This window comes from Desulfovibrio sp. SGI.169 (assembly GCF_050313595.1).
In the GTDB taxonomy this organism is placed as follows: Bacteria; Desulfobacterota; Desulfovibrionia; order Desulfovibrionales; family Desulfovibrionaceae; genus Desulfovibrio.
On sequence record NZ_JBNPLS010000011.1, the window covers coordinates 1 to 56,607 of the forward strand.

55 protein-coding genes, 1 other RNA gene and 2 pseudogenes (1 of these 58 only partly in view) are annotated in these 56,607 nt (G+C 56.1%); 37 read left to right on the forward strand and 21 right to left on the reverse strand.

The genetic code is table 11. From position 1 onward, the window contains the following. Window positions 1–130 precede the first annotated feature (130 nt). From ssrA to rdgC, 7 genes are all read right to left on the reverse strand, one after another. Window positions 131–508, reverse strand: a transfer-messenger RNA (tmRNA) gene (gene ssrA, locus ACQRA4_RS07270). Window positions 509–558: 50 nt separating this feature from the next. Next, window positions 559–1,098, reverse strand: a complete 540-nt coding sequence (locus ACQRA4_RS07275; protein WP_427822432.1) for a hypothetical protein — start codon at window positions 1,096–1,098, stop codon at window positions 559–561. Between the two features lie 361 nt (window positions 1,099–1,459). Then, window positions 1,460–3,055, reverse strand: a complete 1,596-nt coding sequence (locus tag ACQRA4_RS07280; RefSeq protein ID WP_427822433.1) for a DNA repair protein RecN — start codon at window positions 3,053–3,055, stop codon at window positions 1,460–1,462. A 108-nt stretch (window positions 3,056–3,163) separates the two neighbouring features. Continuing rightward, a complete protein-coding gene (locus ACQRA4_RS07285; RefSeq protein ID WP_427822434.1) occupies window positions 3,164–4,012 on the reverse strand; it encodes an ABC transporter permease in 849 nt (282 codons plus the stop codon). Next, window positions 4,012–5,040 (reverse strand): ABC transporter permease, encoded by a 1,029-nt coding sequence (locus ACQRA4_RS07290; protein ID WP_427822435.1) that lies wholly within the window; start codon window positions 5,038–5,040, stop codon window positions 4,012–4,014. Before ACQRA4_RS07290 ends, ACQRA4_RS07285 begins: the two co-directional genes overlap by 1 nt. Before the next feature lie 22 nt (window positions 5,041–5,062). Beyond that, the gene (locus tag ACQRA4_RS07295) at window positions 5,063–5,590 is read right to left on the reverse strand and encodes a hypothetical protein (protein ID WP_427822436.1); all 528 of its coding nucleotides are present in this window, start codon (window positions 5,588–5,590) and stop codon (window positions 5,063–5,065) included. Window positions 5,591–5,606: 16 nt separating this feature from the next. Then, window positions 5,607–6,230, reverse strand: a complete 624-nt coding sequence (gene rdgC, locus ACQRA4_RS07300) for a recombination-associated protein RdgC (RefSeq protein WP_427822437.1) — start codon at window positions 6,228–6,230, stop codon at window positions 5,607–5,609. Between the two features lie 410 nt (window positions 6,231–6,640). Between rdgC and ACQRA4_RS07305 the strand changes: the two genes are divergently transcribed. Continuing rightward, window positions 6,641–7,384, forward strand: coding sequence for a pseudouridine synthase (locus ACQRA4_RS07305; RefSeq protein ID WP_427822492.1), 744 nt, complete (start codon window positions 6,641–6,643; stop codon window positions 7,382–7,384). A 146-nt stretch (window positions 7,385–7,530) separates the two neighbouring features. Here the strand turns inward: ACQRA4_RS07305 and ACQRA4_RS07310 are convergent, their stop codons facing one another. From ACQRA4_RS07310 to ACQRA4_RS07335, 6 genes and pseudogenes are all read right to left on the reverse strand, one after another. Continuing rightward, entirely contained in the window at window positions 7,531–7,884 is a 354-nt protein-coding gene (locus tag ACQRA4_RS07310) for a hypothetical protein (RefSeq protein ID WP_427822438.1), read from the reverse strand. Further along, a complete protein-coding gene (locus tag ACQRA4_RS07315) occupies window positions 7,884–9,533 on the reverse strand; it encodes a phosphoglucomutase (protein ID WP_427822439.1) in 1,650 nt (549 codons plus the stop codon). Before ACQRA4_RS07315 ends, ACQRA4_RS07310 begins: the two co-directional genes overlap by 1 nt. 70 nt (window positions 9,534–9,603) lie before the next feature. Continuing rightward, window positions 9,604–10,617 (reverse strand): glycosyltransferase family protein, encoded by a 1,014-nt coding sequence (locus ACQRA4_RS07320; RefSeq protein ID WP_427822440.1) that lies wholly within the window; start codon window positions 10,615–10,617, stop codon window positions 9,604–9,606. Window positions 10,618–10,677: 60 nt separating this feature from the next. Continuing rightward, window positions 10,678–12,111, reverse strand: a complete 1,434-nt coding sequence (locus tag ACQRA4_RS07325) for a DegQ family serine endoprotease (protein WP_427822441.1) — start codon at window positions 12,109–12,111, stop codon at window positions 10,678–10,680. A 14-nt stretch (window positions 12,112–12,125) separates the two neighbouring features. Continuing rightward, the gene (locus ACQRA4_RS07330) at window positions 12,126–13,592 is read right to left on the reverse strand and encodes a 30S ribosomal protein S1 (protein WP_427822442.1); all 1,467 of its coding nucleotides are present in this window, start codon (window positions 13,590–13,592) and stop codon (window positions 12,126–12,128) included. A gap of 357 nt (window positions 13,593–13,949) precedes the next feature. Then, window positions 13,950–14,204, reverse strand: a pseudogene (locus tag ACQRA4_RS07335) (HlyD family type I secretion periplasmic adaptor subunit); the annotation flags it as partial. Window positions 14,205–14,208: 4 nt separating this feature from the next. On the opposite strand from ACQRA4_RS07335, the gene ACQRA4_RS07340 reads away from it, so the two are divergent. The 28 genes and pseudogenes from ACQRA4_RS07340 to ACQRA4_RS07475 all read left to right on the forward strand — a co-directional run bounded on the left by ACQRA4_RS07340 (window position 14,209) and on the right by ACQRA4_RS07475 (window position 42,554). Beyond that, window positions 14,209–14,457, forward strand: coding sequence for a DotI/IcmL family type IV secretion protein (locus ACQRA4_RS07340; RefSeq protein WP_427822443.1), 249 nt, complete (start codon window positions 14,209–14,211; stop codon window positions 14,455–14,457). Next, the gene (locus ACQRA4_RS07345) at window positions 14,457–17,435 is read left to right on the forward strand and encodes a hypothetical protein (protein ID WP_427822444.1); all 2,979 of its coding nucleotides are present in this window, start codon (window positions 14,457–14,459) and stop codon (window positions 17,433–17,435) included. Before ACQRA4_RS07340 ends, ACQRA4_RS07345 begins: the two co-directional genes overlap by 1 nt. Continuing rightward, entirely contained in the window at window positions 17,432–18,529 is a 1,098-nt protein-coding gene (locus ACQRA4_RS07350; protein ID WP_303238220.1) for a hypothetical protein, read from the forward strand. The genes ACQRA4_RS07345 and ACQRA4_RS07350 overlap by 4 nt, the downstream gene beginning before the upstream one ends. Window positions 18,530–18,541: 12 nt before the next feature. Beyond that, the gene (locus tag ACQRA4_RS07355; protein WP_427822445.1) at window positions 18,542–20,644 is read left to right on the forward strand and encodes a DotA/TraY family protein; all 2,103 of its coding nucleotides are present in this window, start codon (window positions 18,542–18,544) and stop codon (window positions 20,642–20,644) included. Between the two features lies 1 nt (window position 20,645). Then, window positions 20,646–21,287 carry a hypothetical protein gene (locus ACQRA4_RS07360; protein ID WP_279075775.1) on the forward strand — a complete coding sequence of 214 codons (642 nt, stop codon included), beginning with the start codon at window positions 20,646–20,648 and terminating at the stop codon, window positions 21,285–21,287. After that, window positions 21,284–21,712, forward strand: a complete 429-nt coding sequence (locus ACQRA4_RS07365; protein WP_427822446.1) for a hypothetical protein — start codon at window positions 21,284–21,286, stop codon at window positions 21,710–21,712. Before ACQRA4_RS07360 ends, ACQRA4_RS07365 begins: the two co-directional genes overlap by 4 nt. 47 nt (window positions 21,713–21,759) lie before the next feature. Then, window positions 21,760–22,230, forward strand: coding sequence for a DotD/TraH family lipoprotein (locus tag ACQRA4_RS07370; protein WP_418720090.1), 471 nt, complete (start codon window positions 21,760–21,762; stop codon window positions 22,228–22,230). After that, the gene (locus tag ACQRA4_RS07375; RefSeq protein WP_427822447.1) at window positions 22,227–23,489 is read left to right on the forward strand and encodes a type IV secretory system conjugative DNA transfer family protein; all 1,263 of its coding nucleotides are present in this window, start codon (window positions 22,227–22,229) and stop codon (window positions 23,487–23,489) included. The genes ACQRA4_RS07370 and ACQRA4_RS07375 overlap by 4 nt, the downstream gene beginning before the upstream one ends. A gap of 93 nt (window positions 23,490–23,582) precedes the next feature. Next, complete coding sequence (locus ACQRA4_RS07380) at window positions 23,583–24,644, forward strand: type IV pilus twitching motility protein PilT (RefSeq protein ID WP_427822448.1); 1,062 nt, start codon at window positions 23,583–23,585, stop codon at window positions 24,642–24,644. Next, complete coding sequence (locus ACQRA4_RS07385) at window positions 24,628–24,924, forward strand: hypothetical protein (RefSeq protein ID WP_418720093.1); 297 nt, start codon at window positions 24,628–24,630, stop codon at window positions 24,922–24,924. Before ACQRA4_RS07380 ends, ACQRA4_RS07385 begins: the two co-directional genes overlap by 17 nt. Then, entirely contained in the window at window positions 24,924–25,697 is a 774-nt protein-coding gene (locus ACQRA4_RS07390) for a phosphoadenosine phosphosulfate reductase family protein (protein ID WP_427822449.1), read from the forward strand. The genes ACQRA4_RS07385 and ACQRA4_RS07390 overlap by 1 nt, the downstream gene beginning before the upstream one ends. After that, window positions 25,690–25,959 carry an IcmT/TraK family protein gene (gene icmT, locus ACQRA4_RS07395; protein ID WP_418720095.1) on the forward strand — a complete coding sequence of 90 codons (270 nt, stop codon included), beginning with the start codon at window positions 25,690–25,692 and terminating at the stop codon, window positions 25,957–25,959. The genes ACQRA4_RS07390 and icmT overlap by 8 nt, the downstream gene beginning before the upstream one ends. Window positions 25,960–25,981: 22 nt before the next feature. Further along, the gene (locus ACQRA4_RS07400) at window positions 25,982–26,398 is read left to right on the forward strand and encodes a hypothetical protein (protein WP_418720096.1); all 417 of its coding nucleotides are present in this window, start codon (window positions 25,982–25,984) and stop codon (window positions 26,396–26,398) included. Beyond that, window positions 26,395–26,610, forward strand: a complete 216-nt coding sequence (locus ACQRA4_RS07405) for a hypothetical protein (RefSeq protein WP_418720097.1) — start codon at window positions 26,395–26,397, stop codon at window positions 26,608–26,610. The genes ACQRA4_RS07400 and ACQRA4_RS07405 overlap by 4 nt, the downstream gene beginning before the upstream one ends. Continuing rightward, on the forward strand, window positions 26,607–27,971 hold the full coding sequence (locus ACQRA4_RS07410) for a zincin-like metallopeptidase domain-containing protein (protein ID WP_427822450.1): 1,365 nt from the start codon (window positions 26,607–26,609) through the stop codon (window positions 27,969–27,971). Before ACQRA4_RS07405 ends, ACQRA4_RS07410 begins: the two co-directional genes overlap by 4 nt. 1 nt (window position 27,972) lies before the next feature. Beyond that, complete coding sequence (locus ACQRA4_RS07415) at window positions 27,973–30,093, forward strand: DNA topoisomerase 3 (RefSeq protein ID WP_427822451.1); 2,121 nt, start codon at window positions 27,973–27,975, stop codon at window positions 30,091–30,093. Between the two features lie 113 nt (window positions 30,094–30,206). Beyond that, entirely contained in the window at window positions 30,207–30,623 is a 417-nt protein-coding gene (locus ACQRA4_RS07420) for a hypothetical protein (protein ID WP_427822452.1), read from the forward strand. Continuing rightward, a complete protein-coding gene (locus ACQRA4_RS07425; RefSeq protein WP_418720101.1) occupies window positions 30,620–31,135 on the forward strand; it encodes a lytic transglycosylase domain-containing protein in 516 nt (171 codons plus the stop codon). Before ACQRA4_RS07420 ends, ACQRA4_RS07425 begins: the two co-directional genes overlap by 4 nt. Further along, entirely contained in the window at window positions 31,132–32,469 is a 1,338-nt protein-coding gene (locus tag ACQRA4_RS07430) for a hypothetical protein (protein WP_427822453.1), read from the forward strand. The genes ACQRA4_RS07425 and ACQRA4_RS07430 overlap by 4 nt, the downstream gene beginning before the upstream one ends. Before the next feature lie 11 nt (window positions 32,470–32,480). Continuing rightward, window positions 32,481–34,256, forward strand: a complete 1,776-nt coding sequence (locus tag ACQRA4_RS07435) for a type IV secretory system conjugative DNA transfer family protein (protein WP_427822454.1) — start codon at window positions 32,481–32,483, stop codon at window positions 34,254–34,256. A 73-nt stretch (window positions 34,257–34,329) separates the two neighbouring features. Beyond that, window positions 34,330–35,004, forward strand: coding sequence for a DsbA family protein (locus ACQRA4_RS07440; protein WP_427822455.1), 675 nt, complete (start codon window positions 34,330–34,332; stop codon window positions 35,002–35,004). 10 nt (window positions 35,005–35,014) lie between these two features. Beyond that, window positions 35,015–35,494, forward strand: a complete 480-nt coding sequence (locus ACQRA4_RS07445; RefSeq protein WP_427822456.1) for a DNA N-6-adenine-methyltransferase — start codon at window positions 35,015–35,017, stop codon at window positions 35,492–35,494. An 86-nt stretch (window positions 35,495–35,580) separates the two neighbouring features. After that, window positions 35,581–35,760 (forward strand): AbrB/MazE/SpoVT family DNA-binding domain-containing protein, encoded by a 180-nt coding sequence (locus tag ACQRA4_RS07450; RefSeq protein WP_427822457.1) that lies wholly within the window; start codon window positions 35,581–35,583, stop codon window positions 35,758–35,760. A 51-nt stretch (window positions 35,761–35,811) separates the two neighbouring features. After that, on the forward strand, window positions 35,812–40,047 hold the full coding sequence (locus ACQRA4_RS07455) for an Eco57I restriction-modification methylase domain-containing protein (RefSeq protein WP_427822458.1): 4,236 nt from the start codon (window positions 35,812–35,814) through the stop codon (window positions 40,045–40,047). Window positions 40,048–40,155: 108 nt separating this feature from the next. After that, complete coding sequence (locus tag ACQRA4_RS07460) at window positions 40,156–40,464, forward strand: Arm DNA-binding domain-containing protein (protein ID WP_427822459.1); 309 nt, start codon at window positions 40,156–40,158, stop codon at window positions 40,462–40,464. 36 nt (window positions 40,465–40,500) lie between these two features. Beyond that, window positions 40,501–40,707: pseudogene (locus ACQRA4_RS07465) on the forward strand (phage integrase central domain-containing protein); the annotation flags it as partial. 21 nt (window positions 40,708–40,728) lie between these two features. Continuing rightward, complete coding sequence (locus tag ACQRA4_RS07470; protein ID WP_427822493.1) at window positions 40,729–41,355, forward strand: tyrosine-type recombinase/integrase; 627 nt, start codon at window positions 40,729–40,731, stop codon at window positions 41,353–41,355. Then, entirely contained in the window at window positions 41,349–42,554 is a 1,206-nt protein-coding gene (locus tag ACQRA4_RS07475; RefSeq protein ID WP_427822460.1) for a tyrosine-type recombinase/integrase, read from the forward strand. The genes ACQRA4_RS07470 and ACQRA4_RS07475 overlap by 7 nt, the downstream gene beginning before the upstream one ends. 72 nt (window positions 42,555–42,626) lie before the next feature. Here ACQRA4_RS07475 and ACQRA4_RS07480 read toward each other — a convergent pair whose 3' ends face one another. Continuing rightward, complete coding sequence (locus ACQRA4_RS07480) at window positions 42,627–43,307, reverse strand: IS1595 family transposase (protein WP_427822461.1); 681 nt, start codon at window positions 43,305–43,307, stop codon at window positions 42,627–42,629. 268 nt (window positions 43,308–43,575) lie between these two features. On the opposite strand from ACQRA4_RS07480, the gene ACQRA4_RS07485 reads away from it, so the two are divergent. The 6 genes from ACQRA4_RS07485 (at window position 43,576) to ACQRA4_RS07510 (ending at window position 47,722) form a co-directional block, all read left to right on the forward strand. Further along, window positions 43,576–43,779, forward strand: coding sequence for a helix-turn-helix transcriptional regulator (locus ACQRA4_RS07485; protein ID WP_427822462.1), 204 nt, complete (start codon window positions 43,576–43,578; stop codon window positions 43,777–43,779). A gap of 718 nt (window positions 43,780–44,497) precedes the next feature. Then, window positions 44,498–44,848, forward strand: a complete 351-nt coding sequence (locus ACQRA4_RS07490; RefSeq protein ID WP_427822463.1) for a plasmid mobilization protein — start codon at window positions 44,498–44,500, stop codon at window positions 44,846–44,848. Beyond that, window positions 44,842–46,056, forward strand: a complete 1,215-nt coding sequence (locus ACQRA4_RS07495; protein ID WP_427822464.1) for a relaxase/mobilization nuclease domain-containing protein — start codon at window positions 44,842–44,844, stop codon at window positions 46,054–46,056. The genes ACQRA4_RS07490 and ACQRA4_RS07495 overlap by 7 nt, the downstream gene beginning before the upstream one ends. Before the next feature lie 14 nt (window positions 46,057–46,070). Continuing rightward, the gene (locus tag ACQRA4_RS07500) at window positions 46,071–46,295 is read left to right on the forward strand and encodes a hypothetical protein (RefSeq protein WP_427822465.1); all 225 of its coding nucleotides are present in this window, start codon (window positions 46,071–46,073) and stop codon (window positions 46,293–46,295) included. Between the two features lie 117 nt (window positions 46,296–46,412). Further along, a complete protein-coding gene (locus ACQRA4_RS07505) occupies window positions 46,413–47,117 on the forward strand; it encodes a hypothetical protein (protein WP_427822466.1) in 705 nt (234 codons plus the stop codon). Then, window positions 47,114–47,722 carry a hypothetical protein gene (locus ACQRA4_RS07510; RefSeq protein ID WP_427822467.1) on the forward strand — a complete coding sequence of 203 codons (609 nt, stop codon included), beginning with the start codon at window positions 47,114–47,116 and terminating at the stop codon, window positions 47,720–47,722. The genes ACQRA4_RS07505 and ACQRA4_RS07510 overlap by 4 nt, the downstream gene beginning before the upstream one ends. A gap of 94 nt (window positions 47,723–47,816) precedes the next feature. Here ACQRA4_RS07510 and ACQRA4_RS07515 read toward each other — a convergent pair whose 3' ends face one another. Together ACQRA4_RS07515 and ACQRA4_RS07520 are read right to left on the reverse strand one after the other, a co-directional pair. Continuing rightward, entirely contained in the window at window positions 47,817–48,170 is a 354-nt protein-coding gene (locus ACQRA4_RS07515) for a hypothetical protein (RefSeq protein ID WP_196982985.1), read from the reverse strand. A gap of 17 nt (window positions 48,171–48,187) precedes the next feature. Beyond that, the gene (locus ACQRA4_RS07520) at window positions 48,188–51,271 is read right to left on the reverse strand and encodes a type I restriction endonuclease subunit R (protein ID WP_427822468.1); all 3,084 of its coding nucleotides are present in this window, start codon (window positions 51,269–51,271) and stop codon (window positions 48,188–48,190) included. On the opposite strand from ACQRA4_RS07520, the gene ACQRA4_RS07525 reads away from it, so the two are divergent. Continuing rightward, a complete protein-coding gene (locus ACQRA4_RS07525) occupies window positions 51,270–51,977 on the forward strand; it encodes a restriction endonuclease subunit S (RefSeq protein ID WP_427822469.1) in 708 nt (235 codons plus the stop codon). The genes ACQRA4_RS07520 and ACQRA4_RS07525 overlap by 2 nt on opposite strands. Here ACQRA4_RS07525 and ACQRA4_RS07530 read toward each other — a convergent pair. From ACQRA4_RS07530 to ACQRA4_RS07550, 5 genes are all read right to left on the reverse strand, one after another. Then, complete coding sequence (locus ACQRA4_RS07530) at window positions 51,974–52,453, reverse strand: restriction endonuclease subunit S (protein ID WP_427822470.1); 480 nt, start codon at window positions 52,451–52,453, stop codon at window positions 51,974–51,976. The two genes, ACQRA4_RS07525 and ACQRA4_RS07530, sit on opposite strands and share 4 nt — an antisense overlap. Before the next feature lie 20 nt (window positions 52,454–52,473). Then, entirely contained in the window at window positions 52,474–52,722 is a 249-nt protein-coding gene (locus ACQRA4_RS07535; RefSeq protein ID WP_427822471.1) for a DUF2442 domain-containing protein, read from the reverse strand. A 9-nt stretch (window positions 52,723–52,731) separates the two neighbouring features. Beyond that, window positions 52,732–52,998, reverse strand: a complete 267-nt coding sequence (locus tag ACQRA4_RS07540) for a DUF4160 domain-containing protein (RefSeq protein WP_279028235.1) — start codon at window positions 52,996–52,998, stop codon at window positions 52,732–52,734. A 3-nt stretch (window positions 52,999–53,001) separates the two neighbouring features. After that, window positions 53,002–53,982 (reverse strand): site-specific tyrosine recombinase/integron integrase, encoded by a 981-nt coding sequence (xerA, locus tag ACQRA4_RS07545; protein ID WP_427822472.1) that lies wholly within the window; start codon window positions 53,980–53,982, stop codon window positions 53,002–53,004. 98 nt (window positions 53,983–54,080) lie between these two features. Then, window positions 54,081–54,701, reverse strand: a complete 621-nt coding sequence (locus ACQRA4_RS07550) for a restriction endonuclease subunit S (protein ID WP_427822473.1) — start codon at window positions 54,699–54,701, stop codon at window positions 54,081–54,083. A 176-nt stretch (window positions 54,702–54,877) separates the two neighbouring features. Between ACQRA4_RS07550 and ACQRA4_RS07555 the strand changes: the two genes are divergently transcribed. After that, window positions 54,878–56,607 carry the 5' portion of a type I restriction endonuclease subunit R gene (locus ACQRA4_RS07555; protein ID WP_427822474.1) on the forward strand. Its footprint extends 1,336 nt past the window's final position, so the window shows 1,730 of its 3,066 coding nt (coding positions 1–1,730); its start codon is at window positions 54,878–54,880; the stop codon falls past the right edge of the window.

A 56,607-nucleotide genomic window follows, 5' to 3' on the forward strand; every position in this document is an offset into this window, starting at 1 on the left:
ATAAAATTACGCCAACTCATGCGGCTGCTTGAGTGCGCTTTGCGGCTCAGGGTACGGATGCGAGAAATCCCGAAAGTCCGCCGCACAGTTTGACTTTCGGGATTCAAATGGCTGTCGCCGGATGAACTGATGGTGGAGGCGGGGGGAATCGAACCCCCGTCCGCGAATATTCCACGCGAAGCATCTACAGGCTTAGGTCAGGATTAAATCTCGCCGCGCTGGTAGCCCCTGACCAAGCGCAACGCGGCAAGCCCGCCGGTGCAATCCTCACGGAAAACCCCGGCGAGCGCCGGTTTCCGCCAGCCTGATGCATGTCGCCGTGCGGGATTATCAGGCGTGGTCCCGAACAGCGTGACCGGCAATGCGGTCAGTTGCCTCACTGCCTAGGCAGCGTAAGCGTAGTCGTAATCGTTGTTGGCAATTACTGTGTTGCCGCTTTTTACGAGGCCAGCGGCGCCTCGGCCTGCCACTCCGGCTTCCACATCCACGTCGAAACCAGTGCGCCCCCGTATTCGGGTCAGGTATTTAGAATAAGTCGCTTAATCCTTCTTGGCAAGCTTAACGTATATAAAAATGTGAGAGCGGGCCTTTGAGACACATATGGTAGCGGCTGAACAGCGGATTTTCCGCCTCATATTCCGAATTTTGCAATGCGCTGTGCGCCTGGCAGGCCACCTCAACGCCATGCGAAAGCAGGGCCAGATGGGCCATCTCCTGAAAGCGGCGTTGCAGGGCCGGCTTGCGTGAAATGATTTCGCAGACCTTTTCCGTGTCGTTGTCACTGCCCTCGACCACCAGGCGACCTTCAGGCGACAGATACAAATGCAAACGCTCTTCCAGATTCAGCTTGTCGCCTTCCATCTGACCTTGCAGCAGGGCCATGAATGATTCCTGCAGGCTGTCCAGGCGTTCTTCCAACGCCTGCGAGAGCTCATTGCCGTCCCTGGCCAGGTTTTGCAGAGCGCGGGAGGCTCTGCCCGCCAGCGGGGCTGACGCGTCAGCGCCGGAATCTGACTCCACGGTCGTCGCGACAACCGAGGAAGAGCCGGACTGCATATGGATCATGCTGGCGAGGTGGTTCTGGCTGTAGGTATTCACGAACTCCTCCAGTGGAGTAATGTTTCCGGCGTATAAAGTCATTGCGATGTCTGAGCGTTGCCCTTCATGTCATCCGCGGCCGTTTTTTCCCTTATGCGTTCGTGCTTTGCCTCTAGCAAAATAGATGCCAGAAAACAGGCGGATTATTTATCATCCTTAAAAGTCTAGAAAAATTCAAAAGATATGTTAGCCCACCGGGGAAAAAAGGAGCGCGCCAGGCCTATTCTGCTTCCGGCGGCGCACTTTTGACGCGATGTCTGCGAAAGCTTTTCGCCGCAAAAGTGACAAAAAGGCCCTGTACGCGGCAAAATTTGCCAGTGTGGAGACCGTGACGGAAAAAGGGGGAATGAAGGGGAGAAAGTCAGCTTTCCAGGCTGCGCGCCACGGCTTCCCCCTGGGGGCCGCCTCCCGCCATTCTGGCCAGTTCGGCATGGCGGGCGGGACCATCCAGGGGGGCGCAGAGAGTGAATGTGGCGTCTCCGTGAACCACCTTGCGGATATGAAAGTGTTTCCGCGCCCGCGCGGCCAGTTGCGGCCAGTGCGTAATCAGCAGCATCTGGCGTTGTTCCGCCAGCGCGTTGAGTTTTTCAGCCAGTTTGTTCAGGGTAAGCCCTCCCACGCCGGCATCCACCTCATCAAAAATGTAGATGGCGCTTTCAGCGTCCTGCCGCACGCTGGTCAGGGCCAGCAGGAAGCGCGACAGTTCACCGCCCGACGCGATGCGATCCAGCGGCTGAGGCGGTTGGCCGGGGTTGGGTGCCCAAAGAATACGCGCGCGATCATCCGTGACGCCCGGCCAGAGCTCATGCGGCATGAAATCGGGAATCACCCGCACTTGTTCGGAAAAACCCAGATCACGCAGCTGGCTTTCCAGAGCATGGGCGAAATCCGTTGCGGCCGCGCGCCGCATGGGCCGGATACGCCCGACCACAGCGGACAGTCGTTCCGCCAGCGCCGTTTCCTCCTTGGCAAGACGCGACATATCCAGTGAACAGGCATCCAGAAAGGAAAGATTCTCCTCAATTTCACCGCGCAGGGCGAGAATTTCAGGCAGGGTCCGCCGCAGTCTGCGTTTGAGTTGCGCCAGAGCAAAGAGACGTTCTTCCACATCATCCATGTCCATCTCTTCGTCAGGCAGGGGAGGGCGACGCAGACGATTGCCCAGATGCGCCAGTTGTTGGCGCAGTGCGGCGACGGCATCGGCCTCTGGCGTCAGTGTGTCGTCCTCCCGGCTCATGCTGTGAATGAGCCGCTCGAACTGGCCGAGCATATCCAGCAGGCCCGGTCCGTCTTCACCGTGCAGCAGCAGCAGGGCATCTTCATAATTTTTTCGCTGATGCGCCAGCGAACGGGCTCTGGCCCGCAATTCCTCCAGATGTTCTTCCTCGCCTTCTTCAGGTGATACTTTATCTATTTCCTGCTGCTGCATTTCCAGCAGGTCACGTCTGTCCGCCAAGCTGGCCTGTTTTTCCGACAGAGCTTTGCGCTGCGCCGAAACCTGCTGCAATTGGGCAAGCAAGGCATCGCGCTCCGCCAGCAGCTCAGGCCGGGGGAACACGCCCTCCATGAGTCGGGCCTGAAAGGCAGGCTGTAAAAGCATCTGCTGATCATGCTGGCTTGTATGCGTGACCAGACGCGCGCGCAGTTCACGCAGACTTTCCTGCGAACGCAGCGCGTCATTGACATAAAAACGGCTGCGACCGCTTTCAGCCAGCAACTCGCGTCGCAAGACCATATCCTGCCCATCAAGGGTGAACAGCGCTTCCACCTGGGCCCGCTCCGCGCCAGGTCTCACCATTTCCGCGCTCAGTTTGTCGCCCAGCAGAAAACCCAGCGCCTTGAGGACAAAGCTCTTGCCCGCGCCGGTTTCGCCAGTAAGCACATTCATGCCCGGCGAAAAGTCCAGCTCCATATCCTCGATCAGGGCCAGATTGCGGATGCGCAGATATTCCAGCATGATTGCCAACAACTTAAAGTAATGGATGAATAATATTTTTGTTACAGGCCGCGTGACAAGGCGGCATGCCAACATTCTAGCAAAAGGGGCCGCTCAGGGCAAAAGGGATTACCGCCTGAGACGCGGATCCAACAGGTCGCGCAGACTTTCGCCCAGAAGATTGTAACCCAGTACAGTAATCAGAATAGCCAGCCCCGGATAAACCGAAAGCCAGGGCGCGCTTTCAATGACGGTTTTGCCTTCCATAAGCATGTTGCCCCAACTGGCCGTGGGGGGCTGCACGCCCAGCCCCAGAAAACTCAGGCTTGATTCCACAAGAATGGCCCCTGCCACGCCCAGTGTGGCTGTAATCAGCACTGGCGCGAGGGCATTGGGCAGAATGTGGCGGAACAGAATGCGCCAGGTGGGGCTTCCGGCCAGGCGGGCGGCGGCTACAAATTCGCGCTCACGCAGGCTGAGGGTTTCGGCGCGTACCAGGCGGGTCACGCCCATCCAGGAGGTCAGGCCGATGACAACCATGATATTGGTAAGGTCAGGCTCCAAAAAGGCAATGACCGCCAGAATCAGAAAAAATGAAGGAAAGCAGAGCATGATGTCCACCAGCCGCATGATGGCTTCATCCACCCAGCGCCTGAAGTAACCGCTGATCAGGCCCAGTATGGCGCCGATGCTGATGGAAATGCCCACGGCCACGAAACCTACCCAGAGGGACACGCGCCCGCCGTACAGCAGGCGTGAAAAAACGTCGCGGCCCAGACGGTCGGTGCCCAGCCAGAAGCGGGAGGAGGGCGGTTCCAGAATATGATCCAGATGCAGGGCAGTGGGCGAGTAGGGCGCAAGCAGCGGGGCGCAGAGCGCCGCCAGAGACATGCTCAGCACAATGCCCAGGCCCAGCGCAAGCATGAGGTTCTGCCCGAACAGGCATTTCAGCGTATTTCTGACGACGGCGGGGCTCATCAGTTGGATTCTCCGGCGGCACGGATGCGCGGGTCGGCCAGGCCATAACCGATGTCGGCCAGCAGATTGCCCGCCAGGGTAAGCACGGCGCCCAGCACAAGATTGCCCATGATCATGGTGTAGTCGCGGGCCATGACCGCTGTGTAAAACAACTGGCCCAGCCCGGGCAGGGCAAAAATGGATTCAATAATCACGCTGCCGCCAATAAGCCCCGGCACGGAAAGGCCCAGCAGGGTGATGACCGGCAGCAGGGCGTTACGCAGCGCGTGCCGCCGGATAATCAGAGCGGGCGGCAAACCCTTGGCCCTGGCTGTGAGGATGTAGTCCTGCCGGAGCACCTCCAGCATGCAGGCCCGCATATAACGCGACATGCCCGCCAGACCGCCGACAGTGTAAACCAGAACGGGCAGGGCCAGATGGCTGACCAGATCGCAAAATTTGCCCCAGGGGCTCAGATTGGCGTAATTCATGGAAGTCAGGCCGGAAATGGGCAGCCACTGGAGGTCAATGCCGAAAAACAGCATCAGCAGCAGGGCCAGCCAGAAAGAGGGCATGGCAAACCCCAGAAACACCAGCACGGTTACGCCGCGATCCAGCAGTGAATTTTGCCTGCATGCCGACAGGATGCCGACGGGAATGGCAATGAGCAACGTCAGCACCAGAGAGATCACATTCATGGAGACGGTCAGGGGCAGGCGTTCCAGAATCTTGTCCAGCACGGGCCGCGCGTCGGCTGACATGGAGTTGCCGAAATCAAAATGCAGCAGGCGCAGCAGCCAGTCGCCATATTGCACATACAGAGGCCGGTTCAGACCGTAAAGGGCTTCCAGACGTTGCCGCGCCGCCTCGCCGGCCAGGGGATTCAGCGTCGTCTCCATGTCCGTGGGCGAACCGGGGGCCAGGTGGATGACCCAGAAGGATATCAGGGTAATGCCCCAGAGCACCAGTAACATCCAGAGAGTTTTTCTGGCTATTCTCAGGGCGATGGCCGCAAGGCGGCCCCGACGGCTGCGGGTGGAGAAGGGCATGTGCATACGGCCAGGGGGCTGTTTATTCCGTCCGCGTCAGCCACTGACGCATATCCGTCACTTCCCGCCGCCATGCCGTTGAAAGCCGCAGCTTGAGAAAGCGGGCGTACAGCGAATCCAGCAGGCCCACGCAAACTTCCATCAGATAAAATTTTTCCAGCAGCAGGGCATCGGGGTCTTCGTCACTGTCGCCTTTGTCCAGTTTGGGAGTTTTGAGGCTGCCCAGGCCGAAATCCTCAGCCTTGAGGGTGAGCTGGAAGGCCAGCTCATCCTTTTCCAGACGGATCAGCGCCCGGCTGACCTTTTTGCCTGTGCCCAGGCCGAAGCGCGCCTCACGCAAAGGTGAAAGCGAGCCGGAAACCGAGGCCGTCTCCCTGGCGTCGCCTTCGCCGCCCTGAACCACGATGCGTTGCTCCATGGAAACGGAAAAGGGCGCGCCAGTGTTGTCCGTAAATGCGCCGGGCGCTGTGTCGCTCTGATACCAGAGCCAGGTCAGAAACTCCTGGCCCAGAATGTTGTCCGTGGATTCGCCGGAAAGAGGCATATTCATCAGAAAAATCTCCCCGCTAGACAAGCGGCGCGAATTGGGTTGCTTCAAGCTGATCCAGGCGGATGAGGCTTTCCTCATCCAGCATGGAGGCTGCCAGGTTGTATGGCGTCAGTTGCTCCAGATGCAGCTCAAAGGTTTTCAGAAACTCCTCCATGAAAAGGTCAATCATCTTGTTCTGGGTGGAGGCGAACCAGACTTCGTTTTTATCCGTGGCCCAGAGCGCGTTAAACTCGCCCGGCGCCGGCAGAAAACGCTGCCGCAGGCGCAGCATGACCTGTTCCTTGAGTTCCTTTTTGCGCTCGCGCGAGATGAATGTTTTATTTTGTTCGCGCATGCGCTCCTTTTCCTGTCGCAAAGCGAGGGCCAGATGCTTTTTGACCACCCCGGCCGGGATGCGCCGCATGTCCAGCCGCAGGGAAAAAATGACATACGCCCCTTTCTGGGGCGGCGCGGCGGCCCATTCCGAATCCAGCATATCCTCAAAGCAGACCCAGCCATGGGCCTGCATTTCGGGGATGTCATCAATGTCGCGAAAGGCAAACCGCTTGAGCCTGTCCGAAATCTGGGGCCAGAGCGCGTCAGGCACAGGGTCCAGAATACGGAAGCGCGTAAAGCTGCAAGTGCTGTTGGCAAAGCCCATGAGAACTCCTTGGGATAAACGCAAGTTCGCCTGTGTTGTACGTCAGAGCCGCCGCGTCGGCAAGCCCCGTCCTTGTCGTCAACGTATGGGGAACATGCCGCTCGCGCCTTGAGGTTCGTTTTGTGGCCCCTTCCCGGGCCCGCCATTTATCCGAGTAAATGTCCCATAATGATAATTATGTAAACTTTTATAATCGGCACTCGGTTTAGACCGGCTGATGGGCACTTGACGCGTCCCCGCTCTTCCAGCACCATGGTGCGCCACAAGGAGCCGCCATGCCGGTATCAGCATCACGACACACAAAGCTTCAGGCATGCGCGCGACGGTACGCGCAATCCGACACCGGCGTGGCCGCAAGACGCCGGGCCGCACATGCGCCACAGCAAGGCGCCGACGCCGCACCCGGCGGCGTGCGATTGAACAAGGCCATTGCCGCCGCCGGGCTGTGTTCGCGGCGCAAGGCCGATGCATTGATTTTTGCGGGCCAGGTGCTTGTCAACGGCGCTCCAGAAGCGAACCCCGCCCGACGGGTGCTGCCGGACGACCGCATTACCGTCAACGGGCGGGAGCTTGCGACAGCACAGGAATACCGCTATCTGCTGCTATACAAGCCCGTGCGGACAGTCTGCACGGTCAGTGACCCCGACGGGCGGCCCACGGTCATGGAATGCCTCCCGACCGGTTTGCGGCATCTGCGTCTGTACCCTGTGGGACGGCTGGATTATTTTTCGGAGGGTCTGCTGCTGTTGACCAACGATGGGCAACTTGCCCAGCGCCTGACTCATCCCCGTCACCATCAACCCAAAATATATGAAGTGCTGGTGCGCGGTTGCGTGTCGGAAAAGGCTCTGGCGACCATGCGCCAGGGCATGCGCCTTGCCGAGGGGCAGACCTTGCTGCCTGTGGAGGTGGAGCGAAAAACAGCGAACAGTACGAGCAACGGCAACACATTGTTGCGTATGGTGCTGCGCCAGGGGCTTAACCGTCAGATCCGCCGCATGTGCCGAGACCTGAACCTGACCATTCTGCGCCTGTGCCGTGTGGCTCAGGGGCCGCTGGATTTGGGCGAACTGACGCCCGGGCAGACACGTCAACTGACGGCACGGGAGGTGGCCGACCTCAGACGCGGCGCTGGGCTGCCCTCTTCCGCCTGACGGTCATTCTTCTCAAGCTGATGAACTTTGCTTTTTTACAAGAAAAGTCCAAAGGCAGGCCCGCACGGGCGGCTCCAGCGCAACGGCTGAAGCGCGGCGACGCTCAGCTCTTGCCGCCGCCGGAAGATTTTCCATATGAAAATGCTCTAGAATTGCTGCCGGAGACACATGATCCAGAGTACGGAGAGCATGACATGCCCGACAAACAGGCCGGGCCGTTTCCTCGCGACAAGGCTCAGCCCCATGCCCGCCAGATACCAGCATGATTCTCCGAGCATGAAGGCGACAGGGGCAAAATGAGCCTGATGCCACGGCATGCCGGCGGCGGCGTGTCCCTCGCTGTCGAGCAAGCGGCATTGCGGATCATGAAAAAAGTTCCATATCTCGCTCAGACTCAGAAAACAAAAAAACAGGCAGGCGGCGAGCCACAAAAAACGCGGCGCCTGCCCCACACGAAAACCTTGCCGCGGCGCATCGCCTGCCCGTTCATTTTTTCTCATCACTCCCCCTCTTTCAGCAGGCGGTCGAGAAAGTTTATGGCGTCTTTCTGCAGGGCGCAAAGCTGCGCTTCACCCTTGAAACTTTCGGTGTAGACCTTGCAGATGGCTTCCGTGCCTGAGGGGCGCACGGCAAACCAGCCGTCCTCGCTGACAACCTTGATGCCGCCTATGGGGGCATCGTTGCCCGGCGCGCGGGTTTGCACAGCGGTCACTGGCGAACCGCCCAGGCTTTGCATATCCACGCTTTCCGGCGTCAGCGCCTTGAGCAGCGAACGGGTGCGCTCATCGGCGGGAGCGTCCAGACGCTGGTAGACCGGCGCGCCGAGCCTGTCTGTCAGGCGCTGGTATATTTCGCTGGGCGAAGCCTGCTCCTTGGCCATGATTTCAGCGGCAAGCAGACACATCAGCGGGCCGTCCTTGTCTGTACTCCACGGCGAACCGTCAAAACAGAGGAAGGAAGCGCCGGCGCTTTCCTCGCAGCCAAGGCCGCAACGCCGGTTGAGCAGATAGGGCACAAACCATTTGAAGCCCACAGGCACTTCCACCACGGGACGGCCCAAATCCTTCCCCACCCTGTCCAGCATGGCGCTGGTCACCAAGGTCTTGCCGATGCCGCACTCGGCCGGCCATTCCGTTCGGGTGCGGAACAGATACCAGGCCGCCACCGTCAGAAAATGATTGGGATTCATCAACTCCTGGCGGGTCACAATGCCGTGGCGGTCGGAATCTGGATCGCAGGCAAAGGCGAGGTCAAAGTCATTGCGTATCTCCAGCAGGCGGCTCATGGCATAGGGCGAGGAACAATCCATGCGGATCAGGCCGTCTTTATCGCAGGGCACAAAACGAAAAGTGGGGTCCACCTCCCTGTTGACCACTGTCAGGTCAATGCCATAAGCCTCGGCAATAGGTTCCCACAGGGGCAGGCTGGCTCCGCCCAGCGGGTCCACACCCAGTTTGAGACCCGAAGCGGCAATGGCTTTCATGTCCAGCACCTTGGGCAGATCTTCCACATAGGCGCGGATAAAGTCGTATTCCTCCACCAGAGGGGAAGACAGGGCCGCGCGCAAATGCACAAGCTGCACATTGCTGTTGCCGCCGTCCAGATAGGCATTGGCGCTTTGTTCTATCCAGCCGGTAACTTCTGTTTCAGCCGGGCCGCCGTGCGGCGGATTGTATTTGAAGCCGCCGTCGCGTGGCGGATTGTGCGACGGCGTAATGATGATGCCGTCGGCCAGGCCGCCGCTTTGCCTGGCGTTCCAGCGCAGAATGGCATGCGAAACGGCGGGCGTGGCGGTAAAGGCCCCATCCTTGGCGATGCGCACGCTGACGCCGTTGGCGACCAGCACTTCCAGGGCGGAGCGGAAGGCGGCCTCGGACAGGGCGTGCGTATCCCCGCCCAGAAAAAGCGGACCATCAATTCTCTTGGCCTTGCGGTAATCGCAGACGGCCTGGGTGATGGCGTAAATATGCTCCTCGTTAAAGGTATGCAGCACAGACGAGCCACGATGCCCGGAAGTGCCAAACGATACCCGCTGGGCCGCAATTTCGGGATTGGGAAACTCTGTGTAATAGGCGCTCATCAGCGAAGGGATGCGTTCCAGTTTTTCAGGGGCAGGCAGATGCCCCGCATCACAATGGACGACGGCCATAGAGAACCTCCAGCGTAGATGATTGCAGTCTACGACGGAACAGGCCGCGCCGCAATCCCCGGATAGATGTTCAGCGCGTTGCCAGATTGTGAAAAAAACGCCGGTGTCGCTCCCATTGCGGGCCACACAGCTCACTGGCAATCATGCCGAAAGCCGTGCGGACAAAATTCCGGCGCAGGTCTGCTTGCGCAAGCCGCGCTTTTTGCGCCGAGGCCGCAATCAACTGACGACAGTATTCCGCCAGGCGTTGCGACCGCACCAGACTGCTATGCCGTTGCGCCACAAGGCTGCGTCCGTTTTCGGCGATTTCCGCCAGTTGCCGGGGTCTGGCGAGATAGGCGGACGCGATGCGGGCTGCTTCGGCAGCATTGTTCCTTGTGTAAAGGGGCAGAATGTTTTCACCCGGTGTGAACAATGCGTCCAGACCGTTAGCGCACCGCTCCATAAGCAGGGCCGAGCCGCAGCCCATAGCTTCAAAACAACGAAAATTGACTTCAGAAAAGGCGGTCTGATTGAGCACAATACGGCTGCGCCGAAAGACGGGGAAAAAGTCGCCCGAACGCATTACCAAGGGCTGCAAGGCGCGAAAATTTTGTAAAAAAGTCGCTCTTTCGGGATTATTTTTATGCCCCAGTGTGCCCACAAAAGCCACCGGAATATCGCGCATCTCAAAAGAGGCGGCCGCATCCACAACCCGGCAGAACAGGGGGAACCACTGTGCGGGCATGCCCTCATCACTGAACAGCGACAGAAAATCTTTCTGGGCCGCAAGCACCAGATCAAAACCCCGCGCGTACGCCAGATGCCAGGGGTTGCAATATGTGTCTATGGAATAGTAGATGGAAGGACATGACGCGGATTCCGGGTCAATCAGCGACGGAAGGTTGCCGTCATCGGCATAAAACAGAACATCAGGGGTAAAACCCAGCCCCGCTGCCTCTTCAAGCAGCTTGCGCACGGTTTTTGGATGCGACAGGGCAATATCCGCATCATGCTCCGAACAGACGGATATGACGGCATGGCCAAGCTGACGCAGCGACTGCGTCAGATATTGACCGCCCACAGAGAGAATGCGCAGCTTCATTTTCAATAATGAAAAGGGCCGTCCCCGAAGGGACAGCCCAGGTCGTCTCCAGAATAGTGTTTACTTGCCAAGAGGCACCGTGCGGAAATAGACGTCTCCGCGCCGTTCGATTTGCAGCATGACCGCCCCGCGCTTCACGCCCTCTTCCTTGACTATCCTGGAAAGGGCTTCACCGCTGTTCACAGGTTTCAGATTGGCCTTGAGAATCACGTCGCCGGGGCGCAGGTCAGCCTCTGCGGCGGGCTTGTCGGGGGCGACATCCACAATCATCAGTCCCTCATCCTTGTTGAGCTTCAGCTCACGCCGCTCCTCAGCCCTGAGGGGGCGCACCGAAAGACCTAGCAAGCCTTCGTCCTGCTGCTTCTGCCCCATGCCGGGCCGCCCATCGTTCTGGCCGCTCTTGCGTTCGCCCAGAGTGACCTTAAGGTCGAAACTCTTGCCGTCTCGCCAGACAGTCAGCACGGCGACGCTGCCGGGGGCCTTGTCGGCAATGGCTCGCAGCAGGGCTGAAGCGTCTTCAATGTCTTTCTTGTTCACGGCAATGATGATATCGCCATCCTGCATGCCGGCCCTGGCAGCGGGCTCATTTTCCATGACGCTGCCTACCAGCGCCCCCCGGGGCTCCTTCATGCCCAGAGCCTTGGCGGTATTTTCATCCACATCCTGGATGCTCACGCCGATCCAGCCGCGGCTGACCTTTTTGCCGCTCTTGATCTGGTCAATGATCTTGGCGGCCATATTGCTGGGAATGGCAAAGCCGATGCCCTGCCCGCTGGCAATGATGGCCGTGTTGATGCCCACCACCTGACCGGCCATATTCAGCAGCGGGCCGCCGCTGTTGCCGGGATTGATGGAGGCGTCCGTCTGAAGGAAGTTGTCAAACGGCCCGGAGCGGATGTTGCGACCTTTGGCCGAAAGAATGCCGGCGGTCACCGTGTGATCCAGGCCAAAGGGGTTGCCGATGGCCAGCAGCCATTCGCCCACCTTGAGCGTGTCGGAGTCGCCAAAACTCAGGAACGGCAGTGATTTTTTAGCCTCCACCTTCAGCAGGGCCAGGTCGGTTTCCTCATCGGAACCGATCAGCTTGGCCTTGAGGGTTTCGCTTTTGCCGCTATTCTCATCCAGAGTGACATGTATCACATCAGCGTCGGCCACCACATGGTTGTTGGTCACAATATAGCCGTCAGCAGACACCAGAAAGCCAGAGCCCAGCGATTTCTGCTTCTGCTGGGGGCGTTTGCCGCCGCGGCTCTTGCCGCCGCCGAACTGGTCAAAAAATTTTTCAAAACCTGGCGGCATATTTCGGAACATTTCGCCGAAGAAATCTTCAGGCCCGCCCCCGGAGGTCTTGCGCTCCGTACCGATATTGACCACAGCCGGGCCGCTTTGTGCCGCCAGCTTGCTGAAGTCGGGCAAATCCGCCGCCTGCGAAAGCTGGGCCGAAGCCAGAAAGCTCACGGCCAGCATGGCGGCGAGGCATTTTTTCAGAATCATGGAACCACTCCTCATTACTTATTTTGCAGAGCTTTCTGCAAAGCCTGTGCCATAATGCCCATTCCACTGCCGGCAGAGGATGCGCCGACCGCGGCATGCTGTTTCCAGGCGGTATCGTCGGCGGTTGAGGCCGCCTCGGAACCTTCCGGCGCCAGACTGATGCGCCGGGCGGCACTGTCCAGATTATGAACAACCAGAGTCACACTGTCGCCCTTGTCCAGCTTGCTGAACTGAGCCGCATTTTTGGCGTTTTTGATCACGCCGGCGGGCAGCAGGCCCGTGATGCCGGGAGCCAGACACACAAACAGACCGTACTGGGTGCGGCTTTCAATCGTGCCGCTTACTGTGGAGCCGACGGCGAAACGCTGAGCGGCATCCTGCCAGGGGTCGCCTTCGGCGTCGCGCAGGCTCAGGGCAATGCGCCGGGTTTCAGCATTGATATCCTTGATTTTGACGGAAACCGTCTCGCCCGCGCCGAGCACCTCCTCAGGCTTGTTGACCCGCTTGCTCCATGACATCTCGGAAATATGAATCAGGCCCTCCACTCCGGGCCGCAGTTCAACGAACGCGCCGAAGGGGGCCAGGCGCACCACCCTGCCCTGCACCACGTCACCCGTGTTCAGACGCGCGGGCGCGTCCTGCCAGGGATCGCCCTCGGCCTGCTTGCGCGAAAGGGAAATGCGTACCTGACCTTTGTCGTTTTTATTGATGCCGAGCACCTTGACCCGAACCATATCGCCGGGAGACACGGCTTCGTCCGCTGACCCCACACGAGACCAGGACAGCTCGGAAAGATGAATCATGCCTTCAACAGCCGGCACCAGCTCCATGAACGCGCCGAAGGGGGCCAGACGGGTGATCCGCCCCTCAACGGTATCGCCTTCTTTGAGGCTTTCCAGCAGCTTGTCCAGATTTTCCTGGCGCTCGCGATCCAGCAACGCGCGGCGTGATACCACGATATTGCGGCCCCGGTTTTCCACTCGGATGATCAGGAACTGCATACCCCGGCCCACCATGGAATCAGCGTCGCCTGACGCGGCCTCCATCTGGCTGCCGGGACAAAAGGCGGTTTTGCCCAGCACTTCCACCGTGTAACCGCCTTTACACACGGCGGTTACACGCCCGTCCACCGGCAGAGCGGCGTCGCGCGCCTCTTCCAGGGCGGCCACGCCACTGCCGCTCATGGAGCGGGAAAGACGGATTTCCTGCGGAGACACGGCAATGACCCAGGCTTCCACGCTGTCGCCGGGGGCCACGCTTTCCTTGCCTTCGGCATCCATAATATCTTTGCGATCCATGATGCCGTCCACCTTGATGCCCACATCCACAAAGACGCTGTCTCCGGTAATGGCAATGACGACGCCGCTGACCTTCTGGCCCGGCTGCAAGCGACCGGAAGAAGCGCCATGGGCCGCCAGCATGGCGGCAAAGTCTTCAGAGCCTTCTTCCTGTGCGGGCTTTTCCGTTTTTACCTCAGTCATATCTCCTGCTCCTTCAAACTGGGCGTTTTATTCAAGTCGGAAATCATAGCTCATCCTTTTACAGAAGACAATGAAAACGCCGGTCGCTTTGGGGACGGATCGCAGCCCGCATGTATGGGCGCCCGTGCAGCGCATGCCTATGGTTAAAATTTATACATTGTATACTTTTTATACGGGAAAACGCATAAATTCCTCTTTGCCAGGCGGCATTTTTTCTGCGGATGGACGAGAATTGAGAGTATTGCCAAAAGAATAATAAAATATCTTCTCTCTGCCCGTTCACATGGAATCTGGCAGAGAGAAGATATTTTATTATTCTTTTGGCAATACTCTCCGTATTTTTAATGAGGTCTGAGCCTAGCGTTCGCGCAGGGCATTCTGCCTTGCTTTCAGAATGGGCTTGAGCAGATAGTCAAGTACGGTTTTTTTGCCGATAAGAATATCCGTCGTGACCATCATCCCCGGAATGATGGGCAGGATTTCGCCGTTGTGCTCAATGGCCGTCTTCTGCGTGCGCACTTTGACAAGATAGTGAAAATCACCCTTTTTGTCCTCAATGGTATCCGCGCTGACGGATTCCAGCTTGCCTTCAAGGCCGCCGTAAATGGAAAAGGACATGATTCGGGACAAGCGACTTTCCGCTTCCGCCGTCGCCACACGCGCCCCGGTAATCATCGCTTCCGGTCTGGTGGGCGGCAAGGCCACATGGAAAGTCGAGTTCCCCCTGATTGTTTCCTACGAATCCAGCCAGGGCGTGGAAAGCACGCAAAAACTCCTTGCCACTGTCCTTGTCTGCCGTGCGTCCACGGCAAAGACGCCGCGCGGCGTGGTCATTCAGCAAGTCGTACTCAAGAGGGATGCGTAATGCTTGATATACTTGTCAACGGCGTGGATCGCGGCATCCGCGCTCTCTCGGAAGCGTTCGCCGGGCCGGTTCACAGTTACTGTCGTCTTGAAACCGTGGATAACGGCGTACTCGTGGCCGATGACGGAAGCCTCGTCAGCCTTCTTCATCTGGAAGGCTCGCTGAAGCATGTGGGGGTGGAAGAATACGCGGCCATCGTCTCCGGCCTGACGGAAAAGCTCCAGGCCACGCTTTCCAAACCGGGGCACGCCCTTCAGGTGGTCTTTGAATATGACCCGGAAAGCAGCGGAGAACGAATTGCCGAGCTTCTTGAGCCGTCGCGCCTGACGGCACACAACCTCGGCCTGCATATCGGCCCGCTGCTGGAAGATTGGGGCCATGCCCTGCAACGTTACTGCGCTCTGGAAACATGCTGGATTGTGCTGTGGACGCGGCCCGCCGTGCTGCCCGACACCCTGCGGAAGACGGCGCTGAAGGAACGCGACGCGGCCATGTCCAAAATGCCCACACTTGCGGGTTGTCAGCAGATTGCCCGTGCCGTCGCCGCCCTGCATGACGCGCACAATGGCTTTCTTACTGGTGTTCTTGATGCCTTCCGGCAGGCGGATTTGCTGGCCTGGCCGCTCACGGCGCATGACGCCCTGCGTGACATTCGCCTGTGCATCGCGCCGGAGTTCACCAACCGGGCATGGCGGGCGCTTGTGCCCGGCGATCCCCTGCCGCTCCGTCTGCCTGACCCGGACACAGGCAAAAGAGAGGAATTGCATAACGTCCTGTACCCGTACTTCAGAACGCAGCTCTGGCCGCGCGAGGGGAACATGGTGTCGCGGAGCGCAATCCGAATAGGCGAGCGCATCTATGGGCCGCTGATTATGACGCTCATGCCGCAGACGCCCAAACCCTTCCAGGACTTTTTCCGCGTTCTGGCGCGACGGGACGAGCGTTTGCCGTACCGCATGTCCTTCCTGCTGGAAAACGGCGGCCTGAACATGGGCCTCAAGCCGTTGCTGGCCGCGATTCTGGCGTTCACCAATGCGGACAACAAACGCTTCAACAACGCCGTGGAAGCATTGCGGGCGCTGGATTTGGAAGGCGTGTGCTGCGTGAAGTTCCGTATCTGCCTCTGCACCTGGGCCTGTGTACGGGAAAATGAACAGGACGCTCATCTTCTGCTCAGACGACGGGTGGCGGAACTCTCCAAAGCTGTTCAGGGATGGGGAACGTGTGATGTGACGGAAGCTCTTGGCGACCCGCTGCTCGGCGTTACCGCGACACTGCCCGGCCTGATGCCGTCCAGTCCGGCCCCGGTTACCGCCGCGCCGCTTCAGGATGCCATCGGCATGTGGCCGCTGCGCTCGGCTTCACCCTGGAAAGAAGGAAGCCTTCTGTTCCGCACTCAGGACGGTAAAGTCATGCCGTTCGCGCCGAACTCGTCGGAACAGGCCGCGTGGATCGATCTGGGCGTCGCTCCGATGGGCGGCGGGAAGTCGGTTTTCCTGAACGCCATGAACTTCGCCTTTGTCACGCAGGCCGGGCTGTCCCGCCTGCCGTGGCTGTCCATCGTGGACGTGGGGCCGTCTTCTTCCGGCCTGATTACCCTGCTGCGGGAAAACCTGCCCGAAGGGAAAAAGCACCTTGCCGCCTATCACCGGCTCAGGATGACGCCGGACTATGCCGTCAATCCCTTTGACACGCCGTTGGGGTGCCGCAAGCCGCTGCCCTCGCACAAGGCGTTTCTGGTCAACCTGTTGTCGCTGCTGGCCACGCCCCTGGATGTCACGGCTCCGGCGGACGGCGTGCCGGGTCTGATAGGCCGGGCCATTGACCTTGCCTACGAGGAACTCTCGGACGGCAATCATCCCCGGCTCTATCAGCCCAATGTGTTGCCGGAACTGCATGAACTCATTGTCCATGAAGGCATCAGACGCGACGCTTCCACCTCCTGGTGGGAAGTGGTCGATGGGCTTTTTGAGCGGGGGTATGTGCATGAGGCATTGCAGGCGCAGAGATACGCCGTACCCCTGCTGGCCGATGTGGGGGCGCAGATTCGGCAGAACAAGGGCATCCAGAACACCTATGAGGAACACACCATCAACAATGTCTGGCGCTCTCTGCTGGATGCCATTGAAGCGTATGTCATCCTGAAGGAACCTACCCGGTTCGATTTGGGCGACGCGCAGATCGTCAGTCTCGACCTGGACGAAGTGGCTCCGCGAGGAGGAGCCACGGCGGACAGACAGTCGGCGGTCATGTATATGCTGGCGCGACACGTTCTTGGTTCGCGCTTCTTTTTGATGCCCGCCGATGTGCAGCTCATGCCCGAATACTATCAGGACTACCATGCCGGACGCATTGAGGCCATCCGGGAAGACCCCAAAAGATTGTGCTACGACGAGGCTCACCGTGTAACCAACAACGTCTCGGTGGCGGGCCAGCTTCAGGCCGACATGACCACAATGGCGCGGGAATCACGCAAGTGGAACCTGTCCATCGGGCTGTACACGCAGTCCATTGACGACATTCCCAAAATCATCACGGACGAACTTGCCACAACCGTGGTCATTCTCGGTTCCGGAACCGAGAAAAGCATCGACAATCTCTCGGAACGCTTCGGCCTGAACGGGGCCTGCCGTCATGCGCTCTCGCGCCTGGGCAAACCCGGCAAGGCCGGTTCCAATCTCATTGCCCTGTTCAGAACAGGTTCGGGCATGTCCCAGCTTGTCCTCAGTCTGACCATAGGCCCTCAATCTCTCTGGGCCTTTTCCACCACCACGGAAGACGTGGCTATCCGCAACAATCTCTATCAGCGCCTGGGGCCGTCCGAAACCCTGCGGCGTCTGGCCGCACGTTTTCCGGGCGGTTCGGCCAAGGCCGAAGTGGAAAGACGCAGGCGCAACGTCGAAGACCAGAGCGACGCCGATGGGGAAGTCGTCAACGTCATTCTGGAAATTGCCAACGAAATAGCGAGGGAACTATGAAAAAAGTTCTTTTGGCTTTGCTGATAACGGCTTTTCCGGCTCAGGTCTGGGCTGGAGGCTGCGGATGCGGCTCTGTCAGAGCCATCGTCACAGCGGCGAAATCCGAAACCATTCAGGCGGTAAACGCCTATACTGCTGCGGAAGCTCAGGCCATCCGTTCGGAAATCCTGCTGGCGGCGCAGAACATCATCGGCACCATCAAGACGGAATCCGCCACCATCGTGCGGGCGCTGATCGCCCTCAAGGAGAGCAATGCCGCCACGCTCAAGGGACAGGCCGTGGCGGGCGAGGCCATGAAAACCGAAGATATGTACGGCAAGGCCGCACAGCCCGCCGGGCTGTGCGGAAGCAGTTCCCTGGGCGCGGGCATCCAGCTCGGCGCTCAGGCCGGACGGGAAATCCACGCGGCCATGCGCGAGAAGCAGCTTGAACACGCCCATACGCCCAAAAAGCCGGTGGAATTTCTTCAGCGTGTGCTGGCCGAGGATCAGCCCTCCGAACGGGAAAGTCTGGACGCGCTTTTTCCGCTGCAAAGTACATTGACCGAGGATCAGGTGGCGCAGGCCCATGAAGCCGTCAAGACACTGGCCAATCCCCGCCCGTTGCCGGTGGTGACGGAGGAGCAGAAGGAAACGCCCGCCGGACAGACCTATGCGGCGGCGCGGAAAATCCATGAGGAACGGATAGCCGCCGTCATGGAGTCACTGAACAACCATGTGGTGTACCACGCGCCCACGCTGCCGGAAGATGTCACCACCTGGGCGGAAAACCAGTGGTCGGAAGCGGGCGGGAGCGGTACGCCGCCCGGAATTGTGGACGGCAAGCTCTCGGAGGCCGGGCTGTACAGGCTCCTCTCGCAGATGCGCGTCGGCAATCCCAACTGGTTCGCGCAAATAGCCACAGCAACGGATACGGGGCTTTTGCGGGAGCTGGTCATCATGCAGGCGTTCCAGATGGAGCTGACGCGCAAGAATACGGATTTGCTCGACAGGCTGACCGTCATTGCCTCGCTGGACTTTCTTACCCGTATGGAAGGCACGACAGGCAGGGAAATGGATGACCTCTACACGCGCATGGTCGGCGCTCAACAGTAGGGGGAGAGCTGTATGGCAACAGACCTTCCCGCGACTTCGGAAGTCCTGCTCCCGACCGATGCCAGCAAGCATATTCTGGACACTTTTCTCGGCCAGGGCTGGGATAGCTGGGGCGCGAGCCTTGGCGGCAGTCAGGCTTCCGAACTGATGCTTGAAATGTTCAGCGCCTTCAACCTGATTGCGCTGGCTGTGGTGTCGGCCCTGTTCATCTGGGTGCTGGCCGTTGCCGTGGCCGGGACGGCCCACGAAGGCACTCCTTTCGGAAAGCGTTTCAGCTCGCTGTGGATGCCGCTGCGTTTTGTGGGCGCAATGGGGGCATTGGCTCCCATTTTCAAGGGACTGTCGCTCTTTCAGGTGGCGATTCTGGCCTGCATCGGCTTTTCCATCAACCTCGGCAACTACGTCTGGGAGCTGGGTACGGACTATTTTGTGGAGCATGGTGGGCAGCTTTCTCCCCAGGCTCCGGATCAGAACGTCACTCAGTATGCGTCCATCACCAACGGCGCTCTGGAATCGCTGACACTCCAGTATTACCTGAACGAACGGCGCGGTCTGAACATCACGCCGGGCGGGGAATGGAAATACAGCGGCAACTGGTTCCGCTCCGGGGGCGAATACAGATTCATCTTCAACGGCAACGCGGGAAGCATCACGGTTTCCTGCGTGGACGAAAGTGACGCCCTGTGCCGGGGAAAGGTCAATGCCGTGGGCACGGCCATTTCCGCGCTCTCACCTCTGGCGCAACAGCTTGCCGATCCCGATACTCCGGCTTCCTCCATCGAGCCTCGCGCCCTGTACGATGCGGCCAATCAGGTCAACACGACCATCCTTTCCGGTCTGCAAAGCTACGCGCAACAGGGACAGCTTCAGGGCAAGCTCAACGAGTTCAGGGAAAATGCCGCGCAATACGGCTGGTTTGCGGCAGGTTCGTCCTACTGGTCTATCGCCTGGATCAATCAGGAAGTCCGGGAAGCCATGTACTCCGGCATTGCCTACAGCCCGCACGAGTACACGGTATCGGAACTCCATGCCCTGATGCACGGCCTGCGGGACTATGAAGCGGCCAAAGAGCGTGTGGCCAACTATATCAAGACCGCCTACGCCAGCCGGAGGGGGATTTCCGACACCACGGCCACGCCGTCCGTTACGGACGAAGGCCGGGCCTTTGATGAAATCCGCAACTGGCTGCGGGCAACGCTGAATCAGCTCGTGGCCGGGAACATCCTGCCCATAGCCGTTGAAAAGCTCTCCAGCCAGGACCCGATCATGGCGGTGTCCGATGTCGGGGACTATCTCATCGGCACGGCCTGGGGCCTTGCCTCGGCGCTCGGCGTGGTGGATGTGGCACACTCGATGGGCAAGGCACTGTCCTTTGTGGGCAAGGCCATTCCCAATCTGGACAAATACATTTCCTTTGTCCTGTTCACGGTCTTTCTGCCTCTCCTGCTCTACGGGCTGGCGCTGGCCTACTACTTGCCCGCCATTCCCTTCATCCGCTGGATTTCCGCGCTTGTCGGCTGGATCATTCTGGTGGTGGAAGCTCTTGTGGCCGCGCCGCTCTGGCTCTGCGCCCATGCCCTGCCCGAAGGGGACGGCGCTGCGGGCCAGCACGGCAAACGGGGCTACTTCCTTCTGCTCGGCATTCTCATCCGCCCGCCGCTCATGGTCTGCGGATTCTTCGCCGCTGTCATCCTCATGAACGTGGTGGGCAGGCTGCTCGGCGCGGGCTTCGAGCTGTTTGTCGGCGGAACCATGCAGACCAAGGTTATCGGCATTACCGGCACGTTCTCCATGCTCGTCATCCTCGGCATCGTGGTCATCATGACGGCCAACAAGTTTTTCAGCCTCATCCACTACCTGCCCGAACACGTTACCAACTGGATAGGCCAGCAGTTCCACGCCCTTGGCGAGAAGGAAGACCAGGCAGGTGTGAAAAACGTCTTTGTCGGTTCCACCAATGCGGTTTCCTCCGGCGCTCATGGAGCGCGGGAACTGCGCGGCGACATTTCACGGCAATGGAACAACCCCGGCGCGGGCAACGCCCGGACTTCAACGCCGCAGGCCCCTGCGTCCAGCCCCAGGCCGGGACTGACGCAACAGAATTTCAGGAGCTGATATGGATATTTTCGACAAGGAAAAAACCGTCATCAGTTGCTTTGACCTGACCGGCAACATGGTGCGCCCCTGGGCGGAAGCGGGATACCTCTGTTACTGCGTCGATATACAGCATCCGCAGGGAGAAACGAGACAGGGAAACATTATCCGTGTCGGCGCGGACATGCGCGACTGGCTGCCGCCGTTCCGCCCCATCATCTTTGCCGCCTTCTTCCCGCCCTGCACGGATGTGGCCGTTTCCGGGGCACGGTGGTTCAGGGACAAGGGGCTGTTCGCGCTGTTCCAGTCCATACGCCTGTTCTACGCTTCCATCCGCCTCGCGGAATGGACACATGCGCCGTACCTCATCGAAAACCCCGTCTCCACCATCTCCACTTACTGGCGCAAGCCTGATTTCACCTTCGATCCCTGTGATTACGCGGGCTATCCGGGCGGTGAAAACGACCTGTACACCAAGAAAACCTGCCTCTGGACAGGGGGCGGCTTCATTATGCCGCCACCCAAACGGCTTGAGCCGGTACAGGGCAGCAGGATGCACCGGCTTCCTCCTTCACCGGAAAGAGCGAACCTCCGCAGCGCCACGCCGATGGGCTTTGCCCGCGCGGTGTTTGAGGCGAACTGTCCCGGCTGGAGGTCGGCATGAAAACGCCCGTTTCCCTTTCAAGTGTTCTGGCTCTCGCCGGTGAATCCCGTCAGCACCTGACGGAACTCCGTTCCGGTTTCCGTTCCCGGCTGGCCGCGTTCCGGCGGAACCGCGCGGCCTCGGAACAGGCCGCGCTGGAAGAAGATTTCTCCCTTGTTCTTGCGGCCTGGGGTATTGCCGACGCGGATATTCCCGGCGTCATCTCGGCCTTGCGCCTGCGCCTGCCGGTGTTCGCCGTTCCGATGCTGGCCTGCCTCATTACGGCGGCATGGTCGCACAGTCCGGTTTCCTTCCTGTCATTGGCCTGCGTTGCACCGCCCTGTCTGCTCGGCATGGTCACGACGCTCTGGCGCATTTCCATTTTGCGTCACCGTCGCTTTACGCCGCTGTGCCGCTGGTTGTTGCGTTTCCGCAAACGCCCGTAGCGGGCGGGGTGTGTCTCTCTTAACCTCAATTATGAAGGAGTAGCTTCGTGTTTCCCAGAACCCTATTGATACTGTCCTGTCTGGCTCTTGCGGCCTGCGCGGAGAAAACCACGCCTCCGGTTCCTCATGAAGTCGATTTCGTATCAGCTACGCTTGGACAGGCTGCGGAGCAGGCCCACGGCGAACTCGCCATGCTCGCCAGACTGCGCGGGCAGGGTATGCAGCCCTTGCTGCCGCCCGCCGCTCCTTCTCTGGCGCAGCCCGTTTCCCTTGCCTGGACTGGCGAAGCGTCCGGGGCGCTCAAGGAAATCTGCCTGCAACTCGGCTACCGTTATAAAGAGGCGGGGACTCCTTCCGCGCAGGCTTTGACGGTCGTGGTGCGCGGTTTGAACCGTCCGGCGCATGAACTGCTGGAAGACATCGCATGGCAGATTCAGCCGCAAGCCGTAGTGCGCGTCGATTCCGTCAACCGGGTACTGACACTGGCCAGAACTTCCGGCGCGGAGGCACGGTCATGAAAGCTCCCGCCATCCTTCTCCCCAAAGAGCCGTTACCTGATTTGCATGAGGCTCCCATCCACATGGGAAGTTATCAAAAAGGATTTCGGGAAGGTTTTCAAGACGGCTTTGCCGCCGCCGACTTGTCCACGCCCGGCGTCGTTCTTTGTGGAAGCGGTATCCTGGCATTGCTGATTGCCTGCATCGTGGTCATGCGTCACGCCTCGCGCGTGGTGAACATCCTTTGTCAGCGTTTTCAGCAGGTTGAACTGTCCTCAAAAAACGCATCACAAAAGCTGGCTGTACTTGTTTTGCCGTTTCTGCTCTGCGCCAGTCTGACCGGCTGTGCCGTCAGACAAGGTGAAGTCGTCAATCCCGCGCCCGTGTCGCCGGAAATAGCCAATGCGCCGAAGCCTGCCGATGGTATAACCAAAGAAGGAGCCTTCACTCCCTATGACGCCTCGTACCGGGAAGACGGTTCCGGGCAGTACCTTGCCGTCCATATTCCCGCAGACCCGGCCTCCGGGCCGCGTCACGGCGATCCCGCCGAACTTGCGGGACTGCTGGAAATGACAGGTACGGCGACCGGCAAAGAGAAAACCGCCGTTCAGCTTATGCGCCCCAAAGCCATCCGGGAAGCGGCGCGGCTTGTCACCTTCCAGACAGCCATGTCCTGGCGTTACGGCCAGCTTGTGACGGAAACGGAACGCTACAGCGCCATTATGGATACGGCTTTCAACTTTGCGCCCCTCATGCTCACTCAGGATGAAGCCCTGATTATGCCGCCCCTGATCACGCGGGCGGGAGCATCCATGCGCATTGAAGATAACGCCACGGCCACGGCGGCGAAAACCACCTATGAACTGCTGGAACCGGCCAGGTACATCGCTGTTGTGCCCAACTGGCGGGAGTTTCTCATGGCCGACGACTTCCCCGAACCGGAACAGCCCAATCCCGCCGTGCTGCCGAAAAACGCGGAGGAACGCGCCATCTGGCGAACCGCCGTGCGCGAAGCCTGGGAACAGGGGCTGGTCGAAGCCGACCAGCTCTATGCCGACAATGTGTCCCGCATGGCGCGGAGTTATCGCGGCGTCATGCTCTATCACCTGCTCACCGCCCAACATCTCATGAGCCGGGTCAATACCGCGTCCGCCGACCTGGGGACGCGCCGATCCGACAACGGCAACAAGCTGAACATCGGCCAGAAGGTCTACCGGATTACCGCGCCTTCCGCGTTCACGGTCGCGCCCGCCGCGTCCCGGAAGAAAGGAGGAAAATAGCATGGGGCCAGCGATTTCTACCCGCATGAACCCCGTATCCGCTGGACGCATACGGAACTCAACGATCTGCTGCTCTGGGGAACTCATTGCGGCATGTCCGACCTCAATCTGCGCTCCGGTCTGCCCGCATGGATGAGGTTGAACGGCTTATGGCGGAAGGTCACGCAACGACCTATCACCACGGACGAATTATTGGCCGCGCTGGAACGGCTGACCAAAAACAACTCCGTATCCGCGCTCATCAAATCCGGCCAATCGGATTATGACTTTGCCCACGAAATCGAAGAATCGCGCGGTGTGCGCCGCCGTTTTCGCGGCAACGCCACGCCGGTGGCGGACGGGTATTCAACCGGCGTCAAGATTGTCTTCCGTACCATTCCCTCCATGCCGCCCGCACTGGAAGACCTGCATGTGGAACAGGACATCCTTGACCACGCCATGCCGTCCAACGGTCTGGTGCTGGTCACGGGCGTCATGGGGTCGGGCAAGTCCACGCTGCTGGCCGCCATTCTGCGGCGCGTCATCGAAAGCGGCGGGCGCAATGTCAGCACCTACGAAGCGCCCATCGAGTTCGATTTCGATGCCGTGCCCAATCCCGGCGGGCCTGTTTCACAAAGCACGATTCCCGAACACCTGAAATCGTTTCTGACGGCCACGCGCAACTCCACGCGCACGGCTCCGGACGTGGTGCTTATCGGGGAAAGCCGCGATCCCGATACCCTGCGGGGCATGATGGAAAGCGCGGAAATCGGCGTGGCCGCCTATTCCACCGTGCATACCCGCTCCGTGCCGGAAACCTTGAGCCGTATCATCAACGTCTTTCCCTTCGCGGAACGACTGCAAGTTGCAGCCACGCTGCTTTCCAGCCTGCGGCTGGTCATCTCGCAGCGTCTGCTTCCCCTGCCGGACAACAACGGACGTATCGCCCTGCGCGAATATCTGGCCTTTACGCCGGAAATCCGGGAAACGCTGCTGGAAACTCCGCTGGAACGTCTGATTCTGAAAACCGAAAACCTGCTGGCCGCTTCCGGTCAGCGGATTCAGGACGCCGCCCAAACCGCCTACAAGAACGGAAACATCGCCAGGGACAGCTATCTGGCGATTCTGGCCGAACGCAAACACAGGAAAGGAACCGATTATGGCGCAACAGCATAACGACAACATACCGTATTACGAAATCTTCAGCATCAGGGAATACGTCAGGGAAGGAGAGACAAAATCCTCCTGGCTGCGTATCGGCGCGGGCTTCAAGAACAGGGATGATTCCTTCGGACTGATCTTTCAGGCCATGCCTCTGCCCGATCCCAAATCCGGCCTGCTCCGTCTGTACATGCGTCCGTTCCGTCCCGAATCGGAACAGGATGTCGCTCAGGGGGAAGACGCCTTCTATCTGGAGATCGACCCGCTCATGGGCGCTCCGCTGGAGGAGCTGTGATGAAACATCCCGCGAATGTGGTTTCCCTCTCCGGCGGAAAGGACAGTACGGCCATGCTGCTCATGCTCCTCGAACGCGGCGAACCCGTGGCCGATGTCGTGTTTTTCGACACAGGCTGGGAATTTCCCGAAATGTACGAATATCTGGAAAAACTCGAAGCCTTCACCGGTCTGAAAATCACGCGCCTGCGTCCCAGGATGCCGATTGGCGTGGAAACGGATAAGTCGCCCTTTGACTGGATGTTTTCTGAATATCCGGTGGCCAGGCGGGGAACACGTCAGGTGCATATGATTGGCCGGGGCTGGCCCAACGCGCCCATTCGCTGGTGTACGGGCCGCAAACGGGATGCGCTTCACGCGCATTTTCTGGCGCTCACCCACCGGAGTGGCCTTGAACTCCCCCTGCGGCAGTGTATCGGATTCGCCGCCGACGAACGGCATCGACTGGACGGCGTGACAAAAAAGAACAGCGCCTGGTGCGTACAACGGTATCCGCTGGTGGAATGGGGCGTCACAGAGGCCGACGCGCTGGCTTACTGCTACAAACGCGGCTTCACCTGGGGAGGTTTGTACCATTTCTTCAGTCGCGTCAGTTGCTTCTGCTGTCCGTTGCAACCTCTTGATGAACTGCGGACACTTCGCGGTTACTTCCCTGACCTGTGGCAACGGATGCTCGTCATGGAATCCTGGCTGCCGGAAAACAGACGGCGTTTCAAGGATTCCAGCGTCTCCGCGCTGGATGCCCGCTTTGCGGAGGAGGCGGATAATGGCTGACGTTCTCTGGCGCGACACCGCGCTCACCCCCAAAATCTTCATTCTGGACGCCCGCGCCGTCTTTCCTCTGGCCCTCTGGCTCTTTCATTGGGCCTGGTGGACGGCTGGGCTAGCGCTTGCCGCCATTGTCGCGCTCTATCTGGTGCAACGCACCGGCATGACTCCCGTCGCCTGCTTCCGCTCCATCCGCGTGGCCTGCATGGGACGGAGACGCGAAACGCGAAACACTGAAAGCCAGTGGCGCAAACGCTGCCGCTGGTGACGAAACCTCAAAGGAGAAAGCCATGTTCAGTCAAGAAGAAATTGAAGCCGCCGTCAATGAATTTCCTGAAGACAGCCTGCCCGGAAGACTTGCACAGGAAACATTGAGGGTCAGAAAAATTCTTGCAGCCTACATGGATGCCGAACATGCAATTCGTTGGGCATTCATGCAATACCGCGACGGCAAGGACAAAGCCCCCGATTTTGAAAGCTACGCCGATGTAAAACGACTACTCATTGATCCCGTATTGGAAAAACTGTGGCCTGCGGCGGATGATTCGCTTGTGCTTGCCATCATGCTTCATGCCTGTCTGAAAACGCAGATGGAAAATACGGAGCATTATATCCTCTCCAACCAGATCGTCACACGAATAGTGAAAGTTGAAGAAATGGACAAACTACATGCCAGAATCAGGGAATTGGAGGAAAAATTGTCATGAGTGAAATCACTCCTAACAGTTACGGCCTGTTCGACACTCCTGTCCGCTCCCCTGAAAAAGAGCGCGTTGCGCTCACCCAGGCGGACATCGAGCGCCAGCTTGACGCGGGCGCGTTTCTCATGAGCCGCGAGGAAGCCGTCGCCGCCGGATTTCTTAATCCGTATGACGAACAGGATACCGTGATTGTGAACATCAGGGAGGAACAGCAATGAGCCAGACGCCACAGAATGAAAAGAAGAGTCGTTTTCAGCTCAGCCGGGAAGTTCAGGAGGAATTTGTCAACGGCATTGCCCAGACCATGTTGTCGCTGGCCGAAAACGCTGAACAGGGTCAGCCGTCTGTGGCTGAAACGCCCTTTTGTCCCGTGACCGGCAAGGAATACAGCGGCGCGAACATGGTGCGTCTGGCGCTGACCGCTATGGAAAAGGGCTACGCCGACAACCGCTGGCTTACGTTCAAGCAGCTCCAGGCGGTCAGGGAGGAACATCCCGACCTGAACATCCGCATCCGAAAAGGAGAGCACGGCGTCACCGTGCTGCGCCCGGAGGACGTGTTCTTCACGGTGGAAAAGGAAGGAAAGTGGAATTTTGTTTCCGAAGAGCAGGCAAAGGGACTTCCTGATGTGCGGCGTCATACCCTGCTGTATCCCTTCACGGTCTTCAATGCGGCCCAGATTGAAAACTTTCCCGCGAAAGAACAGTCCGCTCCCGCAATGACCGAAGCCCAGCGCAATGATTTGCTGGAACGCTTTGTCGCCAGTTCGGGCGTGGCTGTCGAACACGGCAAGGGCGTTCCGCGCTTCGACCACAGGACGGATACCGTCAGGCTGCCGCACCCGGAGAACTTTCACAGTTCCGGCGCTTACTACGCCGCGAAGCTGCGGGAGTTCTTCAAGGCCACCGGCCATACATCACGGGAAGCCCGACAGCCTGTAAAGGCCCAAACGCTCAAAAGCTGCGCCTTCGAGGAAATGCGGGCGGAAATGTTCTCCATGCTGGCCGGGGCGAAATTCGGCCTGCCCATGCCGGAACACGGTTCCGCTGAACGGCTCAGGCTCTGGAACCAGACCTTTTCCGGCGGGGAATCCAGGGCGCTTTTCCGGGCCGCCTCGGAAGCCGCGCGGGCGCTGACCACGCTACGCCAGTTTGAAGCGGGCGAACAGCCCGCCGCCCGATGGTTCCCCAAACACGAAGCATGGCCGGAACTGGTGGAGATGCAGAAACAGCGGGATGCCGTGACAGGCGTGTCTTTCCGGGAAAACGCTTCCGGCGCATCGCGTCCCGCGTCCGGCAGTACCGCTTCGCGTTCTCTGTCCGAATCCGCCAGAGCCTTTGAGAAAACGGATGACCTGACCGTCAAGGCCCGTCTGATTCTCCAGAATCCCGACTTCCTGAACATGGCGCTCAGGCTCGATCCCTCCGCCACCAGAGAACTGGCCGCGCTCTGCGATCAGGTGTCGCAGGCGTTGCACATGGAGCTGGACGAAAAGCTCCGCTCCGCGCCGGGCGCTGTGGAAAATCCCCTTCCCCTGAATGAACAGAAAGCCGCTTCCGCGCGGCGCATGAGGATGTGATATGCGACTTTTCATTGCCGAAAAACCCAATCTCGCAAAAGCCATCGCCAATGGTCTGGGCAACGGCCGCACGGAGAACGGCTGCATCCGCTGCGGCGACGATACGGTGACATGGTGCTTCGGGCACATGCTCGAACTTGCCTGGCCGCAGGAATACAAGCCCGAATATGCCCAATGGCGGCGCGAACACCTGCCCATCATTCCTTCTGAATGGAAATACAAGGTCAAAAAGGATTCCGCCAAACAACTTGCCGTCATCGGCTCCCTGCTGCGCGAGGCCGATTCCGTGGTCAACGCGGGCGATCCCGACCGCGAGGGTCAGCTACTCGTCGATGAAGTGCTGGAGCATTTCAAGTATCGCGGCCCGGTGGCCCGTATCTGGCTGCCGTCTCTGGATGACAAATCCGTCCGCATAGCCCTGAATGGTATCAGGGACAACGCGCCCTATGCGCCGTTGCGCGACGCCGCCCGCGCCAGAAGTCTGGCCGACTGGCTGGTGGGCATCAACGCCACACGCGCCATGACCATCAAGGGAAGAGAAGGCGGACGCTCCGAAACGCTGTCTCTGGGCCGCGTCCAGACTCCCACGCTTGCTCTGGTCGTTGCCCGCGACAGGGAAATTACCAACTTCAGGTCCACGGACTATTTCGTGCTGCGGGCCACGCTCACCCATGCCGCCGGAGGTTTCACGGCCACCTTTGTCCCCGCCGAGACGCAGGCCGGTCTGGACGCATCCGGTCGCATGGTGGATTTCACCCAGGTTGCCGCCGTTCTTAAACGGGTCAACGGCGTGGAGGGCGTTGTTACGGAATCCCTGCGGGAGAACAAAAGCAAGGCCGCGCCCCTGCCGCACAGTCTTTCCTCCCTGCAAAAAGCCGCTTCCGCCCAACTCGGCATGTCGGCTCAGGAAGTGCTGGATACCGCGCAAGCCCTGTATGAGCGCAAACTGACCACCTATCCCAGAACAGATTGCCGCTATCTGCCGGTCGAGCAATATCAGGATGCCGCCGCTGTGCTGGCCGCGCTTTCCTCGCTTCCCGGTCTGGAGCAAATCGCGGGAAAGGCTGACGCCTCGCTCAAAAGCGCCGCGTGGAATACGGGAAAAGTCACCGCGCACCACGCCATCGTTCCCACGGGCGAACTGCCCCCGGACAACCTCAAACCGAAGGAACGCTCTCTCTATTTCATGATTGCCACGGCGTTCTGTCTGCAATTCCATCCGCCCATGCGCTATGAAGCGCGAAAAATCACGGTCAACCTTGCCGATACCCGCTGGGAAGTCACGGGGCGACGCATGGTGGACGCCGGATGGACGGCCTTCTCCAAAGACGAGGATGACGACAGGCAGGAAGAGGAATCCCTGCCGCTGGTTGAACAGGGTGATGCCGTGACCTGCCGGACAGTGGAAAGCGTGAAGAAAAAGACTTCCCCGCCTTCCCGTTTCTCCGAGGGGACGCTCATCGAGGCGATGGCCAATGTCCACCGCTTCGTGGGCGACGCCGATGCCAAAGCCACTCTCAGGGAAACCAAGGGTATCGGCACTGAGGCCACTCGCGCAAAGGTTCTCGAAACCCTGAAAGAGCGCGGTTATCTGGCGCTTGAGAAAAAGTCCATCGTCTCCACGCCCCTGGGGCGGGAAATCATCGACCTCACCCCGCCCGCGCTCAGAGACCCCATCACCACGGCGGAATGGGAGTCCCACCTTGAGGCCATCGCTCAGGGCAGGGAAACGCTCGACGCCTTTCTTGCGGAGCAGAAGAAGATTCTGCCGGACTTGCTTGCCCCGATCCTTGGCGACGGCACGCCCGCCTTTCCCTGTCCTTCCTGCGGCGCTGCCCTGAACCGCCGCAAGCGCAAAAAAGATGGTTCGTGGTTCTGGGGCTGCACGGCGTATCCCGCCTGCAAGGTCATCCTGCCCGACGACCACGGCAAGCTCGGCAAGGCCAGGCCCAAACCTGCGCTTTCGGAACACGCCTGCCCGGCCTGCGGCAAGCCCCTCGTCAAACGCTCCGGCGCGAAAGGCGAGTTCTACGGCTGCTCCGGCTACCCCGAATGCAAGAAAACCTGTCCGGTCAAGCCGGACGGCTCCCCCGATTTCAACGCGAAAGGCAAGAATACGTAATGGGATTTTTGCGGGGAGGGAAACCCTTTTGAAAAGCGGGGAACACCCGCACGGGTTCTCTCTCCCCGCGCCCCTCCCTTCCGAAAACTTTTATCAGTCAAGGACTGTGAAAAATGAAATATATCGTTGTGTTTGTATTGTGCATGGCGCTGGCCGCGCCGTGTTTCGCGGCTTCCTGCCAGGACATGCAAGACGCCGTGGGCGGCGCGGTTCGGGAACGCAACGGACGGGTATCGGACACGCATGACGTACTCATGCCCGACCCGGAAACCGAACGCGACGCGCTTTCCGGCTGTCTCGGTTCCGTCAACGCCATCGGTGATGCTTTTTCTCTCGGCGTGACCCTGCCGAGTATGGATCAGATTGTCGCGGGCATGTGCGGTCAGGTCAATTCCTACATCAACCGGAAAATCAACGAGGCGCACACTCAGGTCAACAATTCCGTCAACGGCATGGGCGGCAACAATCTCTTCAAGGTCTATGGCACCGGCGGGGAGTATGTCGTCAAAATTACGGGAAAACTCAAATGAGAGCGGCGTTCTTTCTGTTCGTGGCCCTGTACCTGCTGTCGGATGCGGCCTTTGCCGCTGAACGGGCAAGAGTCGTTTTCCCGCCCATGCGTCCGCTGACGGCCGACTGCGTTCTGGACGCCGCCCGCATCAGCGGAATGCCCGCCGCCGCGCTCTTCGCCATTCTCGCCACCGAAGGCGGCAAGACCGGGGAAGCCCTGAGCAACAAAAACGGAACGTGGGATTTGGGAGGATTTCAGGTCAACACCGTTCATCTTAATGAGCTGTCCGCAATGGGTATTTCGCCTGACGCCGTACTCCGCGACGGCCGCATCAACGCCTATGCGGCGGCCTGGCTGCTGCGGAAGGAATATCAGCGCACGGGCAGTCTCTGGCGGGCCATCGGCTCATATCATTCCCGCACGCCGCATCGCCGGGATGCCTATATCCGGCGCGTCAAAAGCAACCTGGAACGGCTGCGCCGGGAAGGGATTTTCTCGCTCTCTGTTCTTGAGCGGGAGGGCAGGCGATGAACGGTCGGGATAGCAGAGACGACCACCTCTTTTTGTGGTGCGCCTTTCTGGTTTTCGTCTTTGTGCTGCTGCCGGCCCTCTATGTCGTGTATGCGGACGATGTAAACAGGCCGCTGCTGGCGTTGGCCGAAGCCCAGATTCAGGTCTTCGCGCCCTTCTTTGAGGAAGCGCAAACCGCGTGGGCGCGTATCGCGGAAGCCGATCCGGCCTCCCTGTCCTGGGAAACCATGCAAAAGGTGCTGCGCTACACCGGCTCGTGGATTCGCTGGCCCTTTGCTTTGCTGCTCGTCCTGTTCGGCGTGGCGGCCATCTTCATGGGCCGTGTGGGCGGGCTTGTCCGGCGTTTCAATATGGAGAGCCTGCTGAAAAACAATGCGGAGTCTTTTCCCTGCCTGCGGCCTGTGGTGGGACGCGGCAAGTATCTGCTCTCGCCGGAATCCTACGATTCCGGCCTGTGGAAAGTCGCCCGGACACCCGCGCAATTCGCTCTGGAACATGGCTTGCTGCTTGATGAACAGGGAAAGCCGTTCTCACCGGAACAGGCCCTGAAAAACGGACTGCCGTCCACGGAACTGCCCGTCTGGGGTCACGCTCGGCTGGATGGGGAAAAAACGCTTCGGGTGCTGACAGAACAGCTCGGCAAACACTTTGAGGGCTACGAGGGCTTGTCGCCCTGCCGTCGCGCTCTGGCCGTCGCTTTTCTGGCCTATGCGGGCGGGGACAAGAAGGGATGCGTCGCTCTTCTCGACGCCGTTTCCCTCTCCTACCGCGAGGAAAATGAGCAGGCATCCTGTCCTCTTCTGGAAGACGACGATTTTACCAACAAGCTGAAAAAGCAATGGGAACGCCATGCTTCCGTGTTGAACGAGAAGTGTCTGAGCATCCATGCCTCCTATGAACTGCCCTGGTTCATGGCTCTCCTGTACCGGGCGCGGCAGAAAGGCGTGCTGGCCAGTTCGCAGTTCCTCTGGCTCCGTCCGCTGGATCGTCCGCTCTGGTACGCCCTCAACCAGTGCGGGGGACGCGCGGCATGGGCCGAAGGTTTTGCGCCCTGGGCGCACTACACGGCGGAAGAAAAAGAAAGGAAGACTTTGACAAAACCGCATGTGGCTCCCGCCGTGGCAAGCTTCAGGGAAGCTCTAACCGCTCAGGGCTGGCTGACGGAAATCTTTGTGCCGCCCGCCGAGTCCGCAAATACGAAATCTTCCCCTGATGGTTCCGCCCAGGCGTCTTCACCCATCGAGTCGCCGCCGGACATGGTAGTGGCCGATGCGGAAGACGACCCCGAATACGACGCCAATGAAGACCCCTCACTGGCACAACAGGATTGTTGAGGTTCAAACTCATGGTACGACATATCAGAGGTCTGGAAGACCACGAAACTCAGGAGCGCAAACGCCTGCACCGCGACGTGCGCTCCCCCTCGCAACGACTTGCGGACGCGCTCAAGCTCGGTCAGGTGCAGACCGGCGGCATTTTCACGGCGGGGCTGTGTCTCCTGCTTTTCCCGGCCTGCGCCACGCCGCTGTTTTGTCTTGGGCTGGCGCTCTTTCTCGCCCGCTGCGCCTGCGTGAACAACGAACGCCTGCCGTTCCGTATGCCGATGGGGCTGACCGGTACGGACAGGGGCGATCCCCTACCCGGACGGAGCGGTTTTGCCAGACCGGAGGGCATTTTCTTCCTCGGCAACCGGCTTCAGGACAAACAGGAGCTTTGGCTGAAAGCCAAGGATATTCTCACCCATTGCCTGCTTTTCGGCACAACAGGTTCCGGCAAGACGGAAACGCTGGTTTCCCTCTCCTACAATGCCCTGGCCACGGCCAGCGGGCTTTTCTACATCGACCCCAAGGCGTCGCCCAAGCTGGCGGTGCAGATATGGCAGATGGCCCGCTTCCTTGGCCGGGATGATGATTTTCGCGTGTTGAACTACGGCACGTCCGGCAAGGTCAAGGGCAAGTCCCCGCGCCGCCTTTCCAATACCAACAATCCCTTTACCTTCGGGAGCGCCGAAGCCCTGACGCAGCTTCTGGTTTCCCTCATGCCCGCTTCGGACGGGGCCAATTCCATCTTTGCCGACAAGGCGCAGGCCCTGATTTCCGGCGTCATGTACGCGCTGGTGGATTTGCGGGACAAGGGGCTGCTCAAGCTCTCCACCTCCATTATCCGCGATTCCTTGGCTCTGGAAAAATGCGTGGCGCTGGCTCTGCATCCCGAACTGGATGAAGAGTCCCGCGCCTCCATTCAGGCGGCTCTTGCCACCTCCGGCTGGATTGCCGGTCGTGACCTGAAGGAACAGCCGGAATCCTTCGCGGAACAGTTCGGGTACGCGCAATCCTACTTCGGCAAGGCCCTTTCCAGCCTGACCGATACCTACAGCCACATCTATGGCGCGGAAGATGGGGAGGTGGACTTCAGTGATGCCATCATGCAGCGAAGAATCCTCGTCGTTCTCCTGCCCTCCCTGGAAAAAGCTCCCGCCGAACTCGCCAGCCTCGGCAAAATCAGTCTTTCCGCCATTCGCAACGCCTGCGCCGTTGGCCTCGGCGCGAATATCGAAGGCGACGCGGCGGATGTGCTGGAAGCCCTGCCGACCGATACCATAGGCATTGGCCCGTATCTGTGCATTGTGGATGAATACGCGGCCATTGTTACACCTGGCTTTGAAGTCGTGCTGACACAAGGGCGCGGTCTTGGCATCGCCGCCATTGTAGCTTCACAGGACTACGCCGGTATTCTGGAAGCCGACAAGAAAGGCGCACAACAGATGGTGGCGAATACTTGTTTGAAAGTGTTCATGCGAATGCAAGATGCGGAAAAGACATGGGAACTGATACGCGGGCAGGCGGGGCAAAGCACTGTCCTGCGTACAAGCGGATTCAACATCAATGAGCAAATCAGCTCCGACTATCGGGATGCAAATTCCACCACGGTGGAACAGGAAGACCGCGTTGTCCTGCGCGATTTGCAGGAACAGATAGAGGGCGAAGCACACTTTGTCTTCTCCGGCCAGATCGTCAGGGGCGACATGTTCTTCGCCAATCCGTCTCTCAAAAAAGCGCAACTGCGCGTTCCTCAACTTCTACAACTTTCTCAGGAGAAACAGTATGACCATGCGGCATAACATTATATTGGCCCAGGTTCTTTTCTTTTGTTGTCTTATTGGACTTTGCCATACCGCTTCCGCCGGAACGCCCATGTCGGACAGGGTAGCCGTGGAAGCGGGCGTGAAAGCGGAAATCGCCAAAGACCTGGCTTCGCCTTACTCCCCGCACGACAGTCTTTCCGGCAGAACCTGCCTGGACGGTCGTCCCGTGGACGGTTTTGAGGGCGACATTCTTGAATACTGGTCGAATCTCGAATGCCCGTACTGCGGCATTCAGGAACCGCTCCAGGCGCAGCGGGACAACCCCGGCCTGTGCATTGTCGTGCGGCATATTCCCTCGGATGAATACGGCGAATCGCTGAAAAAAGCCCTGGCCTATGAGGCGTTGCGCGGCTTTTCCATCAATGCGGCACATCGCTTCTGGGATGCCGTTCTGCCGAAAACCTCTCTCGGCATTCCGGTTCCCTATGAAGCTGCTCTCCAGACCGCGATTCAGGAAGCGGCCATTGCGCCGGATGCCTTCGCGGATGCCCTGCAAGCTGCCGCTCCCCTGGTGGGCGCGGATATTGTCGCCGCGCAGTCGCGCATCACATCCACGCCCACATGGATTCTCAGCGGCATCCGCTTCCCCGCCTGTGATTTCACGGCGAAAGAACTTCCCACGGCTCTGGAACTGGCCCGCAAGGCCCGCTCTGGAGACGTGCGGGCAAAAGACGAAATCTCGCAAATCATAACACGCGGCCTGCTGAACGAGTCGCTTCTTTGAGGGGGAACGCATGAACGTGCATTTTCTGAGTAAAAAGCATGATTGGGCGACTCCCTGGCCGCTGTTCCGGGAACTGAATGCCAGATTCGGGCCGTGCGAACTGGACGTATGCGCCACGGCGCGGAACGCCAAGTGCGGAAACTTTTTCTCACCGGAAGAGGACGGACTGCGCCAGGTCTGGCATGGCGTCTGCTGGATGAATCCTCCCTACAGACGGGCACTGCCGCATTGGCTGGCCAAGGCCGTGAACGAAATTGAGATGGAACGCGCTGAAAGAGTGATCTGCCTGCTTCCCGCCCGGACGGATACGGCATGGTGGCACAGCTATGTCCTGCCCTTTGCGACGGAAATCCATTACCTGCGCGGGCGTATCCGCTTTGAGGGAGCTGATTCTTCCGCACCCTTTCCAAGCGCCGTGGTCATCTTTGAAAAACGCCACCACAGCACCGAGGCTTTGGGCCTGCCAGTCGAAACAGAAATGTGCCCCTGATGGAGACTCTTGACAGCATCCTCTCTTTGCCTTAGTCTTACTTTCAATGAATACATTACTAGTAAGACTGGACAGGGAGGCAAAATATGGAACTCGCCAAGCTCACGACCAAGGGCCAAATCACGATTCCCGCTGAAATCCGCAAGAGACTCAATGTGCGGGCGGGAGACAAGGTTGTCTTTCTTGAGGAAAACGGACGGATTTTCATTGAAAACGCTGAAAAGCTGAAATTCGCCCCGGATGAACATTCCGGCGGGAAGGATTAGCGCCGCAAGCATTGCGCCGCCTTCCCGCCGTTCAGACAAGGATGGGAACGCATGGCCAGACGGCGCAAGCAGACACACGATCCCCGCCAGTTGTCGCTCTTCGACGTAATGGCGAACCAGATCGAGGAAATACGGGAAGAAAACATTCAGGACGACATGCGGGAGAAAAGTATCCCTGCCCCCGTAGCGCGGGTTGAACAGGAACAGGCTGTTCCTGCCATGTCGTTGCAGGTGGAACCGGTAAAAGAAGAGGAACGGCAGCCGGAACCGGCACGGACAGAAAAGCCGTTTCCCTTCCCCACAAATGACGGGGACAAAAGACGCCTTGGCGTCAATGGAAGGGGCGATTCCGTATATGAGCTGCAAGACGGTTCACGCATGTACAGCCCCAACACGGCCATCATGCAGTTCCTTGACGGTGAAAAGAGAACGCCCGAAAAGCTGTTTGAAGATGGGGCGGACGACTACTTGACCATACAGGAAATTTCCGAGTTCTCTCATATCCTTTCTCTGGAGGCGCAACATGCTCGACAGGCAAACCTATCCGCTCGAAATCGCACGAAAGGTTCTCAAGCCCGAAACCATCAACGACGTGAGAAGCGGAGGGTACACCAGTTTGGGCTACTCGATTCTGGATCGCTGGGCGCTGAACAGCCCCGAAGAACTAAAGAAGCTGGAGGCGATGGGGACGTTGGATTTGTTGGTGACTCTGGATCAACAGGCAACCATAGAGAACAGAGCACTGAGCAGCGAGACCTCCCGGCAGGCGAGCTTGCGGGGGATGTCGGATTCGGAGATATTGGAAAGTATGGGCATCGACATGAGCCTGAAAATTACCGGATAACCACGGAAGACCGGCTGGGCGTTGGCGGCGCGAAAACCAAATATGCGGATAACGTCGCCGCCATACGCCTGATCAAACAGCTTCAGATCAACGGCGCGGAACTGGCCACACCGGAGGAACAGAAAGTCCTCGTCCGCTATGTGGGCTGGGGCGGCCTGCCGCAGGTCTTTGACGCCAGAAATGAGCAATGGGGCACTGAATACCGGGAAATGCAGGGTCTGCTTTCCCCGGAAGACTACGTTGCCGCCCGCCGTTCCACTCAGGACGCCCATTATACCTCGGAAACCGTTATCAGAGGTATCTATGAGGGGCTTTCCCGCCTTGGCCTTGGTGCTGGAGAACCGCTCCGTATTCTTGAACTTTCGGCGGGCATCGGCAATTTCATCGGCCTCTGTCCCAAAGATTTCAATGCCCGTTTCATGGCTGTGGAACTCGACCCCACGACTTCCGCTATCGCCAAGTACCTTTATCCGAAAGCTCTACATATAAATAACGGATTCCAAAACACCAACAGCAAAGCAACTATTTTCGACGCCGTAGTCGGCAATCCTCCCTTCGGCAATCAGTCGCTGTATGACCCGGACTTTCCTGAGCTGCGAAAGTTCTCGGTTCACAACTATTTTCTCGCAAAATCCATCAGCCTGCTGCGGGAAGGCGGCGTCGCGGCCTTTGTGGTCAGCCGCTATTTCATGGATGCCGGTGATCCCACGTTTCGGGAACACATCTCGCAGTACGCTGACTTTCTGGGAGGCGTCCGCCTGCCGCAAAACGCCTTCCGAGAAAACGCGCTGACCGATGTCACTGCGGACATCGTGTTCTTCCAGAAAAATTCCGGAGAAAAACTGCACAGCAGGGACTGGATACATACCGGCACGCTGGAGGTGGACGACCTCAAAAACGGCGGCAGGCGTCCGGCCACGGTCAACAGCTACTTTGTGGAAAATCCCCGGCAGATTATCGGCACACTGGCCTATTCCGGGGGAATGTTCGAGGGGGCGCTGAACTGCCTGCCCGATCCGGCTCATACGGATTTGGGACAGGAAATCGCCGCCCGGCTGGATGTGCTTCCGGCGGACTGTTTCGTTCCGCGAGAGGAAAATCCGCTCAACACGGAAGTCAGGACGCGCAACGCCGACTTCATCCGCAGCCCGTATTTCCAGTCCCTGAAAAGGGACGCCCTGTGCGTGGAGCCGCAAAGCCGGAAGATTGTCTTCAAGACCGCCGCCGCTTTCGGTGAAAGCGACTACGATATTTTTCCGGTCAAGAATGAAACGGCCCGTCTGCGTCTGGTTTCCATGATTCAAATCCGGGACACCCTGCGCGAACTGCTCAATACGGAAAAGTCCGCCGACGCCGATGAAGGTCGGATGACGGCGCTGCGCCAGAAACTCAACTCACAGTACGACGCCTTTGTCAAAAAATACGGCCATCTCAATTCCCAGACAAACCGGGGACTCATGCGGAGCGACCCGGAACATTCCCTGCTGGAGTCTCTGGAACTGGATTACGACAAGGGCCTGTCGCCGGAGACGGCCCGCAGGCATGGCGGCGAAGCTCGTCCGGCATCAGCGAAAAAAGCCGCCATTTTCCGGCGACGGGTACTCAGGCCCGCCCAGGTCGTGGAACATGCGGAAACCATCAAGGATGCCCTGCTTATTGCCCTGCGGGAAAACGGCAGGGTGGATTTCAGCCGTATGTCGCGGCTCCTGCATCGTCCGGCTGAGGACATTCAGAAGGAGCTGCGCGAACAGGGGCAGATTTTCCTGAATCCTTCCACCGAAGAATGGGAAATCCGCGACAGATACCTGACCGGCAATGTCAGGGCCAAGCTGGCGCGGGCGAAAGAAGCCGCGCAAACGGACGCCCGCTTCGCTCCCAATGTGGAGGCACTGTCCGCCGCCATGCCGCCGGACATCGAGGCCGTGGACATCGGCATCAGGTTCGGCTCCTCCTGGGTTCCGGCACAGGTCTTTGCCGACTTCGTGGAGCATCTGCACGGCGGCAAGGGAATGCAGACCATCAATTATCTGCCGACGCTGGGCCGCTGGGAAGCGTCCGTCAGCATATGGGATGCTTCGCTTGCCTCCAGCGTCTGGGGCATTCCCGAATATTCCGCCGGAAAGATTATCGAAGCCCTGCTCATGAACAAGCCCATCAAGGTGCAGAAGGAAAGCGGCCAGCATGACGACCAGGGCAGACCCATCATGGTCATCGACCAGGAACTGACAGCCGCCGCCATGCAGAAGGCCGATGAAATCAAACAGGCTTTCCTCGATTGGGTATGGACGGACGATGAACGGCGCGACATGCTGACCAGGCTCTACAATGAAAAATTCAACACAAACGTCCCGCCGACCTATGACGGTTCCCATCTTGAGCTGGTGAGCGCTTCCGAAGCCGTCAAACTGCGTCCGCATCAGAAAAACGCGGTCTGGAGGGCCATTCAGGAAGGCACTTGTCTGTTTGACCATGTGGTGGGAGCGGGAAAGACGCTGGCCTGCGTCGCTACTGTCATGGAATCAAAACGCATGGGCTTTCTTTCCAAGCCCATGATTGTCGTCCCCAACCACTTGTTATATCAGTGGAAAGATGAATTTTATAAACTCTATCCCGATGCGAACATTCTGGTAGCCGACAAGACGGACTTCACCAAACAGAACCGGGAACGGCTGTTTGGACGTATCGCCACCGGCGATTGGGATGCCGTTATTGTGGCACACAGTTCCTTCAAAAAAATCGACATGCCCCGCGACGTGCAGGAGGAGATTCTCAGGGAACAGATTGACGCGGTCATCGAGGCCATTGAGGCTTCCAAAGCCGCTGAAGGCGGACGGGCCACCATCAAGCAGCTTGAGAAACAGCGCGAGAAAATGGAGGAACGCTACAATGCCCTGCTTGCCGGAACAGGGCAAAAAGACCGGGCCGTGGATTTCGCGGATTTGGGCGTGGATGCCCTGTTTATCGACGAAAGCCACGAGTTCAAGAATCTCGCCTTCCAGACTACCATGAATGTCTCCGGCCTCGGCAATGTTACCGGCTCCGCCAAGGCGCTCGATCTGTTCATCAAGTGTCGTTATCTGCAACGTCAGAACAACGGGCGCGGTGTGTACTTCATGACAGGGACTCCCATCAGCAATACCATTGCCGAAGTTTATACCCTGCAACGCTATATGCAGTATGATGAACTGAAAAACAAGGATATTGAACACTTTGATGCGTGGGCATCAACTTTCGGACAGGTCACAAGCGGTTGGGAACTTGACGCTACTGGCGTGAATTATAAACTCTCATTTCATGTCCAAATAGACTTATTCAGACTCATAATATTTTATATTTCAATATATTATCCAAAACAATCCATCCAGAGAAGTCCAGGAAAAGCGCCTTGCATCCCGCTGTTTTCCGGGTATTATTCAGGGTATCTATACAAATCGTCATTCTGAAATATTCTCAGATAATCTTTTGAGAATACTGCAAATATTCTTATTTGTGGGTATCGGATGCCATAGGATTCATGGAGATTTACGGGCACCCATGACACGGAGAAAATTATGCTGGATGACCGCGTTATTCAAGGCTTGAAAGCCGCCGATAAGCCGAAAAAGTATGCGGACGGCGGCGGGCTGTTCCTGTTCATTCCGACCAGCGGCAAAAAACTCTGGCGGCTGGCGTACCGTTTTGAGCGAAAGGCCAAGCTCCTTTCCTTCGGTGAATATCCCCAGGTATCGCTCCGCGTCGCACGGCAACGCCGGGATGAAGCCAAGGCCCTGCTCAAGGACGGCGTTGACCCGGCGGAACACAGGAAGGCCGCACGGACATCTGCCTCCAACGCTACGTTCCAATCCGTGGCTATGGAATAGTACGAGCGGGAAACCCTTCACTGTAAAAACCGCTATCGCTCCTTCATGATGCGGGGGATGACGGAATATTTCTTTCCCGTCTTCGGCGGCAAGGCCATGACAGACGTTACCGCCGAGGACATTATGAGCGCCACCGAACCGTTGCGGCAATCCGGGAAATTGCGCGGAGGCCGCAGGCTGACGGATGTGTGCGGCCAAATATGCCGCTATGCCGTCGCCACCGGCAAGGTCGCGCGGGACGCCACGGAAGAACTGCCCGCGTCGTTGCGTTCCAGACAGACAGGCCACAGAGCCGCCGCGCTCGACGCCGGAAAACTCGGCCAGATTATGCTGAACCTTGAGCGGCATGACGGCTATTTCCCCGTCACATGCGCCCTGCGGCTGGTTCCCCTCCTGTTCGTCCGTTCCGGTGAATTGCGCTGTGCGGCATGGAACGAATTTGATTTCTCCCGCAGACTCTGGGTTATCCCCGCACAACGCATGGCAGCGAAATATGAGCATGTTGTACCTCTCGCGCCGCAGGCAGTAAAAATTCTCAGGGAACTGAAGGAATACTCCGGTCATGGAACCCTGCTGTTCCCCGGCGTCCGTTCTCCTGAACGCCCCATCGACATATCCACCATCACCGTTTCCCTGCGCAAACGCGGATATGACGGCGTAAAGCTGTCCTTTGACGGAATCCGTTCTCTTGCCGCCAAACTGCTGCCCGACCTTGGGTACAAACAAAACATCATCGACTTGCAGTTGGCGCACACAGGCCGCACACGTTTTGATCCGTGGCAGCATCTGCCGGAAAGAAAAACCATGATGCGGGAATGGGCCAGGTATCTTTTTTTCCTGCGAGACAAGGCTTTGCGGAATACATCCAGTCAAGGAGGTACGTCATGCTGACCGATACGCAAATCAGAAATCTGAAGCCCGCTGAAAAAGCGAAAAAATACGCGGACGGCGGCGGCCTGTACCTTTATGTCGCCAAGACCGGCTCAAAACTCTGGCGCATGGCATACCGCTTCAACGACAAGGAAAAGCTGCTCAGTTTCGGGGAATATCCGATTGTCTCCTTGAAGGATGCCCGGACAAAACGAAATGAGGCGAAAAAGCTGCTTGCCGACGGCATTGATCCGAGCAGGCACAAAAAAGAGATGAAAAACGCCGCCCTCCTCGCTGAAGCCAATACCTTCGAGCATGTTGTCCGTGAATGGCATGAAACGCAGACAATCCACAATTCCCCAAAAGACAGAAAACGGAAACTGTCCACGTTCGAACTCCATCTTTTCCCCACTTTGAAACGGAAGCCCATTTCCGAGGTCACGGCGCAAGACCTGCTGCTGATACTCAAGCCGCTTGAAAGAAAGGGAAAGGAGCTTATCGCCCACAGAATCATCCAGTATTGCGGCATGGTTTTCCGCTACGCCGTTGCCACAGGCAGAGTGACGCGCAACATTGCCGCTGATCTTCGCGGAGCCATACGTCCGCATCAGGGAAGGCACAGGGCCACCATCGTTTCCGCTGAAAAAATCGGTGTGCTTCTGAACAGGCTGGATAACTATCACGGACATTTTCAGGTCAGGTGTGCGCTGCGCCTTTTTCCTCTGCTCTTTGTCCGTTCCGCCGAACTTGTCCGCGCCGAATGGAGCGAGTTCAATCTGGAAACACGGGAATGGCACATACCGGCCGAACGCATGAAGATGCGAAAGCCGCACATCGTCCCGCTGTCATCGCAGGCTGTTGCCATTCTCAAGGAGCTTCATGCCGTCACCGGGGGTGGAACATACCTTTTTCCCTCAAGAAACAGTGTGAGGAAGCCTATCCACTACTCCACTCCCCTACAGGCATTACGCGCTATGGGGTACGGCAAGGAGGAAATGTGCATTCATGGCTTTCGGTCTATGGCCTCAACCCTGCTCAATGAACAGGGCTTTGACCCTGACTGGATAGAGCGGCAACTGGCTCATAAGGAAAAAGACACGTCCCGTATCGCCTACAACCATGCCCAGTATCTTCCCCAACGACACCGCATGATGCAGGCATGGGCCGACTATCTGGACGGCTTGCGCGAAGAGACACAGAAGGACAATGAAATGCAATAACAGCATCTGAAGTCCGTAACAGACAAATACGTCCAATATAACCTGGTGAAGACATTATTTTTAGGCTCTTGACTAGCTGAGAGGATTTTCTCTGAGCAGTTTTAAGACCAGAAGGTAAATGTCCTCTTGCCTATGGTTAAACCGAAACTCACATTCTTTCAAATGAAGATAAAAAGTTTGCTTTTGAATACCTCTAAAACGGACCAGTCGAGTTTTGGCAAAACTCCAAAAACTTTCTATCCCATTGATATGTGAGTGGTTATTGGCAAATTCGTTATCCGAATGCTGGACGCGGAAATGTTTTTGATAGCCCAAATCGACGAGTCCGTCATAACCTCGCCAGCCATCGGAATGAATGACGCTTTCAAGGTCTACACGGCCACGTATGATGCCCTGGAGGGTGGCTCTGGAGCAATCAGGAACGATTTCCGTATAGACTTTATCCTTGCGTTTGAACAGACCAAAAACAATGGTTTTTCCGCGTGCTCCACGACCTCTGACGCCCCTGACCCGGCGAGCGCCGAAGTAGCTTTCATCAACTTCGACTTCCCCTTTGACGGGAGACTCCGCCTCGCAATAACGGGCAATTCTTTCCCGGAAAGCCGTCACATACCGGTTGATGGTGTTTCGGTTAACACCGGACAATTTCGCAATCTGTGAAGCTGTCAAATCAACGGAAAAAAGCTTCACAAGTTGCCGAATTTTTGCCTCAGAAATTCTTGAACGATATGCGTACTTGTTTTTCATTGGCATGACTAGCTGGATAACCTTTTTAGCCCATCTCAGCTAGTCAAGAGCCTATTTTTATATGTTATTAGAACTATATAATTTCAACAAGTTATATATGTAAATTTCTAAACACAAAAACATGTCAAGTGGTATTTTGAATTTTTTTTGAACACAAGCGGCATCTCACAGGACAATATTGGATTTATCCTGTTGCATGCGGGAACCCCAAAATAAAAAGAGCAGGAAAAGCCATGATATACTGTGCAGAACATAACCAGACAGGAGGAACTCCATGCAAAATATATCCAGTAACGCTCTGCTTCGTCTGCCTCAGGTACTCGCGCTCATTCCCGTCAGCCGCAGCGCATGGTGGGCGGGTTGCAAAAGCGGCCGCTATCCGAAACCCGTCAAACTCGGCCCGCGCACAACGGCGTGGAGGGCATCGGATATTGCCGCGCTTCTGGAAAAGCTCACAGCCGAAACGGAGGAAAAATGAACCTCGTTTCTTCCCCGGCTCTTCGTCCGTCACACCCGCACGGGTGCCGGAAGCGCTCATCCCGTCAAGGCCATGCCCTGTCGGGCCGCTTCGCGGGCCTTGACCGGATGACCTTGCTTTCCGGCTATGGATACTTGCGGGCGACGGACGAGGAAGCCTCCGGCGGGGGCTCCGTCAAAGGAAGTCCGCAGTTCAAAAATACAAAGGCAACAACACAAAAAAGCGTTTTTCGCCTCCCGCAGTTTTCCCGCATACCGACATGCGGCGGACATGATGCACACAAGTCTGCCCCGGCTTACGCTCCACAGAATCTTCCCGATACATACGGCGTTGCCTCACACGCGGCGTTCAGATACCCGCGCCGTCATGCGCTTTATGCCGACCTTGCCTTGCGTCGGATACTGACTGCACGGCTTGCGCATGGCGTTCAGTTTTTTGACGCATACTGTCTCCCCATGTGCCGGATGCTTATCCCGTGTCCGCGCCATACCCACCAGCGACACGCCGGATACAGCTCCGCTCCACGCCCGATACGCACCCGCCGCATTCCCGATGCCCGCATCATGCGTCCCCATTTTTATGCGGATGCCTGTTCATTCGTCCGGCCTTGTCTCCGAGGGCCAGCCTACGTTTCGTCTATACGCTGCGCGTATGGACTCACGGCTGGCAAGGGGCGCTGCCCCTTTGAACCCCGCAAGGGCAAAAGGCAGGGAAAGCTGTGAAGCGCGTCAAGCTCGTTCGCACCGCCGCTGTCGTCGTGCGCGTGTTCCCGGAGGAGCGCGACATCCTTCGCTTCAATGCCGGACTGCACGGCATGAGCATGTCGGAGTACATCCGCCAGACCTGCCTTGGCATCCGTCTGCGGAAAACGCCGGAAGAGAAACGGCGACTGCGGGAACTTGCCCGCATTGGAACGAACATCAACCAGCTTGCGAGATGGGCCAATACCTACAAACGGGCGGCGGAAGCCGTGGAGGTATTGGCGGCGCTGGCGGGCATCGAGCGGCGCATTGCCGAGTTCGCATCATGCGCTTCATCGGAAGATGAACCGGAGGCGGAGCCATGCTGATGAAGGTCTTTCCGCATGGTACAGGAGAAGGCGACAAGCCCAGCCGCTATCTTGTACGCCCGGATTATCCGGGGAGAGACACAGCCCCGCCCCAGGTGCTGCGCGGTGATCCCGCCATGACCCGCGCGCTTATCGACAGCATAGAGCGGCGATGGAAATTCACTTCCGGCGCTCTGTCGTGGCACCCGGAGGAAAAGATCAGCGAGGCACAGGAAGAGGAAGTCATGGACGCCTTTGAACGCGTGGCCTTCGCCGGGCTGGAAGCGGATCAGCGCAATATCCTCTGGGTGAGGCATACCCATGCCGGGCATCACGAGCTGCATTTCCTCATTCCGCGCCTGGAACTTTCCAGCGGCAAGGATTTCAACGCCTGCCCACCCGGCTGGCAGAAGGACTTTGATGTTTTCCGCGATCTCTTCAACTGGCGCGAAGGCTGGGCGCGTCCCGACGATCCGGTACGGGCACGAGACGAGCTTCCGAAAAAGGCCGACCTGTTCAAGGCGCGGATGGCCAGATGGGGCAAGCAAATCAGGGAAAGCGACCGTGACCGGGCCAAGGAGGTCATTCATGCTTTTCTCAAGGAGAAAGTGACACAGGGGCTTGTCCGTAACCGGGAAGATGTTCTGAACGCCCTGAAGGAACAGGGGCTGAGCATCAACCGCGAAGGCAGGGACTACATCAGCGTCATTGCCCCGGACAGCGGCATGAAGATGCGCTTCAGGGGAGGCTTTTACGCCAGAGGCTGGACGCCCAAAGTCGCTCAGGGTGAAGAATCCGAAGAAAAGAAAAAGGAAACGGCGCGGCGCATGGTCGCCCGTCTGCAACCGGCTTTTGAGCGCGTCATTGAAAAACGCGCCGCCTGCAACATCAAACGCTATCCGGCAAAATGGAAACAACTCCCTGACGAGGAAGTTCTCCTTTTGCCCCAGCTTCAGGAGGATACCCTTCATGACCGAAACCGAACGGATGCTGACGCGGAGCCTGAAACGGATGGAGGAGAACTGCAACGCCCGGCTGACGGCCCTCAGCACGAGACTGGATATGCAGGAAGACAAGCAGATGCTGATTCAGACGGAACTTCGCACCTTGAAGCGATTGTTCACCGATGTCAGCGAAGTGTACAGCAGCTTGCAGACCTTGTTGGCGACCTTGAAAAACGGCGCATAGAGCGGGAACGGCAGAACCGACCGCGCAGGCGGATGCGATAGGTGGGAGTGGCCATATGGGAAAATTCAAGCGTATTCCGGTGAAAGACATCAATGCCATGCGGAAAATCCTTGACGATCTGCCGGATAGGAATCTCGGCAAGACGCGGGAGGAAGCCGCCGAGCTACTCAATGCCAACATCCTGAAAGCGTTTGAGAAGGGATACACGGTGAAGGAAGTGGCGGCAATCATGGCCGAGGGCAAAGGTGCTTCCCGCGAAGGCGGCTCCGCGAAAACGTGAGCCGAAGCCCCGGCCCGAAACCGCGAAACCCGTCGCGGCTCCTCCCGTCACGTCCCACGCACAGGAAGAAATCCCGGACTTCTACACGCCGGACAAACCCGATTCGGAGCTTTGATCATGAACATTCAAAACAGCGTATTCTATGTCGGCGGCAGCAAGGGCGGCGTCGGCAAGAGCCTCTTTTCCTTCGCCCTTGTGGACTATCTTCTCAACAGAAACGCAAACGTCCTGCTTGTGGATACCGATACCGACAACCCGGACGTGTTCAAGGCGCACAAGGAACTTGCCCTGCCGAATCTGCTCTGCCGTCTGAACAGTTTGGACGACGCCGACGGCTGGGCGGATCTGCTGGACACTGTGCAGAACTATCCGGATCATGCCGTGGTCATCAACGCCGCCGCCCGCACCAAGACCAGCACGGCCAGTTACGGCGACATCATGAAGGAGGCGTTGCGGGAGATGCGGCGGGAGTTGACTGTGTTCTGGATAATCAACCGGCATCGCGACTCCATAGAGCTTCTGCATTCCTTTCAGGAAGTGTTCACGGACGTGCCTGTCCACGTCTGCCGGAATCTGTATTTCGGCGAAGCGCGGCGTTTTGATATGTATAACAGTTCCAAGGCACGGGAAGCGGTGGAGAAGAACGGCATGACGCTGGACTTTCCGGCAGTCGGCAACCGCGTGGCCGACTGGCTGTATTCCAGACGCATGTCCATCCACGCCGCCCTTCCTGAAATGCCCTTCGGCACACGGGCGGAGTTGCAGCGTTGGCGGACACTCTGCGCGAAGATGTTTGAATCCGTCATGGGAGAAGCGTCATGAGCCTGGATGATATGATTGACCTCGGCAAGGTGTGCGGCAGGGAATTGTCCCAGGCGGAAGCGGCCCGCCTGCGGGAGGTCGGCAACAGGCTGAATCTCCGGGAGGACGACGCGCTCTGGCCGCTGCTGGCCGCGATGGAATACCAGCGCGTCTACTATGAGGCGTTGCCGGAGAAAATCGCCGGAGCCTCCAGAGCCATCATGGACGGCATGGCCGCTGCCGCCGAAAGGGAAACCGCCGCCGCGCAAGCCCGGCTCACCAAAAGTGTGGTAAAGGAGGCGGAGTATCTCGCCTCTAAAATTCAATACGCCAAACTGGTGCCGATGGGATTGTTTGCCCTCATTTGCCTGCTGGCCTACGGGAGCCTGATGCTCTGGGCGGGCTTCCGCATCGACACCGGCCGGGATGTTCCTCTGGCGGCAATTCTGCACATGCCCTCAGGCTGGCTCATCAGCGGGCTGTGTCTCGCGGCAGGGTTATTTTGCGGCGTTTTGAGCGCAAAGAGCTTCGTCGAAGAAAAAAAGGGGATATGGAAACAAGGAATCTCGGCACTATTACTTATTTTTACAGGATGCAGCATGTTTGTTTATTTAATAATATATTGAAATAGTATATCTATACCTATATATTCTAAGGCTCCTTTATTTTTACTGCTAGTCATGTTCATAATTCCATATAACACTACGAACATGTTGTTTTTCACCAACCAATTTTTCTTAATGCCTGAACAGTATTCTCTCTGAGCCTTAACTTACATTCTTCATTTGGTTGATGAATAAAATCCATAAGGAAGAAAAGCCAATCAAAATTCTGTTGATTTTTTGAAATCCCAAATTCTAGAGCTAAAGATTTTACAAATAGACCATATTGTAAATTAACAGCATTAAAATTTTTATATCCAAGAAGTTCAGATAATTGTCTTGCTGTCGCGGTATGTTCTGTGCATTGAAAATGTGTTTTTAAAATCTTCACTTTCGTACTGTGCATTACCTGAGCATTACGAAAAAGTTCCACAAAATCATCTACAGAAATGTCGCAAAAATTGTTTTCCATCGTAATATCCTATACTACTATTGATTATCTACCCATAATTCACATTGTTTCATCACAGTTTGGATAGCATCCTCCATACCCTCAGGAGGATATTTGTAACGTCTGAGAAGACGCTTCACAAGTATCCTCATACCGGCGCGTGCGCTTTGTTTCTTCTGCCAGTCGATAGTACGATTTTTCCTCAATAGTTCAGTCAATTCTTTGGTAAGTGACTTCAACTCTTCATGCTGATAAAAATCTTTGATAGCCTGAGGCTTTGTCAAGGCATCATAAAAGGCCAGTTCTTCTGTCGTAAGACCGAGAGATTCACCTTCTTCATTTCCAGCGGTAATATCATCAGCAAGTTTCAAGAGTTCCTGAATTACTTCTTCATTGGTAAGCATACCGTTGAGGTACTGATTCATAGCTCGCTGAATGATTTCAGAAAATTTTTCCGATCTGACAACATTTGTTCTTCGATATACCGAAACCTGCTCAGCAATCAGTTTTTTCAGTATTTCTATAGCCAGATTTTTTTCTTTTATACTGGCTATTTCTTCAAGAAATTTTGGATCAAAAAGCGAAAATCCTTTTTGTATATCCGAAAAAAGATTGACGACTCCATCGCTTTTGATACTCTGCTTCAGCAACTCATTAATACGGGCATTTATTTTATCAAGGGATAACTTCTGCTCTGTTCCTCCACTGGCAAGACGCACCAGCACAGTGCGCACGGCTTCAAAGAAAGCGGCTTCAAGGCGGGTAAGCTCATCTACCAAACTCGCGCATAAAGAGAGAACTTGCCGCAGCAGCAAGGCCTCCTTGATGAATTTTTCCTTGGTGTCTTTGTCATCAGCCCTAGCTTGATGATCGGCAGTGCTTTTTGCCAGCAGGAAGTTGGCCGCGCCGCTGATGCTTTTCGCCCGATCCAGATCATTGCCGTGCAGGAACGCCCCATAGTCAAAACCATGCAGAAAATCACGGCAAATGGACAGCTTTTCCTGAAATTTGGGCAGAGCCGCTTTGCTGATGTCCGTATCACCGTAGTTTTTCTGGTCTCGTCCGGTATAGTCGTGCATGGCCTGTTTGAGTGCCGATGCGATACCCACATAATCCACCACCAGCCCGCCTTCCTTGTCGCCGAACACACGGTTTACACGGGCAATAGCCTGCATCAGGTTATGCCCGGACATGGGCTTGTAGACATACATGGTGGCAAGGGACGGCACGTCAAACCCCGTGAGCCACATATCAACGACAATGGCAATTTTCAGGGACGAGGCATTATCTTTGAAGAGGCGTGCCATATGTTCCTTGTGGGCCTGATTTCCAATGACTTTCCTCCATTCTTCCGGGTCATTGTTGCCCTGCGTCATGACGATTGCCACCTTTTCCGTCCAGCCAGGACGCCGTTCCAGTATCTTGTGGTAAATCTCCATGGCAATGGAACGTGTATAGGCCACTATCATGGCTTTGCCTGTCAGCAAAAAAGCCCGACTTCCTTCATAATGTTCAAGAATATCATCAACCAATGAGTTCAGTGTTTGATCAGCGCCGAGGATGGCTTCCATCTTGCCAAGTTCTTTCTTGCTTTTTTCGATGGCGTAGGGCTCGGCGTTTTGTGCCATCAGATCGTACTCGGCATCTATGCGCTTGAGAATCTCAGCATCAAGATTCAAATGGACAACACGGCTTTCATAATATACCGGGCGGGTTGCTCCATCCTCGACCGCCTGAGTCATATCGTATATATCGATATAATTGCCGAACACTTCCCGTGTGCTGCGATCTCTGGAGGATATTGGCGTACCGGTAAAACCAATAAACGTGGCATGAGGCAGATTATCACGAATGATCTTGGCTGAGCCTGTTACTGTTCTTGTCTCCACCTCGCCATCTTCCCGTGTGCGGGTTTGTATTCTGGGCACCAATCCATAATGTCCGCGATGTGCCTCATCCGCCATAACGACAATATTTTTTCGCAGAGATAAAGCCTCAGAACTTTCCTCAAACTTTTGCATGGTAGTAAAAATGATACCGTTTGCCTGCCGATTGGCCAGAAGGTCATGCAAATGTTTTCGGCTTTCTGCCTGCTGAGGAATTTGTCGCAAGAAATCGCGACAGCGGGAAAATTGTCCATAGAGCTGATCGTCAAGGTCGTTTCTGTCTGTCAGCACAACGATGGTCGGATTTTCCATCACCTTTTGCAAGGCATGAGCATAGAAAACCATCGAGAGGGATTTCCCACTTCCTTGAGTATGCCAAAAGACACCGCCTTTCCCATTGCCAACACTTGCAGCCAGCGTTGAGGACACAGCCTTTTTCACAGCAAAATATTGGTGATAGGCTGCAAGGATTTTGAAAGTATTTTGCCCATCAACATTAAAGCAGATAAAATTTTTCAGAATATCAAGAAAACGTTCCTTCTCGAACATTCCCTCAAAAAAGGTATCAAAAGCGGCATACTGCGTATTTTCATAGCTTCCGTCCTTTGTTTTCCACTCCATGAAGCGATCTTCGCCGGAGGTAATAGTGCCCGCCTTTGAGGTCGTCATATCGCTCATGACGCAGATGGCATTATACGCAAATAAGGTAGGGATCTCATGGAAATAATTACGCAGCTGCCGGTACGCTGCGGAAGCATCCGTCTCTTCACGAGAAGGAGACTTCAGCTCTATAACAACCAGAGGAAGCCCATTGATGAAGAGAATAATATCTGGCCGCTTTTCTGAATGTTCAATAAATGTCCACTGATTGGCCACGATAAAATTATTCTTTGATGGATCATTGTAATCCAGTAGACGGACAATAGAAGAACGTTCCGTACCGTTTTCAAAAAATTTTACAGGAATGCCGTTTTGCAGATAATCCATGAAAACCATGTTCTTTTGAAGCAGCGAACCACTTTCCAGATTTTCCAGTTTGGAAAGGGCTTCGGCAACAGCCTGACGGGGCATGTGCGCATTGATGCACAACAGGGCATCCCGCAATGCGGTTTCATGGAAAGGTTTATGGTAATCCCGTTCAAAATCAGGACCATAGATATGGTTATAGCCAAGCGAGGATCTGAAAATCTCCAGTACGGCATTTTCATAATTACTTTCTGAATATTTTTCCGACATGGCTTTTCTCCGCATTATCGCTCTTTGCAGGTATGGCAGGAAACCGTCAGAATGGCAATATCCGCCGTCAAATGATAATTTAGCTGAATTACTTCAAGCTCTTTATCAGCAGCAGTTTTGCTGTTTAAACTGCCCTGACAATCAGGGGAGATTGGCCGATCTCTGCGATTACTCTAAAGCTAAAGTTGCTGTAACAGAACTTTCTCTTAGCACCTATTACTCAACAGAAAACATGCTACCCGGAAAGGCTGGCGCAGTAGATGCTGCCAGCTTGCCAACAACAACACAGGTAATAAAATGCCAAATTGGTGATGTGTTAATTTCTAACATTCGGCCATACTTTAAGAAAATTGTTTACTGCCATTCTAACTGTGGCTGTTCTATGGATGTTATTTGCTTTACTCCAAAATTGCCACAGTTGTCAGCTTATTTGTATAGTGCTCTGTATGCGGATTCTTTTTTCGATTTCATGGTAGCGGGTTCAAAAGGAACTAAAATGCCGCGCGGTGATAAACAGCAGATTATGACCTATGCTGTCCATATTCCCACCAAAGAAGAGATTAAAGTATTCAATGCTCTTGCCATACCAATCTTGGAGCAAATAGAAAATACTCACCGCGAAAATATACGGTTGTCATCTTTGCGAGACAGCCTTCTTCCCAAACTCATGTCCGGTGAGCTGGATGTCTCCGAACTCGGCATTTAGGCCGCTAAATTATCATTTATCTTGTTGTTCAATTTGATTTTGTCATCTAGTAAACTGAGAACAGAGACAATTTTTTTTTGTATATTAAGGCTAGGAATAAAGATTTTAACATTTGAAAGATATTTTACCGAGAGGCCAGGCTGTGCGGATTGTCCAGATAGGCGACCTAAGTTCATTGTTGAAAGCAGGTATGATAAATACCTCGTATTATTTTTATTATTTGCACATGCAATAATAGCATGTTCTGTCATATAAGCATTCCCGGTAAAATACCTTACATTGCCGCAAAAAGCTCCTTGTCTGCCAATAATGGCACAGTCACCTGAAAAATTGTAGTGTGTCGTATAGCCACGACAACCATTTCCACCAAAAACAGGATATTCTCCATGTGTAGAAATTTCAGAAGCAGTAATAGTCTTACCACTCCTGAGATAAGAACATACGTCTACTAACCTCTGTTCTTCAAAAAGGTTCATTTTTATCCCTCGCGGCATTGTTACCTAACGCCAATGCTTAAATCATATAATTCATGTGGCGCAATATCCTGTCCATCAGGCCATGCTATGCCTTCTCCGTGGGAAATGATTTGCACCTTTGTAAAATACGATGTGTCCTTGAGCTGCCCAAACCAGCTTCCCTTTATATACGGTGTGACATCGAAAATCTTCCTTTCTCCTGTCGAAAAATGCAGCAAGAGCTTGTAGTTCGGCATAGGCGAGATGGATACAATCTTGGGCTCATTCATGGATACCTCCTACTTCAGCGGATCGATTCTGAAAATGGGTTCACCACTGGAGAGCAGTTCCCAGTTTGCCTGCAAATCTTCATGATGAATGATCATCCATGCTTTGAGAAGCTGAAGCTGCTTGGAAGGGAACTCTCCTTGGAGAATCTCACCGTCAAGCGACATGACAATCTTTTTGCCGGCATATTCCGCATGAATATGCGGCATATTATGCTTTCCGCCCACTTCCATGTACATGCGTACAATAATACCATAAAAAAGAGATAAAATCGGCATGATTCATCCTATAAATTTTCTGTGCGCCAACTTCACATTGTGTTGTTTCACCATTGCATAGTGCATGGTCGTATCAATTTTCTGATGCCCTAAAAGCTGTTGCACCTGTTCAACGGGCATTCCCTTGTCTATGGCTGTCGTTGCCAGTGTTCGACGAAATTTATGGGGATGGACTCTGGCGAGATGCAAACGTCTGCCCATATGTCGGAGCATGGCTTCAAGTCCGCCGATTTGAAGACGCTCATAGGGACTTTTCAAAGAAACAAACAGTGCCTCATTGGCATCTTTTCGTTCCGCAAGATACTTTTGCAAGTGTATTTTAGTGCGTGCGTCAAAATACACTATACGTTCCTTGCTTCCCTTGCCAAAGACGACACATTCCCTTTCTTCAAAATTAACGTCACTCCGATTGAGCGTAACCATTTCGCCCACACGCATACCGGTTGACGCCAGCATGTCGATAATAGCCAAATCCCGTGTCGTCGTACAGTTATCGCGCAGGCGTTCGAGGGCTTCGTCCGTATAGGTGTCTTTGATGGTTTGCGCTGCCTTAACCTTGTGAATCCGGCGCACGGGACTTTTGATAATCCGGTCTTCATCTTCCAGCCATGCAAAGAAACTGGACAGGATTCGACGGATATTGTCAATAGTTACTCTGCTTGATTTTCGGGATGCCTGATATTCCGTCAGATAGGCTCGCAGGTCGTCCGTGACGATTTGTTGCGGCGATTTTCCCACTTTTTCCAGCATGGCCGTTATGGTAGCCCGGTAATATCGCAGCGTTTTTTCCGAACATCCCTCAATGCGCTTGGCCGTCAGGAACGCTTCAACACAGTCAGTCTCCTGCGGCTGAGGGAACGAATTTGTCTCTCCCAGCACTAATGCTCCCAAGCTGACGATGAGGACTTCCCGAAGGTGCAGCATTTGTTCATTGGTCAACCAGGGCAACATTTTTTGCTGAATTTCTGAAATAATTTGCAACATTAGATCATTTCCTCCCGTTCCGTTAGAATGTCATGGCGAGACTTTGCGGGAGAATGCGATTCGAGGGAAGAGGGGGAGGTAAATGATAATTTAGCGGCTTAAATATCGAGTTCCGAGACATCCAGTTCACCGGACATCAGACGAGGCAAAAGGTTATCTCGCAGTGCTCGTAATTTTCCATTCTCAAGGTTATTATGCTCTATTTGCGCATACACTGTATGAAGAAGATTGGTAAACGCTACTTCCGTTTTGTCATCGGCTATCAGTATCGGTAGCTTGCTCACATTATCAAATCTGATTTGTGGAAAAGTGCCAGATCTGGATTCAGCTTGCATTTGCAATTCCATAAGGACATCTTGCGATGTAAGAAAGTGATATAGGCGTCGACTATCAAGCGAAGTTGCTCTTATGATCATGAGTTTTGTTGATACAACATAATCTTTAGCCGAAAAGTTTACATAGGCAAAATGCCTATTGATTGGACGAATTTCACTGAATAAGATATCACCACGAGCGATACTTTTCTTCGCTTGACCTGGCATCTCACTAACAGCCATGTAGTTTTCATGAAGAAAACGTCCATCTTCAATATCGCCTGTATTCAGAAAAATAAGTTTATCTGTGTCAAACTTGTGAGTGACAGAAATACTTTTACACAGATCACCAACTATGGAGTAATGCCAGCCTTGAGGTATTATTCCATATTCAGATGCAATCATAGGCACATTAGAGGCACACGAAAAATCCTGATACCACGCCTTGTAAATCTCGGAAATTTGCTGCTGTAAATTATCATTTGCCGGCCCAGTTCTTCTTTTATCCTTGAAAATCCTGCCCCTTGGGCATAAAATTTGAGGGGGAACGTTTCAGCCTCTACGCCAACCGGGGAATATCCATGAGTTACACTGAAGAAAATTATGAGAATGGGGTTATCGAGCTTTTCACAAACTCGCTGGGCTACTCTCATCAATACGGGCCAGATGTTGTCAGAGATTATCGTAACCCGCTCTATGAAGATCCCCTCTTGCCTTCCCTGAAGGCGATAAATGACCAGCTTCCGCACACGGCTGTAGCCGAAGCCGTCCACAAGCTGAAAAATTTCGATAGCGGCTCCCTCCTGCAAAAAAACATGATTTTCATGGATTATCTGCAAAATGGAGTTCCTGTATCCTACTTTGAAAACGGTTCCCAGCGTTCCGCACTGGTACGACTGATTGATTATGAACACATTGAAAAAAATGACTTTAGCATTATCAATCAATGGACTTTTGTGGAACGCTCCGAAAAACGCCCTGACGTAGTGCTGTTTGTCAATGGACTTCCCCTTGTCGTCATGGAGCTGAAATCGCCTTCACGGGAAGAAACAAGCGCATCGGAAGCATATCTGCAACTTCAGACATATAAAGACGAAATTCCATCCCTGTTTGTCTATAACGCCATTTGCGTGATGAGCGATTTTACCATTTCCAAAGCCGGAACAATCACTTCCGGGGAAGACAGGTTCATGGAATGGAAAACCAAAGATGGCAGTTACGAAAATACCCAGTACGCCACTTTTGACACTTTTTTTGAAGGATTATTTGAAAAAGCGCGTTTTCTGGATATTCTGCAAAACTTCATCTGTTTCAATGTAGATGGCGAAAAGACGTTCAAAATACTCGCGGCCTATCATCAGTATTTTGCAGTAAAAAAGGCGGTAGAGTCCACACAAAGGGCAACACAGACTGATGGCAAGGCTGGTGTGTTCTGGCACACACAGGGAAGCGGAAAATCCCTCTCTATGGTATTTTATGTTCACGCCCTGCAAAAGGCACTTGAAAGCCCGACGATTGTCGTCCTTACGGACAGAAACGATCTTGATGACCAGCTATACGGACAGTTTTCCCGTTGCAGGGATTTTTTGAGGCAAACGCCGCAACAGGCTGACAGCAGGAAAAATTTGCGGGAACTGCTCGCGAACAGGGCCGCCAACGGTATTATCTTCACAACCATGCAAAAGTTTGAAGAAGGGGGCGAAACCCTCTCTACCCGCAAAAATATCGTGGTCATGGCAGACGAGGCGCACAGAGGACATTATGGCCTTGTACCAAAGGTTTCCACTCGTACCAATGAGCATGGAGAGCTTGAAACAAAAACTACTGTGGGCATGGCAAAAATCATACGCGACAGTCTGCCAAACGCTTCCTTTATCGGATTTACGGGAACTCCGATTTCAGACAGGGACAGGGATACGCGGGAAGTATTCGGAAACTATATTGATATATACGATATGACGCAGGCGGTTGAGGATGGAGCGACACGCCCTGTCTATTATGAAAGCCGCGTGATCCAACTCAAACTTGATGATAAAGTCCTGAAGCTTCTTGATGACGAATATGACCACATGGCTCAAAATGCCGATCCCTATGCTATTGAAAAAAGCAAACGTGACCTTGGCAAAATGGAAGCGATACTTGGAGCTGACAAAACCATAGATTCGCTCGTCCGGGATATTCTTGACCATTATGAGAACTATCGCGCCAACCTGCTCACAGGCAAGGCCATGATTGTGGCCTATACCAGGGGCATTGCCATAAAAATTTACCGCAAGCTTCTGGAATTGCGTCCAGACTGGACGAAAAAGAT

Coding starts and splice junctions, on each gene's coding strand:
- ACQRA4_RS07515 (WP_196982985.1), bottom strand. CDS start 48,170: ATGGAAAACAATTTTTGCGACATTTCTGTAGATGATTTTGTGGAACTT.
- ACQRA4_RS07285 (WP_427822434.1), bottom strand. CDS start 4,012: ATGAGCCCCGCCGTCGTCAGAAATACGCTGAAATGCCTGTTCGGGCAG.
- ACQRA4_RS07405 (WP_418720097.1), top strand. CDS start 26,395: ATGAGTGAAATCACTCCTAACAGTTACGGCCTGTTCGACACTCCTGTC.
- ACQRA4_RS07390 (WP_427822449.1), top strand. CDS start 24,924: ATGAAACATCCCGCGAATGTGGTTTCCCTCTCCGGCGGAAAGGACAGT.
- ACQRA4_RS07550 (WP_427822473.1), bottom strand. CDS start 54,701: ATGATTGCATCTGAATATGGAATAATACCTCAAGGCTGGCATTACTCC.
- ACQRA4_RS07385 (WP_418720093.1), top strand. CDS start 24,628: ATGGCGCAACAGCATAACGACAACATACCGTATTACGAAATCTTCAGC.
- ACQRA4_RS07290 (WP_427822435.1), bottom strand. CDS start 5,040: ATGCCCTTCTCCACCCGCAGCCGTCGGGGCCGCCTTGCGGCCATCGCC.
- ACQRA4_RS07350 (WP_303238220.1), top strand. CDS start 17,432: ATGAAAAAAGTTCTTTTGGCTTTGCTGATAACGGCTTTTCCGGCTCAG.
- ACQRA4_RS07505 (WP_427822466.1), top strand. CDS start 46,413: ATGAACATTCAAAACAGCGTATTCTATGTCGGCGGCAGCAAGGGCGGC.
- ACQRA4_RS07530 (WP_427822470.1), bottom strand. CDS start 52,453: ATGAACCTTTTTGAAGAACAGAGGTTAGTAGACGTATGTTCTTATCTC.
- rdgC (WP_427822437.1), bottom strand. CDS start 6,230: ATGGGCTTTGCCAACAGCACTTGCAGCTTTACGCGCTTCCGTATTCTG.
- ACQRA4_RS07345 (WP_427822444.1), top strand. CDS start 14,457: ATGCTTGATATACTTGTCAACGGCGTGGATCGCGGCATCCGCGCTCTC.
- ACQRA4_RS07415 (WP_427822451.1), top strand. CDS start 27,973: ATGCGACTTTTCATTGCCGAAAAACCCAATCTCGCAAAAGCCATCGCC.
- ACQRA4_RS07360 (WP_279075775.1), top strand. CDS start 20,646: ATGGATATTTTCGACAAGGAAAAAACCGTCATCAGTTGCTTTGACCTG.
- ACQRA4_RS07460 (WP_427822459.1), top strand. CDS start 40,156: ATGCTGGATGACCGCGTTATTCAAGGCTTGAAAGCCGCCGATAAGCCG.
- ACQRA4_RS07320 (WP_427822440.1), bottom strand. CDS start 10,617: ATGAAGCTGCGCATTCTCTCTGTGGGCGGTCAATATCTGACGCAGTCG.
- ACQRA4_RS07355 (WP_427822445.1), top strand. CDS start 18,542: ATGGCAACAGACCTTCCCGCGACTTCGGAAGTCCTGCTCCCGACCGAT.
- ACQRA4_RS07445 (WP_427822456.1), top strand. CDS start 35,015: ATGAACGTGCATTTTCTGAGTAAAAAGCATGATTGGGCGACTCCCTGG.
- ACQRA4_RS07330 (WP_427822442.1), bottom strand. CDS start 13,592: ATGACTGAGGTAAAAACGGAAAAGCCCGCACAGGAAGAAGGCTCTGAA.
- ACQRA4_RS07510 (WP_427822467.1), top strand. CDS start 47,114: ATGAGCCTGGATGATATGATTGACCTCGGCAAGGTGTGCGGCAGGGAA.
- ACQRA4_RS07455 (WP_427822458.1), top strand. CDS start 35,812: ATGGCCAGACGGCGCAAGCAGACACACGATCCCCGCCAGTTGTCGCTC.
- ACQRA4_RS07540 (WP_279028235.1), bottom strand. CDS start 52,998: ATGCCGATTTTATCTCTTTTTTATGGTATTATTGTACGCATGTACATG.
- ACQRA4_RS07440 (WP_427822455.1), top strand. CDS start 34,330: ATGTCGGACAGGGTAGCCGTGGAAGCGGGCGTGAAAGCGGAAATCGCC.
- ACQRA4_RS07430 (WP_427822453.1), top strand. CDS start 31,132: ATGAACGGTCGGGATAGCAGAGACGACCACCTCTTTTTGTGGTGCGCC.
- ACQRA4_RS07340 (WP_427822443.1), top strand. CDS start 14,209: ATGATTCGGGACAAGCGACTTTCCGCTTCCGCCGTCGCCACACGCGCC.
- ACQRA4_RS07315 (WP_427822439.1), bottom strand. CDS start 9,533: ATGGCCGTCGTCCATTGTGATGCGGGGCATCTGCCTGCCCCTGAAAAA.
- ACQRA4_RS07420 (WP_427822452.1), top strand. CDS start 30,207: ATGAAATATATCGTTGTGTTTGTATTGTGCATGGCGCTGGCCGCGCCG.
- ACQRA4_RS07480 (WP_427822461.1), bottom strand. CDS start 43,307: ATGCCAATGAAAAACAAGTACGCATATCGTTCAAGAATTTCTGAGGCA.
- ACQRA4_RS07485 (WP_427822462.1), top strand. CDS start 43,576: ATGCAAAATATATCCAGTAACGCTCTGCTTCGTCTGCCTCAGGTACTC.
- ACQRA4_RS07295 (WP_427822436.1), bottom strand. CDS start 5,590: ATGAATATGCCTCTTTCCGGCGAATCCACGGACAACATTCTGGGCCAG.
- ACQRA4_RS07500 (WP_427822465.1), top strand. CDS start 46,071: ATGGGAAAATTCAAGCGTATTCCGGTGAAAGACATCAATGCCATGCGG.
- ACQRA4_RS07435 (WP_427822454.1), top strand. CDS start 32,481: ATGGTACGACATATCAGAGGTCTGGAAGACCACGAAACTCAGGAGCGC.
- ACQRA4_RS07450 (WP_427822457.1), top strand. CDS start 35,581: ATGGAACTCGCCAAGCTCACGACCAAGGGCCAAATCACGATTCCCGCT.
- xerA (WP_427822472.1), bottom strand. CDS start 53,982: ATGTTGCAAATTATTTCAGAAATTCAGCAAAAAATGTTGCCCTGGTTG.
- ACQRA4_RS07425 (WP_418720101.1), top strand. CDS start 30,620: ATGAGAGCGGCGTTCTTTCTGTTCGTGGCCCTGTACCTGCTGTCGGAT.
- ACQRA4_RS07375 (WP_427822447.1), top strand. CDS start 22,227: ATGAAAGCTCCCGCCATCCTTCTCCCCAAAGAGCCGTTACCTGATTTG.
- ACQRA4_RS07380 (WP_427822448.1), top strand. CDS start 23,583: ATGTCCGACCTCAATCTGCGCTCCGGTCTGCCCGCATGGATGAGGTTG.
- ACQRA4_RS07310 (WP_427822438.1), bottom strand. CDS start 7,884: ATGAGAAAAAATGAACGGGCAGGCGATGCGCCGCGGCAAGGTTTTCGT.
- ACQRA4_RS07475 (WP_427822460.1), top strand. CDS start 41,349: ATGCTGACCGATACGCAAATCAGAAATCTGAAGCCCGCTGAAAAAGCG.
- ACQRA4_RS07280 (WP_427822433.1), bottom strand. CDS start 3,055: ATGCTGGAATATCTGCGCATCCGCAATCTGGCCCTGATCGAGGATATG.
- ACQRA4_RS07525 (WP_427822469.1), top strand. CDS start 51,270: ATGGCTTTTCTCCGCATTATCGCTCTTTGCAGGTATGGCAGGAAACCG.
- ACQRA4_RS07520 (WP_427822468.1), bottom strand. CDS start 51,271: ATGTCGGAAAAATATTCAGAAAGTAATTATGAAAATGCCGTACTGGAG.
- ACQRA4_RS07535 (WP_427822471.1), bottom strand. CDS start 52,722: ATGAATGAGCCCAAGATTGTATCCATCTCGCCTATGCCGAACTACAAG.
- ACQRA4_RS07325 (WP_427822441.1), bottom strand. CDS start 12,111: ATGATTCTGAAAAAATGCCTCGCCGCCATGCTGGCCGTGAGCTTTCTG.
- ACQRA4_RS07495 (WP_427822464.1), top strand. CDS start 44,842: ATGCTGATGAAGGTCTTTCCGCATGGTACAGGAGAAGGCGACAAGCCC.
- ACQRA4_RS07365 (WP_427822446.1), top strand. CDS start 21,284: ATGAAAACGCCCGTTTCCCTTTCAAGTGTTCTGGCTCTCGCCGGTGAA.
- icmT (WP_418720095.1), top strand. CDS start 25,690: ATGGCTGACGTTCTCTGGCGCGACACCGCGCTCACCCCCAAAATCTTC.
- ACQRA4_RS07400 (WP_418720096.1), top strand. CDS start 25,982: ATGTTCAGTCAAGAAGAAATTGAAGCCGCCGTCAATGAATTTCCTGAA.
- ACQRA4_RS07410 (WP_427822450.1), top strand. CDS start 26,607: ATGAGCCAGACGCCACAGAATGAAAAGAAGAGTCGTTTTCAGCTCAGC.